Raw genomic sequence first — 57671 nt, 5'->3', positions numbered from 1 at the left:
AAAGGTCTCGTCTCCTACCAGGTTGCCGATGTGCTGTATCAGAGCGGCGTCATCGCAGACCGCAAGGCGTTTGAGGATGAGATGAACAAGAAGCAGTTGAACGATAAAATCGTCAGCGGCATTCATGCGTTTAAAGGGCCGCAGGAACTACAGCAAGTGATCGCTAAAATAACGGCGCAGTGAAGATCAGATCTTGATTCGGCGGGATCTGATCTTTGCTTTCCCGCTTATTCGACAAGGTATTGCATCCCTATGTCAGTTATGATATATTAATTGTCGGTGTTAAAAACCACACGCGAATCAATTCCGGTAAGGGTGCTCCCGGCGGGAGTCTTACTGCGAAGATGCGATTGGCGGAGGAAACCAAAAACCAAATTAGAGGAGGTGCGTGAGGATGGCAGTTATCTCCATGAAGCAGCTGCTTGAAGCTGGGGTGCACTTCGGTCATCAGACCCGTCGTTGGAACCCGAAAATGGATCGATACATCTTCACCGAAAGAAACGGAATTTACATTATTGACCTGCAAAAGACGGTTAAAAAAGTTGAGGAAGCTTATAACTTCGTCAAGTCGATTGCAGAAGAAAACGGCACGATCCTGTTCGTAGGTACAAAAAAGCAAGCGCAAGATTCCGTTAAGGAAGAAGCTGAGCGCTGCGGCATGTACTACATCAACCAACGTTGGCTCGGCGGTACGCTGACCAACTTCCAAACGATCCAAAAGCGTATTGATCGTTTGCATGAGCTGGAAAGATGGGAAGAGGACGGCACTTTCGACGTGCTGCCGAAGAAAGAAGTTATCATCCTTCGCAAAGAAAAAGATCGCCTTGAGAAATTCCTCGGCGGTATCTCTCATATGAAAGGTTTGCCTAGCGCGTTGTTCGTCATCGACCCGCGCAAAGAGCGCATCGCTGTTGCGGAAGCTCGCAAGCTGGGTATTCCAATCGTAGGTATTGTTGATACGAACTGCGATCCGGACGAAATCGACTATGTCATTCCGGGTAACGACGACGCGATCCGCGCGGTGAAGCTGCTTACAGCAAAAATTGCCGATGCTGTTATCGAATCGCAGCAAGGTGAGCAAACTACAGCTTAAGCTAACTAATACAAGAAAGGGTGGTTCAAAGGTGCAAAATCCTTTCACCGCCCTTTTTTTAGGGTACATACCATTTTAGAGGAGGCCACATCATGGCAGTAAGTGCGGCAGCAGTAAAAGAATTGCGCGAAAAAACAGGAGCAGGCATGCTTGATTGCAAAAAAGCATTGGAAGAAGCGAACGGCGATCTGACCAAGGCATCCGAGATTTTGCGCGAAAAAGGCTTGGCGGCAGCGGCGAAAAAAGAAGGCCGGGTTGCTACCGAAGGCTTGATCGAGTCCTATATTCACGCCGGCGGCCGGATCGGCGTATTGGTTGAAGTCAACAGCGAAACTGACTTTGTTGCCAAGAACGAACAGTTCAGAGAGTTCGTACGCGATGTCGCTCTCCAAATCGCAGCAGCTAATCCAAAATATATTCGCCGTGACGAAGTTCCTCAAGAGGCGCTGGACAAAGAGCGCGAAATTTTGACGAACCAAGCGCTTAACGAAGGCAAACCGGAAAAAATCGTTGAGAAAATCGTGGAAGGCCGTCTGAGCAAGTTTTATGAAGAGTACTGCTTGCTTGAGCAGCCGTTTATTAAAGATCCGGACAAAACGATGGAGCAATTGTTGAAAGAGAAAATTTCTACCATCGGCGAAAACTTGTCGATTCGTCGTTTCGTTCGTTACGAGCTCGGCGAAGGTCTGGAGAAGAAACAAGAAAACTTTGCTGAAGAAGTTATGTCTCAAGTGAAGCTGTAAGCCGAACCATTAAATAGTTACACTACTGCGGGAACACCTTAGTGTTCCTTCTTTTTTAAGCTTTCGGGTTGATCGAAATGGAGGTATGAAGGTTGGAACGTCCGAGATTTAAAAGAGTCGTGCTGAAATTAAGCGGTGAAGCATTGGCCGGACAGCAAGGGTACGGGATTGACGCGGAAATGATCTCTACGGTCGCCCAACAGGTGAAAGAAGTCGTAGATCTGAACGTAGAGGTAGCCATCGTCGTAGGCGGCGGCAATATTTGGCGCGGCATCGCCGGCAGTGCCAAAGGGATCGACCGTGCGACCGCCGATTACATGGGGATGCTGGCAACGGTTATGAACTCACTGGCGCTTCAAGACGCGCTGGAGTCGATCGACGTACCGACACGCGTGCAAACATCGATTACAATGCAGCAGGTTGCGGAGCCTTACATCCGCAGAAGAGCGATCCGACATTTGGAGAAAGGCCGGGTTGTTATTTTTGCGGCGGGGACGGGCAATCCGTATTTCTCTACTGACACGACCGCGGCGCTTCGAGCGGCGGAGATCGAGGCGGAGGTCATCCTAATGGCCAAAAATAAAGTAGACGGCGTTTATACCGCCGATCCGTTCAAAGATCCTTCCGCGCAAAAGTTCGAAACGTTGACATACCTCGAAGTATTGAACAAAAACTTGGGTGTGATGGATTCGACCGCATCCTCCTTATGTATGGATAACAACATTCCGCTGATCGTATTCTCCATCACTGAAAGCGGCAATATTAAGCGTGTGGTGCTTGGTGAAAAGATCGGCACGATCGTAAAAGGGAGCGTGTAAACAATGCCGCAATCGATAAAGAAAAATGCGGAAGACCGCATGGAGAAAGCGATTGGTTCGCTCAAACGGGAACTGGCTACCTTGCGGGCCGGACGCGCTACACCGGCGCTGCTTGACCGCATCCAGGTGGAATACTACGGATCGATGACGCCTGTCAACCAGTTGGCCAACATTAATACGCCTGATTCGCGGACACTGATGATTCAGCCTTGGGATAAAAGCTCCGTATCGGCCATTGAGAAGGCGATTTTGAAGTCCGATCTCGGTCTTACGCCTTCGAATGACGGTTCCTCGATCCGGATCGTTATTCCGGCATTAACCGAAGAACGCCGCGGCGAGCTTGTCAAGATGACCAAGAAGTTCGGAGAAGAAGCGAAAGTCGCCATTCGCAACATTCGCCGCGATGCCAACGACGAAATCAAGAAACTTGAAAAGACAGGAATTTCCGAGGATGAATCCCGGCGTCACCAGGAGGATATCCAGAAATTTACCGATAAATATATTGCCGAAGTTGATAAAGTGCTGCAGGCGAAAGAAAAAGAAATCACCGAAGTGTAAAATGCAGGAACCCCCCTTTCTGAAGGGGGCTTTTAGTCTTTCCTGATGGGGGATTGGGGAATGAAACCTTTCAAAAAATGGTTTGGAAGCAAGACGGAAGGCGATGATACCGCCTCGAGGCTTTCTGCTGACAATATTCCGAACCATGTGGCTGTCATTATGGACGGGAACGGCCGATGGGCGCAAAAACGGAGCTTGCCTCGGGTCGCGGGTCACCATTCCGGCATGAAGAACGTAAAGAAGATTACGATGGCTGCGAACAACATCGGGGTACAGGTTTTGACGTTGTACGCCTTTTCCACGGAAAACTGGAAACGTCCCAAGGAAGAAGTCGAGTACTTGATGAAGCTTCCGCTTGAATTTTTTCCGAAAGAAATCGACGAGCTGATCTCAAATAACGTTCAAATCCGAATGACAGGATGGAAGGAAGGCTTGCCTGATTATACTCTGAAGGCGATCCAGGACGCGATTGACCAAACGAAGCACAACACCGGACTGATCTTAAATTTTGCGCTCAATTACGGAAGTCGGAAAGAGATGCTGAGTGGCGTTCAAAGACTCGTGCAGGATGCAAGAGATCAGAAAGTGAATGCCGAGGAGATCGACGAAGCATTGTTCTCCAAATATTTGCTGACCGATCCGCTGCCGGATCCGGATTTGCTCATTCGCACAAGCGGCGAGCTGCGAATCAGCAATTTTATGTTATGGCAGCTAGCCTATTCGGAACTGTGGTTTACCGAATTATGCTGGCCCGAGTTTACCGAAGAACATTTCTACGAAGCGGTTCTGGAGTACCAGCGTCGTGCCAGAAGATACGGCGGTTTGTAAAGATGATGGAGGAATGGAATTGAAGCAGCGGATCACAACTGGAATTATCGCAGGGTTGGGATTTTTCATCCTGCTGTATTTAGGCGGTTACTGGTTTGCGGGACTGATCGTCGCATTGTCCGTCATCGGTTATGACGAGTTTTTGCGCATGAATGGACTCAAGAACAGCAAGGCGATACAAATCATCGGTTTTGCCGGCGTCATCCTCCTAACGCTGCCGTGGGGATGGGGCGGCCTAACAGCAGCCCACCTGGCTTGGCTGCTGATGTTTTTATTCATGGCCGCCACGGTGATTTCGAAAAATAAGATCACCATCGACCATATCGCTATGGCTTTTTTAGGCGTGCTGTACGTCGGCATCGGCTTCCATTTCATGATTGCAACCCGGTGGATTGAGGGCGATGGGATGTTTTGGACGCTTTTTGTGTTTTTTTGCATATGGGCTACCGATTCGGGAGCGTATTTTACCGGCTCGTATATCGGCAAAACACCGCTGTGGCCGACCATATCTCCGAAAAAATCGGTGGAGGGCGCCATCGGCGGAACCATCATTTCGGTCGTGGTAGCGCTTGTTTTTGCTTATTTGCGCCCGGAGCTTGTATCTTACACCAAAGCGGTATATATCGGCGTGCTCATCGCCGTCGTCGGCCAGATGGGCGATTTGATCCAATCGGCTTACAAGCGCATCAAAGGGATTAAGGATACAGGGACACTACTGCCGGGACACGGCGGCGTGCTGGACCGGACCGACAGCTGGCTGATCGTTTTTCCGTTCCTGCACTTGTTTTCCTTATTCCCGCACGCTTAATACGACGCCAGAGGTGAACTACGTATGAAAAAAATAAGCATCCTAGGTTCAACCGGTTCCATCGGCACGCAAACGCTCGATGTCGTCTCGCATCATCCGGACCTTTTCTCGGTGGAAGGCATTGCAGGAGGCTACAATATTTCTCTGCTGGCGGAACAAATTCGGCGCTTTCATCCGAAAAAAGTTTCGGTCGCGACCAAAGCGCTAGCAGATCAATTGGCTGCACAAGTTCCATCCGGCGTACAGCTGTTTTACGGTCCGGAAGGGCTGCTGGAAGTAGCGGCCGGAACGGAGGCGGACATCGTCGTGACGGCACTGGTAGGAAGCCAGGGACTCCAGTCGACGCTAGCCGCCATCGAAGCGGGTAAGCAAATCGGACTTGCGAACAAGGAAACGCTTGTCAGCGCAGGCCACCTTGTAACGAAACATGCCGCAAAGTGCGGAGTGAAGCTGCTTCCAATCGACAGCGAACATTCGGCCATTTTCCAATGTTTGAACGGGGAATCGCTTGACGATATACATAAGATTACATTGACCGCGTCCGGCGGTTCTTTTCGGGACCGTACGCGGGAGGAATTGAAGGATGTGACGGTCGCCGAGGCGCTTAAGCATCCGAATTGGTCCATGGGAGCCAAAATTACAATCGATTCGGCGACGATGGCCAATAAAGGCTTGGAGGTCATCGAAGCGCACTGGTTATTCGGCTTGTCCTACGATCAGATCGAAGTGCTGATCCATCCGGAAAGCATCATTCACTCGTTTGTCGAGTTCAAAGACTATAGCATTATTGCCCAGCTCGGACTGCCCGATATGCGCGTGCCGATTCAGTATGCGCTCACGTATCCGCAGCGGCTGCCGACGCCTTCGGCCCGGCTACGGCTTTCCGAAATCGGCAGGCTGAATTTCCGCGAGATGGACTATGACCGTTTTCCTTGCCTGCGCATGGCGTTTGAAAGCGGCCGAGCCGGAGGGTCGACGCCATCCGTTTTTAATGCGGCGAATGAAGTCGCCGTCGAGCGTTTTTTGCAAGGGAAAATCAAATTCCTGCAGATCGAGGATGTCATCGCGGAAACGTTGGACAAGCATGAAAAAGTCGATTCTCCCGAACTGGAGCAAATTATCGAGATCGACCGTTGGGCGAGGCATACCGCGGCAATCATTTAATAACGATCCGAAATCTATTTTTTTACAGATCCAGGAGTATGTTTTCGGCGGCCTAACAATATGTTCATAACAATGGGTCAACTTGTATTCCCGGCGGCATTAATGTTAATCTTAAGAAAAGCCGCGCCCAGGCAACAGATGACTGATCGTGAACATTCGGGCTTAAGGAGGCCGCAAAGTATTGGCTACGGTACAGAATATATTGCAAATTGTACTTTTGTTTTTTGTGCTCGTCTCAATCCATGAGTGGGGACATTACTATTTCGCCAAGCGCGCGGGAATATTGGTGCGGGAATTTGCCATCGGTTTTGGTCCGAAGCTGTTTTCGTTCGTGCGCGGTGAAACCCGTTATACGCTGCGGCTTTTGCCGATCGGCGGCTTTGTAAGAATGGCCGGAGAAGATCCGGAAATCGTGCAAATCAACCCGGGGCAGCGCATCGCCGTTTCATTAACGGATAACCAAATTACCCATATTTTTTTGAATGATTTCGACAGCCGCAGCAACGCCATCGAAGGCGTTGTCGAGCAGATCGATCTGGAGCAAGAGCTGTTTATCCGGATGGACGTCGACGGCGTGATCGAGCGTTATGCCGTGCATCCGCAAGCGTTCATGGTCGCGAAGGATAAAGAAACGCAGATCGCCCCTTGGAACCGGCAGTTCGGCAGCAAAACCGTAGGTCAAAGGGCACTGTCCATTTTCGCCGGGCCGATGATGAACTTCATTCTGGCATTCGTTTTATTCGTGACGGTCGTATTTGTCGCCGGTGTCCCGGACAAAGTCAAAATTCAAGATACGTCCGCCGGGATGCCCGCGCAAAAAGCCGGCCTTCAAACCGGGGACATCATTTTGAGCGTAGACGGCCAGCAAATCGGCGCGAATCAAAGCAAGCTGACCACTCTCATCAAGCAGTCTCCAAATAAGACCATGGTGTGGGTTGTCGAGCGTAACAATGAGCAGCTGCGTAAGGAAGTGACGCCGGAGCTGATCGACGGGACCATTCGTGTAGGGGTCGTTCTCATTCCGCAGACGCGGCCCGCATCCCTAGTAGAAGGGTTTACGAACGGTTGGAACAGCTTAACGTCGGCGACGATGATTATTTTGGACGGCTTCAGACAGTTAGCGACGCTCCAGATCAAGATGGACGACCTCGGCGGACCGGTTCGTATCGTCGAGTTTACAAGCGAGCAGGCAAGCGCCGGACTTGCGCAATATATTACGTGGACCGCGATCATGAGCTTGTACCTCGGTCTGTTCAACCTGCTTCCGATACCTGCACTCGACGGCAGCCGTCTCGTATTTCTGCTGCTTGAGGCGCTTCGCGGCAAGCCGGTCGATCCGAACCGTGAAAGCATGGTGCATTTCGTCGGCTTCGCGATGCTGATGCTTTTGATGATTGCCGTAACGTACAACGATATATTAAGATTGATTAAAGGGTAAGAGTTGCCGTAAGTAGGGGGATAACGATGTCGAACGAAAAGCAGTTTGTAAAGGAAATAACGCCGCAGAGCGAAGATTTTTCACGCTGGTATATCGATGTCATCAAGAAGGCGGACCTGATGAGCTACTCGCCTGTCCGCGGGTGCATCGTATTTAAGCCGGACGGCTACGAGCTGTGGGAAAACATTCAGCGCGAGCTGGATCAACGCTTTAAAGAAACGGGTCATCGCAATGCTTATTTTCCGCTTTTTATCCCGGAAAGCTTCTTTCAGAAGGAGAAGGAGCACGTTGAGGGCTTCAATCCGGAGCTGCCTTGGGTAACCGAAGCGGGAGGCGAGAAGCTGGAGGAACGGCTGGCGATTCGTCCGACGTCGGAGACGATGATTGGGCATATGTATGCGGAATGGATCAATTCGTACCGCGATTTGCCGCTGTTGATCAATCAATGGGCAAACGTCGTTCGTTGGGAGAAAAGAACGCTGCCGTTTTTGCGCACAAGCGAGTTTTTGTGGCAGGAAGGCCATACGGCGCACGAGGATGAGACGGACGCACGTAAAGAAACGATGCAGATGCTGGAAATATACCGCGATTTTGCGGAGAACTTCCTGGCGATTCCGGTTATTATGGGGCAAAAGACGCCTTCGGAGAAGTTTGCCGGAGCGGTTGACACCTTCTCGATCGAAGCGATGATGAAGGACGGCAAAGCGGTGCAGGCGGGTACCTCCCATTACCTGGGAACAAACTTCGCCGTAGCGTTCGATATCAAATATTTGGACCGCGAAAACCAGCATCAATTTTGCCATACGACGTCCTGGGGCGTCAGCACCCGCCTGATCGGCGCACTGATTATGATTCACGGCGACGACCGCGGACTTGCGCTGCCGCCGAAGGTCGCGCCGACTCAAGTCATCATGATCCCGATCGGGCCGCCGAAGACGCGCGAGCAGGTGGTCGGCCGCGTCAACGAACTGTACGCACAGCTCAAGCAAGCCGGTGTCCGCGTAAAAGTGGATGACCGTCCGGATCAAAGCCCGGGCTGGAAATTCAACGAGTACGAAATGCGCGGCGTTCCGGTACGGGTAGAGCTCGGCCCGCGCGATATGGATAACGGGCAAGTGGTGCTGGTATCCCGGATTACTGGGGAAAAACGTGTCGTATCGCAAGAGAATTTTGTAGAAGAAGTGCAAAAACTGTTGACGGAAACGCAGCAGGAAATGTATGATCGAGCCAAGCGGTTTCGCGATGAGAACTTGACCGAGGCGGACACGCTGGACGAGTTCAAAGCGTTCCTTGAGGAGAAGCGCGGCTTTGCGCTTGCCGGATGGTGCGGCTCGGACGCCTGCGAAGCGCAAGTGAAGAACGAGACCGGAGCAACGAGCCGGAACATTCCGTTCAAGCCGGAAGCGACCAAGTCCAAATGTCTGGTATGCGGAGAAGACGCGAAACATACTGTCGTGTTCGGCAGAGCTTACTAAGCTTACATAAAGGGCAAAAATTGGGAGGCAGTTACAACCGTTCCTACGACGCTAGCGTTGGCGGTTGTCGACACACTTCATTCCATTTTGCCCTTTCCTTGTCTTAGGGCACGAATGACACAGCATATTTCATGAAATCGTCGGGGGATGGTTTCATGTCGGCGGCAGGATCGAAATGGGCGGTCCGGTTGCCGATTACGGGGAGGATCAGGATGAGCAATAGCAATTCGGCGCTGAAGCGGGACCGGTTTGAAATGCTGATGCATCAAGCCGGGGTGCCGGTGGACGTGGTGCAGTCTTTTTTCTCGGACGGGTATATCGATAAAGTGGAAACAAGCCGCAAAAACAAAGAGTGGACCTTTTATATCGTCAAAAGCCAAATTGTGCCAAGCGGCGTATATCGTTCTTTTTGCAAAATGATTCGAGATAAATATGCGCATATTGCGATGATTCGATTCGTACTGCAGTATACGAATGACGTCAAGCATGATGAAGTCGCCCACGAATACTGGGATATGTTCCTCGAATGGGTGCAGCGGGAAGCCGCATCGATCAACGGGTGGATGACGAAAGCGAAGATCGACGTTCAAGGCAACGTGCTCACGCTGCATTTGCTCGATACGATCGGGCTGGAATTGGCCAAGAAAAAAAATATCGGGCAATGGATACAAGATTATTTCAACCATTATTTCGGCGTCGAGTTTGTTGTCAAATATACGGTGGACGCCGCACGGGAAGAAGAGTTCGTCAAATTCGCCAAGAAGATCGAGCTCGAGGAAAAGGAAGTAACGAGCGTCATTATGACGGCGGTGGAAGCGGAGAATGAGGCAGCCGCGCAGCAGGATGAAGCGGAAGTAAAGCTGATGGCCGGCTATGACATTAAGGAACAGGCCGTACCGCTGCAAGACGTGAAAGACGAGGAAAAGAAAATAACGATTCAAGGTACGGTTTTTGGCCTCGATTCGAAGGAGCTTAAAAACGGCAGCACCTTGTTTATGTTCAATATAACCGATTTCTCCGATTCGTTGTCGGTGAAAGTGTTCGCCAAGACGAAAGAAGACGTAAAGATTTACAGTTTAATCAAAAACGGCACGTGGCTGAAATTGCGCGGAAGAGTGGAATACGATCGCTTTATGCAAATTCCGGAGCTGGTTATGATTCCTTCGGACGTCAACGAGATTATGGCGCCGCCGGAGCGAAAAGACAACGCCGAGGAGAAGCGCGTCGAGTTTCATCTTCATACGACGATGAGCACGATGGATGGGGTCACGTCGGTCGACCAATATATTAAAACCGCCGCCCAATGGGGACACAAAGCGATCGCCATTACGGATCACGGTGGCATTCAGAGCTATCCTGAAGCAAACCATGCCGCGCACAAGCATCATATCAAAGTGATTTACGGCGTGGAAGCGAACATCGTCGACGATTCGGTGCAGGTCGTAATGAATGCCGCTGCAATCCCGCTCGTCGATGCGGAATATGTCGTATTCGATATCGAGACGACCGGGCTCTCCGTTACGAGCAATAAAATCATCGAAATTGCCGGCGTGAAAATGAAGGAAGGCAAAGAAATCGGACGCTTCGCAACGTTCATCAACCCGCACGAGCGGATTCCTTATCACATTCAGCAGTTGACCAACATCAACGACGATATGGTAAAAGATGCGCCGGAGCTTGCGGAGATGCTGCCCAAATTTATTGAGTTCGTGGGAGACAGCATTCTTGTAGCACATAACGCCAGATTCGATATCGGGTTTATACAGGCGAACTGCAAGCAGCTTGCATTGCCTGAGGTGACCAATGCCGTACTGGATACACTGGAGCTGGCGAGATTGCTGTTCCCGACGATGAAAAATCACCGGTTGAACACGTTGGCTGACAAGTTCAAGGTCAGTCTGGAAAACCATCACCGCGCGATCGACGACTCTATTGCGCTTGGTCATGTTTTATTCCACTTGCTGAAAGAATCAGGGGATCGTGGCTATGCAACGCTAGAACAATTGAACGACCGGGCCGGCAAAAGTCTCAATACGCAAAGACCGTTCCACTGCTGCATCTATGCCAAGAACATGACTGGCAAAAAAAACTTGTACACGCTCATATCTCTTTCCCATACGGAATATTTTCATCGCGAGCCGCGAATCCCGAAAAGCAAGCTGATGGCGATGCGCGAAGGCTTGATCATTGCCTCCGGCTGCGAGAAGGGCGAGTTTTACGAGACGGTGCTGAACAAGTCGGTGGAAGAGGCCGAGATGGTGGCGGAATTTTACGATGTGCTCGAAATCCAGCCGATCTGCGTCAATATGCATCTTGTCGACAAGGGGCTTGTTGGCAGCGCTGTTCAGCTCGAAGATGCGAACCGGAAAATTATCGAGATCGGCCGGAAGCTCGGCAAGCCGGTCATCGCTACGGGGAATGTGCACTATTTGCATCCGCGCGAAAAAATTAGCCGCGATATTACGATTAACGGCATTACCGGGTTCAGTCCTTTAAAAGATATGCGCAAGCCGGATGTTCATTTCCGCACGACGAAAGAAATGCTGGAGGAATTCCGTTACTTGGGGGAGCAAACCGCTTATGATGTCGTCGTAAAGAACACGTCCGAGCTGGCCGATCAATTCGAGGAGTTGGAGCTGTTCCCGACCAAAGGGGGGCCGACCGACAACGGGTTGTTCACTCCGATTTTCGAAGGCGCTGACGAAGAAATTCGCAACACATGTTATGACACGGCGAAGTCGATTTACGGCGAACCGCTGCCGGAAGTCATTACGGCAAGGCTGGAGAAGGAACTCGTGCCGATCATCAAATACGGTTTCTCCGCGAACTATTTGATTTCCGAAAAGCTCGTGAAAAAATCGAACGCTGACGGCTATCTTGTCGGCTCACGGGGTTCAGTCGGTTCTTCGGTTGTCGCAACGTTTCTCGGCATATCCGAAGTTAACCCGCTTCCGCCGCATTACATTTGCAAGTCTTGCAAGCATAGCGAATGGATACTCGACGGCTCCGTCCCAAGCGGATTCGACTTGCCGGACAAAAATTGCCCGAACTGCGGCGAGAAATTGAAAGGCGAAGGGCAGGACATTCCGTTCGAAACGTTCCTTGGCTTTAAAGGAGACAAGGTGCCCGATATCGACCTTAACTTTTCAGGGGAGTATCAGCCGCACGCTCATAATTACACCAAAGTGCTGTTCGGGGAAAAACAGGTATTCCGTGCAGGGACGATCGGTACGGTTGCGGAAAAGACGGCCTTCGGCTTTGTTAAAAAGTACGAGGAAGGCCAAGGGGAAAAATGGCGCGGCGCTGAGCTGAGCCGTCTCGCCCTTGGCTGCACCGGGGTTAAACGAAGCACTGGCCAGCATCCGGGGGGCATTGTGGTTGTGCCGGATTACATCGATGTGAATGAGATTACGCCGGTACAGTATCCGGCCGACGATACGAGCTCGGAATGGATGACGACGCACTTCGACTATCACGCCTTCGACGCGAACCTGCTCAAGCTCGATATTCTCGGGCACGACGACCCGACGATGATGCGGATGCTGCAGGATTTGACGGGCGTCGATCCGACGACCATCCCGATGAACGACCCGAAGGTGATGAGCATGTTCAACTCCGTCGATTCGCTCGGAGTGACGCCGGAGCAAATCCGGACGACGGTCGCGACATACGGCGTTCCCGAGATGGGAACGAAATTCGTCCGCCAAATGCTGGAGGAAGCGAAGCCGTCGAGCTTCGCCGACTTGCTGCAGATTTCCGGACTTTCGCATGGAACCGGCGTATGGCTCGACAATGCGCAGGAACTGATCAAGAAAGGGATTTGTACGATCAAGACGGTGATCGGCTGCCGTGACGACATCATGCTGTATTTGATTTATAAAGCCGGTATGGATGCGGCATTGGCGTTCAAGATTACGGAAAGCGTGCGGAAAGGGAAAGGCCTGACGGACGAGTGGAAAGAGGAAATGAAGAAGTGCAACGTACCGCTCTGGTACATCGATTCGTGCGAGAAGATCCAGTACATGTTCCCTAAGGCGCATGCCTCGGCTTACGTCATTTCAGCCGTGCGCACCGCCTACTTTAAGCTTTATCATCCGATTGCTTACTATGCAACGTACTTTTCGGTTCGCGCCACCGATTTTGAGCTCGATGTGCTGTGCCAAGGATATGACGCGATATTGCGCAGACTCATCGAAATCGAGGAAAAAGGCTTCCAGGCACTGCCGAAGGAAAAAAATATGATTTCAATTCTCGAGATGGCACTTGAGATGACGGCACGCGGTTTTTCCTTCAAGAGCATCGATCTGTATAAATCCGATGCCACCAAATTTTTGATCGAAGGCGATTCGATAATCCCGCCGTTTTCCGCTCTGGCCGGCATCGGCGAAAATGCGGCAAAAAATATCGCCGCAGCCAAGGACGACGGACCGTTCCTCTCGATCGAAGATTTCCAGACGAGAAGCAAAGCGTCCAAAACGATCGTGGAGCTGCTCGGGAACATGGGCTGCTTCCGCGGGCTGCCGGAATCGAACCAGCTCTCCTTGTTTTAAAAGACAGCGAACGCCCGGACGGGAACGATGATGCACCCTTGCCTAATCTTGCATCGACACGGCACTTATGGTATAATCTGTTACGGTATCAATGTAATATTCTCGTGAGCAGAGAGTGGGGAAACCCACTCTTTACATTTTGTATACGGCATATAACCGTGAGGAGCGTTTCGGCGACCTTCACTGCTATAACGATAGGAGGAAAGCAGGTTGAGCACACACATCAAATCCATCGTGGAAGAGCTCGTTCGCCCTTTCTTGGACGAGAACGGATTTGAGCTTGTCGACATCGAGTATGTAAAGGAAGGCGGCAATTGGTTTTTACGCGTGTACGTCGATAAAGAGGGAGGTATCGATATCGACGACTGCGGACGCGTCAGCGAATTTTTGAGTGCAAGACTGGATGAGAAAGACCCGATCGAAGCTGCCTATTTTCTGGAGGTTTCGTCACCAGGCGCCGAACGTCCGCTCAAAAAAACGCAGGATTATCATAAAGCCGTCGGGGACCACGTATTCATCACAACGTACGAGCCGGTCGACGGGCTGAAGGAATTCGAAGGCATGCTCGTCTCTTTCGATGAGGAAACCGTCGTCGTAGAGATCGGCAAGAAGAAGCACAGCATTCCATACGCGAAAGTGGCCGGTGCCCGATTGGCTATTAAATTTTAACGCGCAGCCGTATTTTATGAGAGGGGGAACTCCGTTCAAATGAACATGGATTTTATCGAAGCACTGAATGAAATTGAAAGAGAGAAAGGCATTGCCAAAGATATTTTGATTGAAGCGATCGAAGCGGCGCTGATCTCGAGCTATAAACGAAATTTTAATACGGCGCAAAACGTACGTGTCGACATTAACCGCCATACCGGATTGATCAAAGTATACGCCCGCAAAACCGTCGTCGACGAAGTGCTGGATCCGCGACTGGAAATTTCGCTCGACGCTGCACGGGAAATCAACGGCAACTATCAATTGAACGATATCGTGGAAATTGAAGTGACGCCGCGGGATTTCGGACGCATTGCCGCCCAAACCGCCAAACAAGTCGTGACGCAGCGTATCCGTGAAGCCGAGCGGGGACTTATTTACAACGCTTATGTTGATAAGGAAGAAGATATCGTCAACGGCATTGTCCAGCGGCAGGATCAACGCAATTTGTATATCGACCTCGGCAAAATCGAAGCGGCCATGCCGCTAGGCGAGCTGATGCCGACAGATAAATTCAAGCAGGGAGACCGGGTCAAAGCGTACATTACGAAAGTGGAAAACACGACCAAAGGCCCGCAAATTATATTGTCCCGTACCCATCCGGGGCTGCTGAAACGGCTGTTCGAGCTGGAAGTACCGGAAATTTTCCAAGGGGTCGTCGAGATTCGTTCCGTCGCCAGAGAAGCCGGCTTCCGCTCCAAGATCGCCGTTTATTCCCGTAACGCGGAAGTCGACCCTGTCGGCTCTTGCGTCGGCCCGAAAGGAATGCGCGTCCAAACGATCGTCACGGAGCTGAAAGGCGAGAAGATCGATATCGTGCGTTGGGTGGAAAACGTGGAAGAATATGTGGCCAATGCGCTCAGCCCGTCCAAAGTCCTCGAGGTGCATGTATTTGAAGCGGAGAAGATGGCTCGTGTCATCGTGCCGGATTATCAGCTTTCGCTTGCGATCGGGATTAAAGGACAAAATGCAAGATTGGCTGCAAAATTGACCGGCTGGAAAATCGATATTAAGAGTGAAACACAGGCGGAGCAGGAATACGGCCGTCCGAAATCCGAGTCCGACGGGATGCATCAGGATTCGGTCAGTATCGATTAAAAGACGCATCGTGCGGGGAGGGGATGAGATCCGATGAAGCCAAGAAAAATACCTCTGCGTAAATGTGTCGCCTGCCAGCAAATGATGGCGAAGAAAGAGCTGATCCGCGTGGTCAAAACGCCAAACGATGAGCTTTTGATCGATTTGAGCGGCAAAAAGGCCGGCCGGGGCGCTTACTTATGCGGGAAACTTTCCTGCTTCAAGCTGGCCAAAAAATCTCGAGCGCTCGACCGCGCGTTGAAATCTACGGTATCACCGGAAATATACGATTCGCTTGAGCAAGATTTCATCAAGGTGGAAGACGAATTTATAGCCGGAAAAGACGCGGTGGATGACGAGGATGAATAAAAACTTTTTTTCCAATCTCGGGCTTGCGATGCGCGCCGGAAAGGTCATAACCGGTGAGGAAATGGTCATTCAATCGGTGCGCGGCGGGGAAGCGAAGCTTGTTATCGTAGCCGAAGACGCGTCGGAAAATACGCTCAAGAAAATAAATGATAAGTGCAGCTACTACGGAGTTCCCCTTCTACTGACAGGCCAAAGGGAACAGCTGGGAGACAGTATCGGCAAAGAGGCACGGGTCGCGATTGCGGTCACGGACGCCGGATTTGCGCGGATGCTTATGAAGCAGTAGGAAATTGTACGGAGGTGGACAGTATTGACGAAACAAGACAATAATAAAGATAAACTCAGAGTGTACGAATATGCCAAGTCATTGAATATGAGCAGTAAAGAGATTATTACGATTTTGAAAAGAATTGGAATTCCGGTCAACAATCATATGAGCGTAATGGAGAACGATGCGGTGGATAGTGTAGAGAAATTTTTCAAAGACGTAAAAGCAAACGCAGCAGCCAAACGAGATGGCGGAACAGGCGCCGGCGCCAAACCGCAAGAAAAGCAGCAGCCGAGAAACGAAAACAAGCAGCCGACGGTAGCGGTACAGCCGAAACCGGAACAAAAGCAGCAGGCACAAGTCCAATCGGCGACGCCAAGACCAACGAGCGGTGGACAGTCGCAACCCGACCGCAGACCGCAAGGACAAGGCGAAGGCGAAAATCGCCCGAGCCAGGGACAGGGTGGCAACGGCCAACAGCGGCAGGGGGACCGTCCAGGATTTGACCGTAATCGCGGTCAAGGACAAGGTCAGTCGGGTCAAAGTAACCGCGGAGGCGGTTATCAGGGCCAAGGCGGCGGTCAAGGCAATCGCGGAGGCGGTTATCAGGGCCAAGGCGATCGCAGACCGCAAGGCCAAGGCGGCGGTCAAGGCCAAGGCTATGGCGGCAATCCGAACAACCGCGGCGGCCAACAAGGCTCGTCCGGCGGCGGACAAGGAAACCGTGGACCAGGCCAGAGCCGTCCGCAAGGCGGCCAAGGTGCGGGTCAAGGTCAAGGCGGCCAAAGCGGCGGCCAACGTCGCAGCGGTGGCTTCGACCAACGCAGCGGCAATAACAGCGGCAGCAACAACGGCAATCGCAGCAGCGACAACAACCGTTTCAGTGCGTCGGCTCCCCCGAGACAGTTTACACCGCCGGCGGTGGATGCCGACAGGGACGATGCGAACAAGAACAAGGCGGCTAAGAAAACCAAACCGAACCAAAAGCGGTTCGACGATAATAAGCCAGGGGGCAACCGGGGTTCGCAGTACCGCGGCAATTCGAAGCATCAGGGCCGCGGCGGAAGAAATCAACAGGAAGCGCCAAAACCGAAAATCGATAACACGCCGAAGAAAATTATCGTGCGCGGCACAATGACCGTTGGCGAGCTTGCTAAATCACTGCATAAAGACGCTTCCGAAGTGATCAAGAAGCTGCTGTTCCTCGGCGTTATGGCAACGATCAACCAGGAACTCGATCTCGACGCCATTCAACTGCTCGCTTCGGATTACGGAGTAGAAGTCGAACTGAAAATTCCGGTCGAGGAAGACAAGTTCGAGCAGTTTGAAGAAAAAGACGAAGAAGAAGATTTGCTCGAACGTCCGCCGGTCGTAACGATCATGGGACACGTCGACCACGGGAAGACGACGCTCCTGGATGCTATTCGCAAAACGAACGTAACGGAAGGCGAAGCCGGAGGCATTACGCAGCATATCGGTGCGTACCAAGTGGAAACGAACGGGAAGAAAATTACGTTCCTGGATACGCCGGGCCATGAAGCGTTCACGTCCATGCGTGCCCGCGGCGCGCAAGTGACCGATATTACCATTATCGTCGTAGCCGCGGACGACGGCGTTATGCCGCAGACGATTGAGGCGATTGCCCATGCGAAGGCGGCCAAAGTTCCGATCATTGTCGCGGTGAACAAAATCGATAAGCCGGATGCGAATCCGGACAAGATCAAGCAGGAATTGACCGAATACGAGCTTGTGCCGGAAGAATGGGGCGGAGATACGATCTTCTGCAACATTTCCGCAAAGCAGCGTATGGGACTTGATAATTTGCTCGACATGATTCTTCTCGTTGCTGAAGTTCAGGAATTCAAAGCGAATCCGAACAAGCGTGCGAGAGGAACCGTTATTGAAGCGGAGCTGGATAAAGGTAAAGGCCCGGTTGCGCGTATTTTGATCCAGCACGGTACACTGAAGGTAGGCGACAGCTTCGTTGCAGGTGTATGCTTCGGCCGCGTGCGTGCCATGGTGAACGACAAAGGCAAGCGTCTTAAGGAAGCAGGCCCGTCCACACCGGTGGAAATTACCGGTCTGACCGAGGTGCCGCAAGCCGGTGATCCGTTCCTCGCCTTTGAGGATGAGCGCAAAGCAAGGGCGATCGCCGAGAAGCGCGCCGTCACGCTGCGACAGTCCGAGATGGGCGCCAACGCGCGGGTTACGCTTGATGAGTTGTATAAACAGATCAAAGAGGGTGAAATTAAAGACCTCAATGTGATCATCAAAGCCGACGTGCAAGGTTCGGCCGAAGCGCTCAAAGGCTCGCTCGAGAAGATCGACGTCGAAGGCGCGCGCGTTAAAATTTTGCACAGCGGCGTAGGCGCCGTTACCGAGTCCGACGTTATTTTGGCATCGGCTTCCAATGCGATCGTCATCGGCTTTAACGTTCGTCCGGAGCCGCAAGCGAAAAATACGGCAGACCAGGAAAAAGTAGATATTCGCCTGCACAGCATTATTTATAAAGTGATGGAAGAAATCGAGCAAGCGATGAAGGGCTTGCTTGACCCGACCTTCAAAGAAGTGGTCATCGGCCAGGCTGAAGTTCGCAACGTGTTTAAAGTTTCCAAAGTCGGTGCGATTGCCGGGTGTATGGTCACCTCGGGTAAAATTGCACGCAACGCTGAAGCCCGTCTTGTACGCGGCGGAATCGTCGTATACGAAGGTAAGATCGATTCCCTGAAGCGATTCAAGGATGACGCAAAAGATGTAGCGCAAGGCTACGAGTGCGGTATATCTCTCGATAAATTTAATGATATTAAAGAAGGGGATATCATTGAAGCCTTCGTAATGGAAACTGTTGAGAGGTGATACGGCATGGCCAAAATACGCGTCGGAAGAGTCGGGGAGCAGATCAAGAAGGAACTGAGTCAGCTTATTCAATCGGAACTGAAAGATCCGCGGATCGGCTTCATTACCGTTACCGGAGTTGACGTAACGAATGACTTCTCCCAGGCCAAAATATTTTTGAGCGTGCTCGGCAGCGATGAGCAAAAGGCCGAAACGCTCAAGGCGCTCTCGCGCAGCAGCGGCTTCCTTCGTTCCGAGCTCGGCAAGCGAATTCGGATGCGGAAAATTCCGGAACTGCTCTTCAAATTCGACGCCTCGATTGATTACGGCAGCAAGATCGAAACGCTGCTGCATCAAATCAATGATGAGAAGCCGGGTGTATGATGTTGGAGTCATACGAAGTTCATTTGAAGGAAGCAGCCGAATTTATTCGCGTGCATGATGATTTTCTGGTAGTGTCCCACGTCCAGCCGGACGGGGACGCTGCCGGTTCTACGTTTGCGGCGGCGTTTATTTTGAAGGCGTTAGGCAAACGGTTCACATTGATCAATGAAGGGCCGATCCCGGAAAAGTTTCAATTTCTTGGCGGTGATAATCCCGTCGTCCAGTACGCCTCACAAGCGCCGGAACGTAATTTCGCTTTTGTCATATCTGTCGATTGTGCCGATTTCGGGCGGATCGGAGAAGTGTACCAATGCTTTGAGCACGGTGCGAAGCTTCTCAACATAGATCACCATGCCACGAACGATTTGTTCGGGACCGTCAATTTGGTTCGAGCGGATGCGGCGGCAACTGTAGAGGTACTGTATGATTTGGCGGTGACGCTCGGCGTCGAATTCACGCCGGAGCTGAACGATTGCATTTATACCGGTCTTTTGACTGATACCGGGGGCTTTCGTTATTCCAGCACGTCGCCCAAGGTGCTTCAGATCGCAGCGGACCTGCTCGGCCGCGGCGTGAAAGGCCATGAGCTTGCGGAGAAGTTTTTGGAAACAATGACCATATCGCAAGTATCCCTATTGCGTAAAGGATTGAGCACGCTTTCGTTCGCGCATCGAAACCGGGTCGCCTGGCTGTCGGTCACTCTGGACGATTTGGCAGACACGGGCGCTTCGAATGACGATATGGACGGCTTGGTCAATTACGCGCGAAACGTCGAAGGCGTCGAGGTGGGGATGCTGTTTAAGGAAAAACAACCCGGCGTCGTCAAAGTAAGCCTTCGTTCAGGAGGACAAGCCGATGTGGCGGAAATCGCCAAACGGTTCGGCGGCGGCGGACATGTTCGTGCGGCCGGATGTACAGTATCCGGCTCTCTGAAAGAAGCGATCGACCAGGTCGTGAAGGAAGTAGGTAAGGCGCTCTCATGAGTTTGGAAGGCATATTGCCCGTATGGAAACCGAAAGGATTTACATCCCACGATGTTGTGGCCAAAGTGCGGCGCATTTTAAAAATCAAACGGATCGGGCATACCGGGACGCTGGATCCGGCTGTTACGGGTGTGCTTCCGCTCTGTATCGGACGAGCTACCCGATTGGTGGAGTACATCCAAGACTTGCCGAAGGAGTACGAAGCTACTTTGCGTCTTGGGCTCGCTACGGATACGGAGGATGCCGAAGGGAATGTGGTCGCCCGTGAGGAAGACGTCGGACGGAAACTTTCGCCGGAGCAAGTGACGGAGGCGATTTCGCGTTTCGTCGGCGACATTGAGCAGACCCCTCCGATGTACTCGGCCGTGAAGGTGGACGGCAAAAGATTGTACGAACTGGCCCGTGAAGGTATCGTTGTGGAACGCAAGGCTCGAACCGTCACGATTTACCGGATCGATATTCTCGAAACATCCTGGTCCGGCGAATATCCGGAGGTTCGCTTTCGCGTGCAGTGCTCGAAAGGAACGTATATCCGCACCTTGTGCGTCGATATCGGCAAAGCGCTCGGCGTTCCCGCAGTGATGGCCTTGCTAGTTCGCACGTCTACGGGCGCCATAGGACCGGAAAGCTGTCTCACATTGGAGCAGATCGAGGAATTGCATGCGCGGGGGGAGCTTGGCGACAAGCTGCTTTCGATGGAGCAGGCGCTCTCGCATATGCCTTCGGTTCGATTGAACGCGGAGCAAGCGGTACGAGCCGTTCAAGGGCAGAAGCTCCGTATGGACCGTTCGGACGGCCTTTTGACGGCGGTGCCGGATGGCGTTGTCCAGGTGGCCGGTTTTTCCGAAGATCACAAGCTTCTCGGTATCTTCGACTGGGATGGGGCGCAGCATCTGCTAACCCCAGTGAAAATATTTTCTTAGACATGCTGGTTCCATGCGATTTGACTTGCTTGTCAGAAATGAATTGTAGGTGACGAAATCTCCATGCAAACGGTTGAACTGCAGTATCCTCTGCAGAATGTTGAACCAAACGCCGGTCCGCAGGTGCTTGCGATCGGAGACTTCGACGGTGTGCATCTCGGACATCAGGAAGTGATTCATCGGGCCGTGCAGCGAGGCGCCGAGCTGCATGTGCCGGCGGCGATCATGACGTTCCATCCGCATCCGAGACAAATGCTAGGAATGGATACGTATACGAAAATTATTACGCCGCTTGCCGCAAAGCAGACGTTGCTGCGGGAGCTGCGCGTAAATACGACCTATATTGTAAACTTTAGCGAATCGTTTATGCACTTGACGCCGGAACAATTTGTGGAAAACATTCTGATTCCGCTCAACGTAAACAGCGTTTTCGTAGGCTTCGATTTCAGGTTCGGCCATAAAGGCGCCGGCACGCCGGATACGTTGTGCGAGCTCGCGAAAGGGCGGTTCGCAGTAGAAATTGTGAGGCAGTTTTCTTTGCAGGGCCGCAAAGTAAGCAGCACGCTGGTCAGAGAGCATTTGCTGCGCGGCGAAGTGAGGGAAGCGATGTCGCTGCTGGGCCGCCCGTACCTGCTGCGGGGAACGGTCGTGCACGGCGAAGCGAGGGGAAGAACGATCGGCTTTCCGACGGCCAATATCCGGGTTTCCGAGCCGTATATCATCCCTGCAAACGGCGTATATGCCGTTGAAGCCCGCGTAGGGGACCGCTTGTACGGAGGCGTCATGAACATCGGTGTGAAGCCCACGTTCGAATCGGATTTGGCGGAGCCGACGCTGGAGGTTCATCTATTCGATTTCTCTCAAGATATTTACGGTGAAGAAGTAGCGGTCAGCCTGATTGAATTCATACGGGAAGAACGCAAGTTTACATCCGTGCAGGAGTTGATTGCGCAGATCGCAAGCGATGCGGATAAAGCCCGATCCATCGTCCGAGAAAGAAAGTCCGTACAAAACTCGTAATTCATTTTACTTTTATGCGAGAGTTGTGTTATACTTTGAAACGTTGTCGATACGGTCCGACCGGATCGGCTGAATCGACACCTTGGCATGGAGCACCGAGCACTCCGACGGGCTCTGGGCTTTAGGTGATAGGAAACATACTATAATTATTATGGAGGTGACTCAGCATGGCATTGACACAAGAGCGTAAACAGGAACTGATCCAAACGCACAAGACGCATGAAAGCGACACAGGATCTCCTGAAGTACAAATTGCCATTCTTACGGAAAACATCGTGAACTTGACCAGCCATCTGAAGACGCACAAGAAGGATCATCATTCTCGTCGCGGTCTGCTGAAAATGGTCGGCCAACGCCGTAAGCTGCTTACGTATTTGAAAAACAAAGACGTAAAACGTTACAGCGCCCTGATCGAAAAACTCGGTCTGCGCCGTTAATCGTCAGCAAACAACAAAGCAACCACGTTTGTCACAGGTAGCGCGAACGCCTTCGGCGGTCGGATGCCAGGGCGGCGCGGTTGTTTTTCATATGGAGCGTAAATCCTTCCTAATGTTTTGCCGAAAAGAAGGAAATACTAGCCAGTATGCAGAAATGGATAAGTGAAGGTACATAAGCATTAGTAATCCGTTCTGAGGGACAAGCGTCCCAGAAAGGTACGGGTTCAATATTAAGGAGGTTGAATATGGAGAAAAAGGTGCAGATGGAGCTGGGCGGTCGCACGCTCATCCTTGAAACCGGCCGACTTGCGAAGCAAGCCAATGCAGCCGTCGTTGCCCGCTATGGGGAAACGGTGATTCTGTGTACGGTAACGGCTTCCGCAGAGCCGAAAGATCTTGACTTTTTCCCGCTCACCGTAAACTATGAGGAGCGGCTTTATTCTGTCGGGAAAATTCCCGGAGGGTTCATTAAACGGGAGGGACGTCCGAGCGAAAAGGCCATTTTGGCAGGCCGCTTGACGGACCGGCCGATTCGTCCGTTGTTCCCGGAAGGATTCCGGAACGATGTACAGATCGTAGCGATGGTCATGAGCGTGGATCAAGATTGCGCGCCGGAAATCGCGGCGATGATCGGTACGTCCGCTGCGCTCAGCATCTCCGATGTGCCGTTTAACGGTCCGGTCGGCGGTGTCATAGTAGGGCGCGTGGACGGTCAGTTCATCATTAACCCGACGTTGGAGCAAGCGGACAAAAGCGACATTCATCTGGTTGTGGCCGGAACGAAGGACGCGATTATGATGGTTGAGGCCGGAGCGGACGAAGTGCCGGAGGAAGTCATGCTGGAAGCGATCATGTTCGGGCATGATGAAATTCGCAAAATCGTTGCCATTCAGGAACAATTCGTTCTGGACACAGGCAAGCCGAAGATGGAAGTAAAACTGCACAGCGTTGACACCGAAGTAAATGAAGCGGTTCGCGCTTTCGCGAAAGAACGCCTCGTCGAAGCGATCAAAATTCCCGAGAAACACGCAAGACAGGAAGCAATCGACGCGGTCAACGCCGATGCGGTGCAGCATTTCACGGACGTGTATGCGGAAACGCCGGACTTGCTTGCCGATGTCAAAGAAACACTCTACGACATCGTCAAAGAAGAAGTGCGCCGCTTGATTACGCATGATAAGGTGCGCCCGGACGGTCGAGGGCTGGATGAAATTCGTCCGATCGAATGCGACATTAATTTGCTGCCTCGTACGCACGGCTCCGGTTTATTCACGCGCGGCCAAACGCAAGCACTCAGCGTATGTACGCTCGGCGCGCTCGGAGACGTTCAAATTCTCGACGGTATCGACCTCGAAGAAACGAAACGATTCATGCATCACTATAACTTCCCGCCGTTCAGCGTAGGGGAAGCCAGACCGCTTCGCCCGCCAGGCCGACGCGAAATCGGACACGGCGCTCTTGGCGAACGCGCGCTTGTTGCGGTTATTCCTTCGGAAACCGAGTTTCCGTACACGATCCGACTCGTATCTGAAGTACTCGAATCGAACGGCTCGACTTCTCAGGCAAGCATCTGCGCAAGCACGCTGGCCATGATGGATGCTGGCGTTCCGATCAAAGCACCGGTTGCCGGTGTTGCGATGGGTCTAATCAAGGACGGGGAGCATTTCTCGATTTTGACCGACATCCAGGGGATGGAAGACCATCTGGGCGACATGGACTTTAAAGTGGCAGGGACAGCCAAAGGGGTAACCGCGCTGCAAATGGATATTAAAATCGACGGAATTGACCGCGCGATTCTTACGCAAGCGCTGGAGCAAGCCAAGTCCGGCCGGATGCATATTTTGGGCAAAATGCTGGAACGGATCTCCCAGCCGAAGACGGAGCTTTCCCCCTATGCGCCGAAGATTCTTACGATGCAGATCAATCCGGACAAAATCCGCGACGTCATCGGTGCGGGCGGCAAGATCATCAACAAAATTATCGAAGAGACCGGCGTAAAAATCGATATCGAGCAAGACGGCCGCGTATTCATCGCTTCTTCCAATGAGCAAATGAACGAGAAAGCGCGTCAAATCATCGAAGGCATCGTTCGCGAAGTGATCGTTGGCGAAGTATACCTTGGTACGGTAAAACGGATCGAGAAATTCGGTACGTTTGTGGAAATTTTGCCGGGTAAAGAAGGTTTGGTGCATATATCCCAGATTTCCACCGAGCGCGTAGCCAAAGTGGAAGACGTCGTGAAGATCGGCGATAAAATTACAGTGAAAGTGACCGAAATCGACGCGCAGGGCCGCATCAATTTGTCGCGTAAAGCGGTACTAACCGCCGAAGCGCCAGCCCAAGCTTAATATTCGCTTAAGGGAGCTCCCTTCCCTTAAGCAAGTAAGAAGAAAGAGCCAGAGATGTCTGTCTCTTTTTTGTTATGTCCGGCCATCGGATCGGTTACGGCGACGCAATGGACTCCGCTTAGTTTTGCTGCTATTTGGCGCGCCTCAGCAGTGCACAGGAGACACTAGTTCGAAAAGCAGCCTGCGGATCATGGTCTAAACTTGTCCTGAGCCGCATAAGTATGGGACAATCAAGCTATGACGGGAGTCGTGTCATGAAGCGAAATCAATTATTGTTCGCGGCGCTGTGTCTCGGCGGTGTGACGTTTGGGCTGCAGCAATCGACCGCGGTAGACCGGTTTGTACAGTATGCTTACAATCATACCGGCGAAGTGGCGGTGAGCAGCTCCGGGGTAGCGGAGCTATCGCAGGGCGGCGGCATTTGGAGCGGCTGGGGGCAGCAGAACGAAAAACGCAAAGCGCAAGTGCTGGAACAGATCAAAGCGGAGGCCGAAAAACGTCGGGTGGAACCGATTGACGCCAAAATCGATTCGGTATGGAAAGCCATTCCGGGCTATAACGGGCTGGAAGTCGATATCGAACGCACGCTGGAGCTGGCCGAACAGCGCGCTTTTGCGGAACCGCTGCAGCTGCAGTACCGCGAAATTCCGCCGAAAGTGGGCCTTGAGGAGCTTGGCTCGCAGCCGATTTACAAGGGCAATCCGAACAAAAAGATGGTCGGTTTGATGATCAACGTCGCATGGGGCGACGAGTATTTGGCTCCGATGCTCGAGACGCTCCGCACCGAGAATGTTCACGCTACGTTCTTTTTTGACGGCACCTGGCTCAAAAAAAACATTCCGACCGCGCAAAAAATCGTAGAGGCGGGGCACGAACCGGGCAATCACGCATACACGCACAAGGATATGAGCAAGCTTGGCCGCGCCCAGCAAACGACGGAAATTTCCCGGACCGAAGCGCTTTTGAAGGAAGCGGGCCTGGAAAACAAGCTGTTTGCGCCTCCGTCGGGCGATTATAATAAAATGACCGTCGATATTGCGCATGAGCTGAACTTGAAGACCATTTTATGGACACTGGATACGGTGGATTGGAAAAAGCCCGACCCTTCGTCGGTCGTTCGGAAAATCGCGGATCGCGTGGAGCCGGGCACGCTGATACTCATGCATCCAACCGATACGAGCAACCGGGCGCTCAAAGGAATGATCCGTTCCATCAAAAGCAAAGGGCTTGCCCTCGGAACCGTCAGCGAAGTATTGTCGCCGGCAAGAATCCCCGAGGTTGAGTCGACAGGTCAATAATGTTAATATCTAAATATTATTGCTTCATCAAGGAGGCTATTGCTTGGAAAAACATACGCTTAACAACGGTCTCAGAGTCGTTTTGGAAAAAATTCCGACCTGTCGGTCCGTTGCTTTCGGCATCTGGGTGAAAACCGGATCGAGAAACGAAACTTCGCAAAATAACGGCATTTCCCATTTTATCGAACATATGCTCTTTAAAGGAACTGATAAATATTCCGCCAAGGATATCGCCGAAATTTTCGACGGCATCGGGGGCAACGTGAATGCCTTTACTTCCAAGGAATATACGTGCTATTACTGCAAGGTGCTGGATGAGCATTTGCCGCTTGCCGTCGAAGTGCTCTCCAATATGTTCTTTCATTCCGTATTCGATACCGGGGAACTGGAGAAAGAAAAAAACGTCATCTTCGAAGAAATCGCGATGTACGACGATACGCCGGACGATATGGTGCACGATTTGATCGCAAAGGCGGCGTTTGGCAGCCATTCGCTTGGGCAGACGATCATCGGCACGGAGCAAAATTTATCGGCGATGAGCTCGGATACTCTGAAAGACTACATGGCGAAGCATTATACCATCGCCAATACGGTGATCAGCATTGCCGGCAACGTAAACGACGATGTGATGGAGCTGATCGGCCGGCATTTCAGCGCGTTTTCCGTTGAAGGATCGACCACCGCTATCGAACAGCTCGGCTTCCATCACGAGCTGCAATATAAGCAGAAGAAGACCGAGCAAAATCATATCTGTCTGTCGCTGCCGGGATTATCGGCAAAGGACGAGCGGCTGTACGCGATGATTTTGCTGAACAACGCGGTCGGCGGCGGAATGAGTTCCAGACTGTTTCAGGAAATCCGCGAGAAGCGCGGACTGGCTTATTCCGTTTATTCCTATCATTCTTCGTACCAGGACGGCGGGCTGTTCACCGTGTATACGGGAACGGCGCCGAAACAGACAGAGGAAGTGCTGAAGGTTACGCTTGAGCTGCTTGGCGAGATCAAGGATAAAGGCTTGTCGCCGGCGGAGCTGCGAAAAGGGAAAGAGCAGATGAAGGGAAGTCTCATTCTCAGCCTGGAAAGCACAAGCAGCCGAATGAACCGTCTCGGCAAAAACGAGCTGATGCTCGGCCGTCATTACAGTCTGGACGAGATGATTGCACGAATCGAAGAGGTGGAGATGGAGCATATTCGCGAGCTGACGGCGGACATGATGTCCCATCCTTTCGCGTTAGCTATGGTAGGCACGTCCGATCAGGCGATTCAGGGGTTTAGGAGGGATCAGCTTGTCTGACGGGTTTCAAGTTCAAATCATGCGGCTCCCGGGAAATGAAGATATCCCGCTGCCGCAGAAAATGTCCGAATTAGCCAGCGGCTTCGACCTGTATGCGGCGGTTGGGGAGCCGATAACGCTCGGCCCGGGCGAACGGGCGCTAGTCCCTGCCGGTTTCGCTCTTGCCATGCCCGCTGAGCTGGAAGCGCAAATTCGACCGCGCAGCGGCCTCGCTTTCAAGCACGGCATTACGACGCTGAATTCGCCAGGCACGATCGATGCCGATTACCGGGGCGAAGTGAAGGTGCTGCTCATCAACCACGGAAGAGAACCTTTCGTAGTTCAGCGCAAGGAACGAATCGCCCAAATGGTGTTTCAGATCGTGCCAAGCGTGCGGCTCGTAGAAGTAGCTGTGCTCGACGATACGGAACGGGGCGCGGGCGGCTTCGGACATACGGGAACGAAATAAAAAAGCTTCGCTTTTTCTTATAGATGAATACCCAACAGCACCTCGCATTTCGGCCAACGAGCCGGATTTGCGAGGTGCTGTTTTCATGTTTGCGGATTGTAACCCATCCTTGGGCACTCGCATAAAATGAGTTACCGAGAACGATATACGTCGCAGCCGCAACGTCGGGAACAACCAGGGCGCCGACTGGCGACAAGAAAGAGGTGAGAATGAATGCTGACCGGGATTCAAGTAGCGCTGATCGGCGGCGACGCGCGCCAGCTCGAGGTGATCTTGAAATGTTCCGAGCTGGACGCATCCGTATGCTTGATCGGATTCGATAATTTGCAAAACCAGTTTAGCGGAATCACCAAGGCGGAGCTGGTCCCCGAATCGCTTGAGGCAATGGATGCCATCATATTGCCTGCCGTGGGCACTGACGATCACGGGACCGTTGAAAGCTTGTTTTCTTCGAAAGAGCTGCGGCTTACTGACGAGCATATAGCAGCGCTGCCGAAGCATGCCAGAGTGTTTACGGGCATGGCAAAGCCGTACTTACGCAACTTGTGCGCGAAACATCAAATCAGTCTTGTCGAATTGTTTGACCGCGACGATGTGGCGATTTACAATTCCATACCGACGGCGGAAGGCGCCATTATGATGGCGATCCAAAACACGGATATTACGATTCACGGCTCGAATTCGATGGTGCTCGGATTCGGAAGAACGGGTATTACACTGGCGCGAACGCTGCAGGGAATGGGCGCGAAAGTAAGGATGGGCGTCAACAAGCCGGAATATTTCGCCCGCGCGGCGGAAATGAACCTGAATCCGTTTTACACGAAGGAGCTTATTTCCCATGTTTCGCAGGTGGATTATTTGTTCAATACGATCCCGTCGATGATCGTCACGGCGCAGGTGATCGCCAATTTGCCGCACCGTGCGCTCATTATCGACCTTGCTTCCAGACCGGGAGGAACGGACTTCCGCTATGCTGAACGCAGAGGAGTTAAAGCTTTGCTCGCTCCGGGACTTCCGGGCATCGTAGCGCCGAAAACGGCTGGACGCATCATTGCCGACACGTTGACCCGCATCGTTATGGAAGATGCAGAGATGAGGAGGAATGTGGAATGAACTGGCAAAATAAAACGGTGGGGTTCGCCTTGACCGGATCTCATTGTACGTTTGCTGAAGTCATGCCGCAAATACGGCGATTTGTCGATGCCGGGGCCAATGTCGTGCCGATCGTATCGAATACGATCATGACAACCGATACAAGGTTCGGAACATCGGAAAATTGGCAAAAACAGTTGAAAGACATCACAGGAAATGATATTATTTCTTCAATTGTAGATGCAGAGCCGCTCGGCCCTTCCAAGCTGCTGGACGTGTTGCTGATCGCGCCCTGCACGGGAAACACGACGAGCAAACTGGCTAACGCCATGACGGAAAGCCCGGTACTCATGGCTGCGAAGGCGCAAATGCGCAATCAGCGGCCGCTCGTGCTGGCGATTTCCACGAATGACGGACTCGGACTGAACGCTATGAACGTCGGCAAGCTGCTTATAACGAAGAACATTTATTTTGTGCCGTTCGGACAGGATGCACCATCCGTTAAGCCGAACTCGCTGGTCGCACGAATGGATCTGGTGATGGAAACCTGCGAAGCGGCGCTTCAGGGCAAGCAGCTTCAACCGATGCTGATCGAGCGCTTTAACTACTGATTCCTACTTACAATATATTCATAACCGCAGGGGAGAGACGAACATATGTCGAATCAAAAGTTGTTTAATGTCGCAGTAGTGGGCGCAACAGGTGCCGTTGGAGAACAAATCCTCCGTTTGCTCGCAGAACGGAATTTCCCTATTAACGAATTGAAGCTGCTATCGTCGGCTCGTTCCGCAGGCTCGAAGCTTTCCTATAAAGGCCGTGAGATTACGCTGGAAGAAGCGAAGCCGGAGAGCTTCGACGGCGTGGACATTGCGCTTTTCAGCGCCGGCGGCGACGTAAGCCGTACACTCGTGCCGGAGGCGATCAAGCGCGGAACGGTCTGCGTCGACAATACGAGCGCCTTCCGGATGGACCCGGAAACGCCGCTTGTCGTGCCGGAAGTCAACATGGACAAAATCAACGAACATAAAGGCGTTATCGCCAACCCGAACTGCTCGACGATTCAGATGGTGCAGTCGCTTAAACCGCTTTACGACCGCTACGGCATCTCTCGCATCATCGTATCGACGTATCAAGCGGTGTCCGGCGCAGGCGCGCGTGCGATCGACGAGATGCTGCGCCAATCCAAGGAAATCGTGGCCGGCAACGAGGTGGAACCGCAAATCCTGCCTGTCGGATCGCTGCCGAAAAAGCATCAAATCGCGTTTAACGCGATTCCGCAAATCGATAAATTCGTCGATAACGGATTTACTTACGAAGAAATGAAAATGATCAACGAAACCAAGAAGATTCTGGGCGACGAATCCCTTGAAGTAACCGCGACGTGCGTACGGATCCCGGTTGTCTACGGGCACTCCGAATCCGTCTACGTTGAGCTCAAGCAGGATTTTGACGTCGAGGAAGTAAAACAATTGCTTGCCGATGCGCCGGGCATCGTACTTCAAGACAATCCGGAGGAGCAAGTATACCCGCTTGCAACGGAAGCTGCAGGCAAATTGGAGACATTCGTCGGCCGTGTTCGCCGAGATCTCAGCAACCCGCGCGCGCTGAATCTGTGGATCGTTTCCGACAACCTGCTTAAGGGAGCAGCTTGGAACGCGGTGCAAATCGCGGAATATATTGCGATTGAACAAAACTAATCGATACGCTGTAGCGAATGCGCCGGGTTTCGGGGCGCGCCGCTGTCAGTTCATGCTGGCTTCCTGTGACGCATAGGAAGCCAGGTTTTTGCCTATTTCATTGTAAGGCTTTGATGGAAAAGGGGGATCTTTGATGAAGATCTTGGTGCAGAAGTTTGGCGGCACGTCCCTATCCACAGCCGAAGCCAGAGCACACGTTATCGAACATATCCGGGATGCGCTGCAGCAGCAATATAAACTCGTCATCGTCGTATCGGCTATGGGTCGCAAGGGCGAGCCTTATGCAACGGACACTTTATTGGATTGGATAAGCCATAACGGCAATCGGCTGCCGGCCAGAGAAAGAGATATGCTTCTTTGCTGCGGCGAGCTGATATCGGCGGCTACCTTGTGCAGTTTGCTTCATGCGGAAGGAATTCCGGCAGTTGCTTTAACCGGTGCGCAGGCGGGATTTGTGACGAATGACGATTATGGGAATGCGCAAATATTGTCGATTCGTCCCGATCGCATCCTGGAGCTGCTGGAACAAGGAAACGTTGTCATTGTGGCCGGCTTCCAGGGAGCGTCCAAGTCGGGAGATTTCACGACGCTGGGCCGGGGAGGCAGCGACACGTCGGCGACAGCGCTCGGCGCAGCGCTTCAGGCCGAGCTCGTCGACATATTCACGGATGTCGGCGGCATTTTGACGGCAGACCCGCGGATTGTGTCGGAAGCGAGACCGTTATCCGTCGTATCGTATACGGAAATATGCAATATGGCGCATCTTGGCGCGAAAGTGATTCATCCGCGTGCCGTCGAGGTGGCGATGCATGCGAACATTCCGGTGCGCGTCAGGTCGACGTTCACGAAAGATCCGGGAACCTTGGTCACGCATACGGATGCGATCAAGAACGACGCGGGGGTACATGACCGTTTCGTGACAGGAATCGCCAATGCCGCGAATTTAACGCAAATCCAAGTGTTTGCGAAGGAAGGTAGCTACGACCTTCAGCTTGGCGTATTTACAGCGATGGCGCAGCAGCGGATCAGCGTCGATTTTATAAATGTCAACCCGTCCGGCGTCGTATACACCGTATTCGACCATGAAGCCCAGCGAGCGGCGGAAACGCTGCAAAAGCTCGGCTACGAGCCGTATCTTACGCCCCATTGCGCGAAAGTGTCTGTGATCGGCGGAGGCATGAGCGGCGTGCCGGGAATTATGGCGAATATTGTCGAAGCTTTGACGAGTGAAGATATACAGATACTGCAATCCGCCGACTCGCATGCCACGATCTGGGTTCTCGTTCAGGGAGACGACATGGCGAAGGCGGTGCGCGCGCTTCACAGACAGTTTGCATTGCACAGATGAATGATTAGGAGGACATGTCGTGGATTTCGGAAGACTGATAACAGCGTTGGTAACGCCTTTTGACGACAAGTTGCAGGTGGATTGGTCCGCATTTGAAAAGGTGATGGATTACGCAATCGATGAACAGCAAAGCGACAGTCTCGTCATTTGCGGAACGACCGGCGAATCGCCGACATTGACGGAAGAAGAGAAACTTGGTTTGTTTGCCGCCGCAGTAAAGCACGCGAACGGCCGTTACAAAATCATTGCCGGTACGGGCAGCAACGATACGGCACATTCCATTCATTTGTCCCAAGCGGCGGAGAAAGCAGGCGTCGATGCGCTGCTGCTGGTGGCTCCCTACTACAGCCGGACTTCGCAAGAAGGGCTGTATCAGCATTTTAAAACGATTGCCGAATCGGTCAACATACCGGTTATCCTCTACAACGTACCAGGCCGTACGGGAATTAACATCGATCCGGATACGACGATTCGCCTTTCGCACGTGCCGAATATTGTCGCAACGAAAGACTGCGCGGATACGGACCAGCTGACCCAGATCGTAAACGGCGCTGCGCCTGGATTTACGGTGTACAGCGGCGACGACAGCTCGGCGCTTCCCGCACTGGCGGTCGGAGCTCACGGCATTGTGAGCGTAGCCAGTCACGTAATTGGAAAAGAAATGAAAAATATGATAAACTGCTATCTGCAGGGAGATGTTCAAGGTGCGGCTAAGCTTCACGGCAAGTTGCTGCCTATATTCCGCGGGTTGTTCTTTTGTCCGCACCGCGTACCGAGCCCGGCTCCAGTGAAATTCGCATTAAACCATAAAGGCATTAGGGTTGGAGGCGTACGCTTGCCGCTCGTGGATGTAACCGAAAAAGAAGGACAGTTCATTACAGCGTTGTTTGAATGAGCTCTTTTGAGGCAAAATCGGTGCCATCCCGGCATCGGTTTTATTGTTTTGGGAAACAATACGGTTTACCAAGGGGATTACGGCCTTGAATGCAGCAACTTGTAATTGCTTATTTTGATCATGTATAATGATGGCAAGTGACTGGTGCGGTATATTGGTTTTTTGTTCATACGAAAATATCGTCGTCAATTAATCCCAAGGAGGTTTATTTATCTTGTCCAAAAAAAATATAGACAAACTTACGATTTTCGCCCTGGGCGGCGTGGGTGAAATCGGCAAAAATATGTATGTGGTGCAGTACGCAAACGATATCGTAGTGATCGATTGCGGTTTGAAATTTCCGGAGGAAGACATGCTCGGGATCGATATCGTGATTCCGGACATTTCTTACCTGACAGAGAATCGGGATAAAGTCAGGGGCATTGTCATCACCCATGGTCATGAAGACCATATCGGCGGACTGCCTTATGTACTCAAACATTTGAATGTTCCGGTTTACGGAACGCGCTTGACTTTAGGACTCATTGAAACGAAGTTGAGAGAGGCCAATCTGCTTGGAGAAACGAAACGTATCGTCATTACGGCCGATTCGGAGCTAAAACTGGGTTGCATGACCGCTACGTTCTTCAAGACCAACCATAGTATCCCGGATTCCGTAGGCGTATGCCTTGAGACGCCGGAAGGCAACGTGGTGCATACGGGGGACTTCAAGTTCGACCAGACGCCGGTCAATGAGCAGTATGCCGATTTGCACAAGATGGCGGCGATCGGAGCCAGGGGCGTACTTGCGCTTTTGTCCGACAGCACGAACGCGGAGCGGCCAGGTTATACCGGGTCGGAGAAAAGCGTGGGCGCAGAAATCGAAGAAGTATTCCGCAAGGCGAAGCAGCGGGTCATTATTGCTACGTTTGCATCTAACATTCACCGGATTCAGCAGGTGATCGACGCAGCGGAAGTCACGAGGCGGAAGCTGACGGTGATCGGGCGCAGCATGGTGAATGTCGTTACCATTGCCAGCGAGCTGGGATATCTCCGCATTCCGGACGGGATGTTGATTGAGCCGGAAGAAGTGAACAAGCTTGCGGCGGATCGCGTAGTCATTCTGTCGACCGGCAGCCAAGGCGAGCCGATGTCCGCTTTGACCCGCATGGCCCGCTCGACCCACCGCAAAGTGGATATTTTGCCGGGTGATACGGTCATTATCGCAGCGACTCCGATTCCGGGGAACGAACGATATGTGGGACGAACCGTCGATGAACTGATGCGCATTGGCGCCCATGTTATTTACGGTCCCGGCTCGATTACCGGTGTGCATGTATCCGGCCACGGAAGCCAGGAAGAGCTTAAGCTGATGCTGAACATGATGAAGCCAAAGTATTTTATCCCGATTCACGGGGAGTACCGGATGCTTCGTCAGCACGGCATGCTGGCTGAGTCGGTCGGCGTTGCGAAAGAAGATATTTTTATCGTCGACAATGGCGATACGGTCGAGTTTCAGGACGGCGTTGCCCGCAAAGGCTCCAAAGTGCCTGCAGGCAATGTGCTGATCGATGGTCTCGGCGTAGGCGATGTAGGAAATATCGTGTTGCGCGACCGCAAACTGTTATCGCAAGACGGCATCTTGGTCGTAGTGGTGACACTCAGTAAGCAGGACGGCGCTATTCTTTCCGGCCCGGACATCATTTCGCGCGGCTTCGTTTACGTACGCGAATCCGAAGGGCTGCTTGATGAGGCGAACCGTATCGTGACAAGCACGCTTCAACGTTTGATGAACGAGAACGTGAACGAATGGGCTTCGCTTAAAACGCATGTGAAAGACGCATTAGGACGATTTTTATATGAACAAACCAGAAGAAGACCAATGATCCTTCCAATCATCATGGAAGTTTGATTCAAACCACCAGTCATAGCCCGTTCATTGCATATAGTTAGAACAGTCCAAAGACCTTGCGAATGCATTCGTAAGGTCTTTTTTTACAGGGGCCTGCGCATATTTTAAGGCGGAACAACCATACTATGGGAGAAATCAGACCATGGGAGGATACCCGATATGTACAGCCTGTCTAACAATAAATTGGAACAGCAGCCGCCATCGGCGGAAGACGCAAAAAAGAACGCAACCGTCGAAGCAATTCAGCAATTAGGGCAAACCGTAACGCCGTCCGGTGAATCGAATATTTTTTGCATGACGATTATCGGGCAAATCGAAGGGCACATCGTACTGCCGCCGCAAAATAAAACGACGAAATATGAACATTTAATCCCACAGCTTGTAGCTGCAGAACAAAACCCGAAAATTGAAGGGGTTTTGATCATTTTGAATACGGTAGGCGGCGATGTCGAGGCTGGTCTTGCGATTGCCGAAATGATTGCGACGTTGTCCAAACCGACCGTTACTTTGGTATTAGGTGGCGGGCACAGCATTGGGGTGCCGATTGCAGTTGCATCGAGCCACTCGCTAATCGCGGAGACGGCGACGATGACGATCCATCCGATTCGACTAAACGGGCTCGTGATCGGCGTTCCCCAAACCTTCGAATACCTGGATAAAATGCAAGATAGAGTGATCCGTTTCGTTACGGGCCATTCCAGAATCAGCGAAGAAAAATTTAAAGAGCTTATGTTCAAAACGGGTGAACTGACCCGGGATATCGGTACGTCGGTTGTTGGCCCGGATGCGGTGAGATATGGATTGATTAATGCACTCGGAGGGATCGGCGAAGGAATCCGCGAACTGAACCGTTTGATCGAAGAACGACGCAATGGCCAATCGGGAGGGTTTGTGCAATGATTCACTACAGCATTCTTCCGCTCGAAGCGGTCATGGAGAATATGGAGGCGGTCGAGCAGTCCAAGACGGTGGAACTCGTTATTAACGGGGTGACGATGCAGGTGCAGCAAGTGAATCCCCACCAAGCAATGATCGTTCGGCTTTTGAGCTGCAATCCTCAAGATTTTTTAAATCCGCAGTATGCGCCGGGACGAATGATCGAGTTTCAGCCGGTGTTGCAGGGCTAACGACGAGATTCAAAAGGCTCGTTTCAGCTCTTCCCCAGTTTATGGTATAATAGTGTCTTGGGGGTGAGCGACCTTGGCCAAACGTAGGAAACGGGGCAAAGGCATCAAGACGAACTTGAAGTTCGAGTTATATGGCATCGTCATATTGACATTATCAATTATCGCTTTATCCCGGGAAGGGTCGGTAGCCCGTTCGCTGACGTATTTGTTCCGTTTTGTGATTGGAACGTGGGACTTTGTCATTCCGCTTATTTTCATATATGCCGGTCTGTATGTGATGATGAAACGGGAATGGCCCGTTTGGCGAACGTCCCGTAAAACCGGACTGCTGCTCATCCTGCTTTCACTACTGCTGATGAGTCATATCAGTTTGTTTGCCCAGTTGTTCCCGAAAGGGAATTTTACGGACGGACAAATTTTGTCCCAAACCTGGACGAGCCTTGTAGCGGGATTGAGTTCCAAAGCGGATGGACAAACGATACTGACCGACGGCGTAGGGGGCGGAATGGTTGGCGCGTTCCTGTATGCTGTGTTTCACTTCCTGTTTGATAATTTGGGAGCGCGTCTGCTTCAATATACGTTGTTTGTATCCGGCTTCATCCTCGTAACCGGTATCTCGCTAGGAGATTTGGTGGAGCGGATTCGAGGCCGGAAGTCGTTCGCGGATACGCTTCTGGGTCAATACATAAAACGGATTATGCAGCAAAACAAACAGCGGAAAAAAGCAACGGACGCGTCGCAAGACAAAAAGAGGAAGCTTGCACCGGCGTTCGTCCCGATGGATGACGAATTCGATGAGGAAACGCTGCGGCCGGAACGCAAAGAACGGAAACCGGCGAAAAAGCGTTCGATGTTCTTTGAATTGATTAATCCTTCCGGCGGCAAAGATGCCAAACCTTCCAAGGCAGGCAGCGGCGCCGCGGACGAAATCCCCGAAGAACTTACCGTTTATTCCGCCGATCCGGATCCGGCATATCCCGATACATTGAAGGGCGGTGCCGGCGATTACGAGGCACAGGATGCAGATCCGGCGATACCGGTGATACGTGATTTTCAAGAACAGGTCAAACAGGAAACCGAAATCGGTTCGACCCATGGCAAACAAACGTCCGGCACACCCGCGGCGGCCGTCGTCTCCGCTCCGCAGCAGCAGAAAGCGATGGAGGCAGCTGCGCAAACGGACGGCGAAGAGGATTTGTCCGCAGAAGAATTCGATATCCGCAACAAACCGCTCGAGGTGCCTTATGAATTGCCGTCGCTGCAGCTTCTATCGAAACCTGCGGCAGGCAAAGGTTCCGATGCGCTGGACTACAAGGCGGTGGCCCGCAAACTGGAAGCGACGCTGGAAAGCTTCGGCGTTCGGGCGAAAGTGCTTGAGGTGGTACGGGGCCCGGCCGTTACCCGGTATGAAATTCAACCGGATGTCGGGGTGAAAGTAAGCCGGATCGTCAGCTTGACGGACGATATCGCATTGGCTTTGGCAGCCAAAGACATTCGGATGGAAGCGCCGATACCGGGCAAGTCCGCGATCGGCATCGAAGTTCCGAATATGGAAGTTTCCGTCGTCACGATGCGCGAAGTGATGGAAAGCCCGGCATTCCAGGATTCGGCCGCGAAGATGTCCATCACGCTGGGCCGCGACATATCCGGCCAGCCGATTGTCGGCAATTTGGCGCGTATGCCGCACATGCTCGTTGCCGGAGCTACGGGTTCAGGTAAATCGGTGTGCATCAACGGCATTATTACAAGCGTGCTGTATAAAGCTAAACCGGACGAAGTGAAATTTTTGATGATCGACCCGAAGATGGTGGAACTGAACGTCTATAACGGCATTCCGCATTTGCTCGCTCCCGTCGTGACAGACCCGAGAAGAGCATCGCTGGCGCTTAAGAAAGTCGTAGTCGAGATGGAGAAGCGGTACGAGCTGTTCTCCAAGAGCGGTACGCGCAACATCGAAGGGTATAATTCGATGCTGATCGAGACGCAAACCGGAGCGCCCCTTCCGTATATCATCGTCATTGTGGACGAGCTTGCGGACTTGATGATGGTGGCGGCCAACGATGTAGAAGATTCGATTTGCCGGCTGGCGCAAATGGCACGGGCGGCGGGCATTCACTTGATCATCGCCACGCAGCGGCCGTCGGTCGACGTCATTACGGGCGTCATTAAAGCGAATATTCCTTCGCGTATTGCGTTCGGCGTTTCTTCTCAAGTCGATTCCCGAACGATCCTCGATATGGTCGGCGCCGAGAAGCTGCTTGGCCGCGGCGACATGCTTTACCTGCCGATGGGCGCTTCGAAGCCGGTGCGGGTGCAAGGCGCGTTTTTGTCCGATCAGGAAGTCGAAGCGGTCGTCAACTATGTCCGCACGCAAGGCCAGGCGAATTATGTGGAAGACATGGTCCCGCAAGTGGAAGAGCAGCAGGATACGCAGGATCAGGTCGAGGACGAATTATACGATCAAGCCGTTCAGATCATATTGGAGGCGAAGCAGGCGTCCGTCTCGCTATTGCAGCGCAGAATGCGCGTCGGTTATACAAGAGCCGCCCGCTTGATCGATACGATGGAAGCCCGCGGCATTGTAGGCCCATACGAGGGCAGCAAGCCGAGGGAAGTGCTCGTTACCATGGAGCAGTATCAGATCAATCGAATGAGTTCATAAGCGATACTTTTTCAGAGAGGGAATGCCCAGGCATTCCCTCTTTTCACTGAATAGAAGCTGACTTCCTTTCTCATAATAACCTTAAAAAGGTTGCCATTACGTTGGAGAGAAAGGTGAGTAATCGGAATGAACAAGCGATTGGTCGTTATTACCGTTTGCATGGTATTGGTTTTAATTGCCGGAATCGAATTGAAACATCGAATGAATACGACGCAGACGTTCAGCGCCAATGAAATTCGCTATGGCGCCAGCGGGACGGCGGATGTATACGAGCTTCAAGGGCGATTAAAATATTTGGGCTTTTACACTGGGAAGGTCGACGGCGATTTCGGATATAAAACGTTGAAATCACTCAAGTGGTTCCAATCCGATTTCGGCTTGCGTGTGGACGGCATTGCCGGAAGCAAAACGAAGCTGAAGCTGTGGGAAGCGACGAAAAACTGGAAAGCGTCCGCTGCAGACTTGCCTCCTTGGTTGCCGGGCTCTCAGACCGGTGCAGGAGCAGCTGCAGGAGGAGGCGGCGGGGGAGGAGCCGCACAGCCGCCGGCTTCCACGAACGCAGGGATGGCGCCTTCCACCAAGCTTGGCTTGTCGCAGCAGGATTTGAATATAATGGCCAATGCGGTGCATGGCGAAGCGCGCGGCGAGCCATACATCGGCCAAGTCGCGGTTGCGGCGGTAATCCTCAACCGGGTGAAGCACGCCAGCTTTCCGAACACGGTGTCAGGCGTCATTTTTCAGCCTGGCGCGTTTACGGCGGTCGCCGACGGACAAATATGGCTGACGCCCGACGAATCGTCGAAGAAAGCCGTACAGGAAGCCCTCAACGGATCGGATCCCACCGGAGGCTGCATCTACTACTTTAACCCTGCGACTGCTACGTCCAAATGGATTTGGAGCCGGCCGCAAGTGAAGCAAATCGGCAAACATATTTTTTGCAAATAAGGCATTGGATAGAAGTAACCTGTTCCGAAGGTTGCTTCTTCTATTTCTGGAGGAATATAATGGAATGGATACGAAAGGAAGGTAACCAGGGACTATGAAGGGAGTTGTTTCGCCTTTGAAGCAAATACATTTCGAACGCGGCACGTCTCGCAATATACGCGTTCACGTGCTTCCTACCCAGCAGTTCAAAACGTTCGCGATCTCCGTCTATATCGGCTGCCCGCTTGAGGAAGACACCGTGACGGAAACGGCGCTCATTCCGTTTGTGCTGCGCAGAGGCAGCCAGGCGTATCCCGAGACGAAACGGTTTCGCGAGCAGCTCGACAATTTGTACGGCGCCGGCTTCGGATTCGATATTTACAAGCGCGGCGATTATCAGATGGTACAGTTCCGGATGGACGTTATCCAGGATGATTTCGTATCCAGCAACGACTCCCTGCTCGAGCAGGCAATCGAATTTCTCGGTCAGGCGGTAACCCAGCCGGCGCTCGAGGGCGATACGTTCGTCAAGAAGTACGTCGAATCCGAGAAGACGACGCTGCAAAAACGGCTCGAAGCGATCGTTAACGATAAAATCCGTTATGCCGCGGAACGTTGTATCGAAGAAATGTGCAGCGAAGAGCCTTACAAGCTGCATCCTTTGGGCAGGATCGCCGATTTGCAGCAGATCGACGCCGATGGATTGATGGAGCGTTTCCGTCAGTTTCTTCAAAATTCGCCAATCGATATTTATGTGGTAGGCCATACGAATTTGCAGCAGGTGCTTCCGCTCATCGACCGTTATTTTCACGTACATAGCGGAACGTCGGCGACATATTCGAGGAAATCGGCGCATCGCCGGGTAGCGGAAGTCAAAGAAGTCGTGGAACGCATAGACGTGAATCAAGGCAAACTGAACATGGGATTGCGCATCAATACTTCGTACGCCGACGATTCGTACGCGGCTGCATTAATGTATAACGGCATTCTGGGCGGGTATCCGCACTCGAAATTGTTTACGAATGTGCGCGAGAAAGAAAGTCTGGCGTACTACGCCTCTTCCCGCCTGGACGGCCACAAGGGCATTTTGACGATTCAGTCGGGCATTGAGATCGGTAATTACGAGAAAGCCGTTACGATCATCAAGCAACAGTTGCAAGCGATGAGGGACGGTCACATCAGCGACACCGAGCTGCAGCAGACGAAGGCGATGATTACGAGCCATCTGCGCGAGCTTCAGGATTCGGCATTTGAACTGATCGCCTTCGATTTCAACAATATTTTGTCGGGAGCAAGCCGCACCGTTCCTGCGCTTATAGAAGCGGTCGAAGCGATTGACAAAAACCTTATTCAGGAGATGGCCGCGCAAGTGGAACTCGATACCGTATATTTTTTACGAGATAAAAAGGGGGAAGTCTAAATGGAAGTCATCCCTTATCCTCATGTACGGGAGACGCTCTATACGGAGCAGCTTCCCAACGGGCTCACTGTCGTGATATTGCCGAAAGAAGGCTTTCAAAAAACATACGCAACATTCACGACCAAATACGGCTCGATCGACAATACATTTCAAGTAGAAGGCGGAGAGAAGCAGCACGTACCGGACGGTATCGCCCATTTTCTGGAGCATAAAATGTTCGAAGAACCGACGGGCGACATCTTTTCGGTATTTGCCGCGCAGGGCGCTTCGGCGAACGCCTTTACAAGCTTTGACCGCACCGCCTATTTATTTTCCGCTACCGGACAAATCAAAGAAAATTTAACGACTCTGATTAATTTCGTTCAAAATCCTTACTTCACCGATGCGAACGTAGAGAAGGAAAAAGGGATTATCGGGCAGGAAATCAAAATGTACGAAGATAATCCCGACTGGAGATCGTATTTCGGATTGATCGAAACGATGTATCATAAGCATCCGGTGCATATCGACATTGCGGGTACGATCGAATCGATATCGAAAATTACGAAGGAAATGCTTTACGATTGCTACCATACGTTTTACCATCCGAGCAATATGATCCTGTTCGTCGTCGGCGGAGTCAATCCCGAGGAAATCATGGAGCTCATTCGGGCGAATCAGAATGGTAAATCGTACGACGCGCAAGGAAAAATTCATCGTTACTTTGAGGACGAACCGGCGACCGTCAACGCGCCCAAGAAGGTCACCGTGCTGCCTGTATCGCTGCCCAAATGCTTGTTCGGCTGCAAAGAGCCGGACCAGCCGCTGCGCGGAAAAGAGATGCTGAAGCGGGAGCTTGCGATGAAAGTGCTGCTGGATCTGCTGCTCAGCCCCAGTTCGGCCATCTATCAAAAGCTGTATGACGAACAGCTGATTTCCGATAACTTCGGTTCGGAATACAATATTGCCGAAGGTTACGCATTCTCCGTATTCGGAGGGGATACGAAAGATCCGGACCGGATGATTTCGATGGTGCAGGAGGAGATCGATAAAGTCAAAGCGTCTGGCGTGAACGCGGCGGATTTTGAGCGCAGCAAGAAAAAGAAAATCGGCGCCTTTTTGCGGCTGTTGAACTCGCCTGAGGCGATCGCGAACCAGTTTACGCAGTATCGGTTTAAAGCGATCGACTTGTTCGATATTCTTCCAGTATATGAGAGCTTGACGATTGAGGACGTGAACGGGTTGTTGAAACAACATTTTAACTGGAATCAGATGGCGATCTCGCTTGTGATGAGTGAGGCCAAGTGACGAATCATCATAAACCGTTTATTGAACAAACGGTATTGATAACGGGGGCGAGCCGCGGCATTGGCGCTGCGATCGCCCAACGTTTTTCTTCAGTCGGTATGAATATTATCATCCATTATTTGCAGTCGCACGAAGCGGCCAACGAAATCGCCCGCAGCTGCATGAAGCAGGGCTCGCGCGTATTGACCGTTACCGCCGATCTACGTTCGAAGGAGCAAATCGAACGCATGCGCGAGAAGCTCGAAGCTCATCAGATGCTGCCCGATATATTGGTCAATAACGCGGGTATCGCTCATTACGGCTTGCTGTCCGATACATCCGAAGAGCAGTGGGACGAGCTGATGAACATAAATTTGAAGGGCACGTTCCTGACGACGCAGCAGTTCATGAAGCCGATGATTTCTCAAAAATACGGCCGCATCATCAACGTTTCGTCGATTTGGGGCATTTCCGGCGCATCGTGTGAGGTCGCTTATTCCACGGCCAAGGGAGGCATCAACGCTTTCACCAAAGCGCTGGCCAAAGAACTTGCGCCTTCGGGTGTCACGGTGAATGCGGTGGCGCCGGGGGTTGTGGATACGGAGATGATGTCCGGGTTTGACGCACAGGAGAAAGCGGCCATCGAGAGCGATATCCCGCTCGGCCGATTCGCCCAGCCCGACGAAATCGCTTCGCTCGTTTATTTCCTCGCTTTGCCGGAATCGGGTTATATGACCGGCCAAATTATAAGCCCGAACGGCGGTTTCTTAACGTAAATGCGTCAGCATCCCATTTTAACGATGGCAGCAATTACAGTGATCGCACCGAAGCCGGTCTATGTCCATGCAGAATAAATTCAGCTCCTTTAGCGAACATTAACTTTGTAACGACCACTCATTCTCGCGTTGTGCGCCAAGCGTAACCGGGAGGCAGTGATCAACAAACAAAAGGAGGAATCGAGCATGGCCACAGTGCTGAAAGTATTCGATCGCTGGAAAGAATTTTTGGGTGAGCGCGTGACGCAAGCGGAAAAAGCGGGGATGACGGATGAAACGATCTCCAATCTTGCTTTTCAGATCGGTGAGTTTTTATCCGATAAAATAGACCCGGAAAACAAGGAAGAGCGCGTTCTCAAAGAACTGTGGGATGTATGCGACGAACAGGAACGCAAAGTGCTGGCGAAAGCGATGGTCAAGCTGGCCAAAGCAAACGCCTAACTCATACGCCATTATTTAAAGCCTCCTTCAAGGGAGGCTTTTCCTTACGATTTCTGCTATAATAAAATGACATTTTGTCTACTAGCGGAAAGAGGTAGGAAAAGATTCATGAGATTGGCAAAAACAATCATTGTCTGCATATGTATCATAGTAACGCTTGCGGCGTGCGGCAAAAATATTCCCGCAATCGATCCGCAGCTGCTTCAAAGCAAGTCTTCGGTGTTGTTTATAACCGGGCCTGCTTTCCCGGAGGCGTCGAAAAACAAGCTGAACGGAGCGCTTGTGAACTGGAGGGATACGAATCATATCGCCTTCGAATGGATGAGCGATACGAGCGAATTATCGGAACAGCAGTGGAATAAAATCAAGTCCGTTTCGTACGATTACATAGTGGTAGCCGGCCATTCGTTGATAGAGAGCATATTGCCGACGGCGCAGCAAATCACGAGCAGAAAATGGATTATGCTTGACGATCAACCGGTTCAGGAGGCGACAGAGGTTCAATCGGACCATATTATGCTGAAGCAAGTGCCGCAAGCGCGGCTGCACGCCGAGTGGGACGTATGGGTGCGACAGCAGCTCGTTTCCGGCCGCACGATTGAATGGGTTACCCAATCGACGAAGCCGATCCCTTCGGACTGGGCACCGTCGGAAGAAGCCGAGTACATAACGCTGACGGATGCGGAAGGCTGGTATCCTCAGTTTCAATTTCAGGCGCGGCAGCATGGTGCGAATTGGATCGTCACGTACGTTACGCTGGATCAGTCGGTTATGAATCGATTGAAAAATTTGTCGATTCCGATCGTAAATATGGCCGCAACCGGCATTGAGCAGCAGTGGGACGCCATCTTGTCAGGATTGTTCGATATGATGCAAAATAAAAGCTGGAAGCCCGGCTCTCAGCCTTATGCGGACAGTGAAGTGAAGATCGTAAAGAATTTGTAACTTTATTTCACGGTCAGGGAGGAATTTGGCGAATATTGTAGAATATTTTTGTAACAACTGACAAAATTAGAACGGAGACTTGGTTAAATGACGCTAGAAGTAAACAACTACACGAATGAAATGAAACAATGGTATATGGAATACCGTATTCATAAAAACCGTCCCGGCCTGCTCGGCGATATCGCTTCGCTGATGGGGATGCTCGATATCAACATCGTGACGATCAACGGAGTGGAAGATCGCACCCGCGGACTGCTTCTGCAAACGAATGATGAAGAAAAAATTGAACTTATGGGTAAAATGTTGAAAAAGGTGGATAATATAACTATAACGGCCTTAAGACCTCCAAAACTTGTCGATATTTTGGCGGTTCGACACGGCCGCTATATCGAACGGGATTCGGACGACCGGAAGACGTTCCGTTTTACACGCGACGAATTAGGTCTGCTAGTCGATTTTTTGGGCGAGCTGTTCAAGAAAGAGGGCAATCGCGTCGTAGGGTTACGAGGCATGCCGCGCGTCGGGAAAACCGAATCGATTATTGCCGGCAGCGTCTGCTCGAACAAACGTTGGACTTTCGTTTCTTCCACACTGCTTCGGCAAACCGTGCGCAGCCAGCTTTCCGAGGATGAGATGAGTCCGAACAATGTGTTCATTATCGATGGGATTGTTTCGACGCTTCGTTCCAACGAAAAGCATTACGCGCTGCTTCAGGAAATTATGGCCATGCCGTCGACCAAAGTGATTGAGCATCCGGATATTTTTATTCGTGAATCCCAGTACACGTACGATCATTTCGATTGCATTGTGGAACTGCGCAATACGCCGGACGAAGAAATTACGTACGAATCGTTCACAAGCGGATTTGACGATTATTAAGATTGAAGCGGATTTCACATCCGCTAACGATAGTTCCCAATTGACCGGGAAGGGGTGAAAGACGTGTCCGACCTTGGACAGCTGCTTAGAAAAGCCAGGATGGAAAAGAAGATTTCACTGGACGATTTGCAAGAAACAACGAAAATCCGTAAGCGGTATTTGGAAGCGATAGAAGAAGGCGATTACAAAATCATGCCGGGCAACTTCTATGTCCGCGCTTTTATTAAGAGCTACGCCGAGGCGGTGGGTCTCGATCCGAACGAAGTGCTCCGCTTGTACCAGAACGTGATCCCATCGCCGGAGCCCGAGCATATAGAGCCGATCCGCTCTAAACGAACGACCCGCAACACGGAACGCATCGGGAAATGGGCATCGAATGTGATGATGATTTCTTTCGTCGTGTTGATCCTTGGGATCATCTACTACTACATTAATCAAAATTATGTAGGCGGCGCGGCGAACGACGCGCAACAAGAGCAATCAAAGAAGCTGACGGAAAAAGTGGAGCCTTCCGCACCTGCGCCCCAAACCGGGGGAGGAGGCTCCGGGACCGCCGCGCTGGCCGAGAACAAGCCGCCGGAGAAGCCGCCGGAAACACCTCCGCCGCCGGCAACGGAAGTGAAGCTGGTGAAGAGCGACCGGGGCACCGATTATTACACGGTATCCAATGCGAAGAAACTGAAGATCGAAATGAATATAAGCGGCGACGCCTGCTGGATTCAGCTCGATTCCCTCGGCGCCAACCGGCAAATGGTGGAGCAGGGTACGTTTCAGAACGGAAATACGAAGACGTGGGAACTGGACAACGCGGCTTACATGATTTTCGGTAAGGCGAATGCGGTTGACCTCACCATTAACGGAACTCCGGTGATTGTCGGCGACGCGGCGAACGTCAAGAAGCTGCAAATTGAGTTCGCGCAGCTGTAATATCGGAGAAGACACGAGGCTTTGTGCTGGCGTGTCTTTTTTTGTTATAATGTTTGGAAAGGATTAACTTTCTGAAACTTTTGTTGCTATGAAAGGGGAACCGTATGAGCAGTGAAAATTCATTTGACATTGTGTCCAAGCTGGATATCCAGGAACTAACCAACGCGATCAATCAGGCTGAGAAAGAGATCGCAACCCGGTTCGACTTCAAAGGCAGCAAAAGCAGCATCGCGCTGGACAAGGAAGAGCTCGTTGTCGTGTCGGATGACGATTTCAAACTCCAGAACGTGCTAGATATTCTTCAATCGAAAATGGCGAAGCGGGGCATTTCCCTTAAAAACCTGGACTACGGCAAGGTGGAGCCCGCCGCGTCGGGAACGGTGCGCCAGCGCATCAAAGTGAAGCAAGGGATTGACCAGGACAATGCGAAAAAAATCAATATCCTTATCCGTGACTCCAAATTAAAGGTCAAAAGCCAAATTCAAGGCGATGAAATTCGGGTGACCGGAAAGAGCAAGGATGACCTTCAGCAGGTAATGACCTTGCTGCGCAAAGCGGATTTACCGTTGGAATTGCAGTTCATCAATTTCAGATAATGCCAACCAACGGGTAGGCCCTTATGGATGAAACATTTCATAAGGGCTTTCCGCTTTTGACACCCCGAACAGGCTTATATTATACTTGTAACGAAAAGCACATGCGAAAAAGGTTCAAAATCGTTTGGAGGATTATACATGACAGAGAAAGTTAAAGTGGTGACGCTTGGATGTGAGAAGAATCTTGTCGATTCCGAAATCATGTCCGGCCTCGTTCATGAGCGCGGCTACACCCTTGTATCGGAAAAAGAAGAGGCAACGATCATTATCGTAAATACGTGCGGATTTATCGACGCTGCGAAAGAAGAGTCGGTAAATACGATTCTCGATATGGCGGAACTGAAGCAAACCGCAAATCTCAAAGCCTTGATCGTATCGGGCTGCCTGACGCAGCGGTACAAGGAAGAATTGATGAAAGAAATGCCGGAAATCGACGGAATCGTCGGAACCGGCGACTTTCACAAAATCAACGATATTATTGATGAGGCGCTGAAAGGCCGCAAACCGGTGCTCGTTGGAAATCCGGTGTTTAATTACGAGCAGAAGCTGCCGCGGAAGATGGAAACCCCAAGATATACAGCCTACATCAAAATTGCGGAAGGCTGTGATAACGCCTGTACGTTCTGCAGCATTCCGATTATGCGCGGCAAATTCCGCAGCCGCAGCATGGAGTCAATTTTGGACGAAGTAGGGCAGCTTGCTTCACAGGGCGTGAAAGAAATCAGCCTGATCGCTCAAGACTCAACGAACTACGGTACGGATTTGTACGACAGCTTCATGCTGCCGACGCTGATGAATAAAGTAAGCGAAGTGCCGGGCATCGAGTGGGTGCGCTTGCACTATGCTTATCCCGGATTTTTCACGGACGAGTTGATCGATGTCATGGCCAGCAATCCGAAAGTGTGCAAATACGTCGATATGCCGCTGCAGCACAGCGAGGACAGTATCCTGAAGCGGATGCGCCGTCCAGGACGTCAGCGCGACGCGCGCGAGTTGATCAAGAAAATCAGGGAGCGAATTCCGGGCGTATCGCTGCGCACTTCGATCATCGTCGGATTCCCGGGTGAAACCGAGGAAGATTTCGAGAACTTGAAACAGTTCATCCGCGAAATCGGCTTTGACCGTCTGGGCGTCTTCACGTATTCCAAGGAAGAGGACACGCCTGCTTCCCGTCTGCCGGATCAAGTGCCTGACGATGTGAAGGAGTTCCGTCAAAATATGTTGATGGAAATTCAACGCGAAATTTCGAACGAACGCGGCGGCGAGCGGATCGGGCAAGTGGTCGATGTGCTTATCGAGAAGTACGATGGCCGCAGCGACGTATATATCGGGCGCTCGCAGTTCGATGCACCGGAGATCGACGGAGAAGTCTTCGTTGGCGGAGCGAAGCTTACGATCGGGGAAATTGCGAAAGTGCGTATTACGCACTCGTTTGAGTTTGACTTATCCGGGGAGGTTGTCGCATGAATCTGGCCAACCGGATCACTTTGGCGAGAATTTTTTTAGTTCCGATTATTATGTTTTTCCTGCTCGTCAATGTGAAAACGCCCCATATCCGGATCGAGCAGTTCACGATTACCTATAATCAAATCATCGCAGCGTTAATTTTTATCGTAGCCGCCAGCACGGACAGTTTGGACGGCTACATTGCAAGGAAACGAAAGCTTGTTACGAACCTGGGCAAGCTGCTCGATCCTCTCGCCGATAAGCTGCTGGTATCGGCCGTGCTCGTTTCTCTCGTGGAAATGGGCAAGCTTGGCGCTTGGGTTGCGATTGTGATCATTAGCCGGGAGTTCGCCGTTACAGGCCTGCGGCAGATCGCGCTGCTTGAAGGAAGAGTGATGGCGGCCAGCAAATGGGGGAAATGGAAAACGGCCGTTCAGATTACAGCGATTATCGCGCTGTTGCTGAACAACTTTCCGTTTGAATTCGTTCATTTCCGGTTTGATCTTTTTGCGAGCTGGGTGGCGGCGATCATTACGATGTACTCCGGTTTCGATTATTTTATGAAAAACAAGGACGTCATTAACTGGAATGAGCAAAAACAATAGGTTTCCCGCCTATTGTTTTTGTTTTCATATGCAGGATGTTCAGGTTCTTTACGCGAAATCGCCGTAAAGAACGGTATTTTGAGAATATCAAGAAAAGCTATATTTAAGACACGTTGAAGGACTCCTATAAAAGCTTTTCTAACCCGAAGGAGGATGCTGAATGAGAGCGGAAATCATAGCGGTGGGCACCGAGCTCTTGATGGGCCAGATCGTCAATACGAATGCTCAATACTTATCGCGAGGGCTGGCTGACATCGGTGTCGGCGTTTATTTTCAAACCGTCGTCGGTGACAACGCTCAGCGGATCAAGGAATCGCTGCGCATCGCCAAAGATCGGGCGGACGTCATTATTTGTACCGGCGGGCTCGGTCCGACACAGGACGATTTGACTAAGGACGTACTAGCTGAAACGGTCTGCCAGCGTCTTGTCATGCACGGTCCCTCGATGGATAAAATCGAGCACATGTTCCAAAAGCGCGGCGTACCCATGGTAGAAAGCAATGCGCGCCAAGCGCTCATGCTGGAGCATAGCGAGCCGCTTGCCAATGATACCGGTCTTGCGGTAGGCGTCGCGTTGACCCATGAAGGCACACATTACATTTTGCTGCCTGGGCCGCCGAAGGAAATGAAGCCGATGTTCGACCGCTACGCCAAGCCGTGGATCGCGGCTCAGATGGGGAGCGTGCAGCCGCTGTATTCCGTGATGCTGAAGTTCGCAGGCATCGGCGAGTCGCAGCTGGAGCATGAGCTCATCGATTTGATCGAAGCGCAGAGCGATACGACGATCGCTCCGTATGCCAAGGAGGGAGAAGTGGCGATCCGGCTGACCACTCGTGCCGCTTCCATGCTGGAAGCACAAGCGAAGCTGAAGCCGCTGGAGGAGGAAATCCGCAGCCGGGTAGGCCAATACATATACGCTGCCGAGGACATTGCGTTGGAAGAAGCGGTACTGCGGCTGCTCACCGAGCAGGGCCGTACGCTGGCTGTGGCGGAGAGCTGCACGGGCGGGCTGCTCAGCGACCTGCTTACGAACGTTCCTGGGAGCTCGGCGGCCTTCGCGGGCGGGATTATATGTTACACGAATCGACTGAAGCACGAACTGCTGAATGTGCCGATGGAACAGCTCGAAGGCTCGGGCGCGCCGGGAGCCGTCAGCGAGGAAACGGCCAAACGGCTAGCGGAACAGATCCTTTCGGTGACCGGGTCGGATTACGGGGTATCCGTCACGGGGGTAGCCGGTCCCGGCGAATCGGAGGGAAAGCCGGTCGGTTTGGTGTACGTCGGAGTGGCCAGCCGCGACGGTGAGACGACGGTGAAGCAGCTGCAGCAGTTCGGGAACCGGGAAACGATCAAGCTGCGGTCCGCGAAGAGCGCACTCTATCAGCTATGGAAACGGATGAATTCATAGCTTGCGAATCGGTAGAAAATGCAATATAATAGCAATAACGGAAGCACCGTAACAAGTCAGCCATTTGTTACGGTTTTTCTTTTGCCACAGACGCGAATGTATGTTCGAAAAAAAGCTTGGCAACGGAAGCAAAAGCAGTTATGATAGAACTATCGAATACGAGAAAAGGGAAGTGAGTCTCTTGGCAGATCGCAAAGCGGCCTTGGAAGCGGCTCTTCGCCAAATTGAGAAGCAATTTGGCAAAGGCTCTATAATGAAACTGGGTGAATCCACCCACATGCAGGTAGAAACGATCCCCAGCGGTTCGCTGGCACTGGACATTGCGCTTGGCATCGGCGGTTTTCCGCGCGGAAGAATCATTGAAGTATACGGTCCGGAATCGTCCGGTAAAACAACGGTTGCGCTGCATGCAATCGCGGAAGTGCAGAAGTCGGGCGGTACCGCCGCTTTCATCGATGCGGAACATGCGCTTGACCCGCTGTATGCAAGCAAGCTCGGCATCAACATCGACGAGCTGCTGCTGTCGCAGCCGGATACGGGCGAGCAGGCGCTCGAGATCGCGGAAGCGCTCGTTCGCAGCGGCGCTGTAGATATCATCGTCATCGACTCCGTGGCGGCGCTCGTGCCGAGGGCGGAGATTGAAGGCGAGATGGGCGATTCCCACGTCGGTCTGCAGGCGCGTTTGATGTCGCAGGCGCTTCGTAAGCTTTCCGGCGCAATCAATAAGTCGAAAGTCATCGCCATCTTTATTAACCAGCTTCGCGAGAAAGTAGGCGTAATGTTCGGGAATCCGGAGACGACGCCGGGCGGCCGCGCACTTAAGTTTTACTCGTCCGTTCGTCTGGACGTGCGACGGGTTGAAACGATCAAGCAAGGCAACGATATGATCGGTAACCGGACCCGGATCAAAGTCGTGAAGAACAAAGTAGCTCCTCCGTTCAAACAAGCGGACATCGATATTATGTACGGCGAAGGCATATCCAAGGAAGGCAGTATCGTCGATATCGCGACCGAGATGGATATTATTCAGAAGAGCGGCGCTTGGTATTCATTCAATAACGACCGCCTCGGTCAAGGCCGGGAAAACGCGAAGCAGTTCTTGAAAGAAAACCCGCAGCTGGCAGATATTATCGAGAAGAAAATTCGCGAAAACAGCAATTTGATCGTAGCGATTGGCCCGAATACGGATGACGATGAAGAAGAGGAGCAGGACTTGCTTGCATCTTCGTTTGAATAAGATTCAAGAACTCGCAAGCGGTAAAGTTTCTGCCGTTTGACAGCAGATATCGTTACATGGAAAGAAGATTACATGGGGAGGCACCTTTACGCGAACGTTAAAGGTGCCTTTGTTATGATTGCAGACGGTCGTATATATGTTGGCCTCAAAGGAGCTACGGCTTGCACTGAAGCGTTGCACGCACGCGCATATAATATGCCTGTCCATATGAACGATGCCGGTGAGAAGTTTTTCTTAAAGGATCAGAATGTATGCATGATCAGCGAAGCAAGAACGGTTCGGATCTTTCAAGAAAAGTTTCATCAGAAAGCAGGAATACCAATAATAAAACAGGAATGTCAAGAAAGCATCATCATAAGACACGAACGTGTCTTCTTCGGGAACGCTTCGACCGGAAGCTTGCCACATTTCGGGAAGGAGAACAGACGATGTCCGGCGAGAATCACAATCAAACGGGATTGATAACAAAAGTAGAGCGGCAAAAACGGTCGCCGCACCGCTATAATATATTTGTTGATGAGAACTTCTCATTTTCAGTGCACGAGGATATTTTGATCAAATACAGGCTCATGAAAGGGGAGCAGTTGGAGGAAGCGGGCCTCCGGCAAATATTGCACGCGGAAGAGGCAAACAGAGCGTACTTGGACGCAATCCGGCTGTTATCAAACCGGCTTCGCTCGGAGCACGAAATGCGGGCGAGACTAAAACAAAAAGGATACGATCCGGACATCGTCGGGAAGACGATGGAGAGGCTGCAAAACGAAAAATATTTGGATGATGAGCTGTTCGCCGAGCAGTTGACGAGGCAGCGGCTGGAGTCGCAAAAGAAGGGGCGGTACTTCATTCGCCAGGAGCTTCAGCAAAAAGGGATCAAAAAGGATACGATCCATGGAGCAATGGAACTTGTGGACGAAGAGACGGAGTTCCGTATGGCATTCGGATTGGCGGAAAAAAGATATGCGAGCGAGCTGAACCGTGACCCGGTCAAAGCAAGGCCCAAAATCGCCGGATTTCTTCAGCGCCGAGGTTACCCGGGGTCCGTAGTCAGCAGGGTGCTCAAACAATTGTCTGTAGGAAAGCAGGAAGAGGAAGAATGGGATGCGGACGAAATCGGCGATGAATTTTAATGAAATTAATATTTAATTATATTAACTGAGTAGAACTGAACAATTATTACAAAACCTTGACAAGCTTCTTCGTCAAAAGATAAAATAAACGTGTATATACATTATACAAAGGAGTCGTCCCAATTATGACGGGAGCGATTCATCAAAGTAAAATCGCCAATTTTTACTTTTTCTTGCGTTTGTAGAACGGATAAAAACCTGATTATCCCAAGCTTACCCCTTGGAGAAACAACGAGGAGGTGAACTGGATGCCGAACATGGCCATCTGGATCCTGGTCGTTCTCGTTGTTGGTGCTCTATGCTTATGGATTGGTTATTTTATCCGCAAGTCCATTGCAGAGGCGAAGATTTCCAGTGCTGAACATGCTGCCGAACAAATTTTGGAAGGTGCCCGCAAAGAGGCAGAGGCGCTGAAGAAAGAAGCGGTTCTCGAGGCTAAAGATGAAATTCACAAACTCAGGACCGAAGCTGAAAAAGACATTCGTGATCGTCGAAATGAAACTCAACGACAAGAGAGACGATTGTTGCAAAAAGAGGAGTCGCTGGATAAAAAATTAGATTCTCTCGAGAAAAAAGAAGAGCAGGTCGCCAACAAAGAGAAACGTATCGAAGAAACTCAAGGACAAATTGATCAAATTTACAAAGATCAAGTTGCTGAGCTGGAGCGGATTTCCACGTTGACGATGGAGGATGCAAAGAACATCATATTAACCAACGTCGAGCAGGAAGTTCGGCATGAAACCGCTCAACTCATCAAAGAAATCGAACAGCAGGCGAAAGAGGAAGGCGACAAGAAAGCCAGAGAGATTATTACTTTGGCGATCCAGAGATGCGCTGCCGACCACGTAGCAGAGACAACGGTTTCAGTCGTAGCGCTTCCAAATGAGGAGATGAAAGGTCGCATCATCGGCCGCGAAGGCCGCAATATTCGCGCCCTTGAGACCTTGACAGGCATCGACCTCATTATTGACGATACGCCTGAGGCTGTCATTTTGTCCGGCTTTGACCCGATTCGGAGGGAAATTGCCCGCACATCGCTCGAGAAGCTTGTTGCAGACGGCCGGATTCATCCGGCGCGCATCGAGGAGATGGTGGAGAAATCCCGTAAAGAAGTGGACGAACGGATTCGCGAATACGGCGAACAAGCTACATTCGAGACTGGCGTTCACGGACTTCACCCGGATCTGATCAAAATATTGGGTCGCCTCAAGTTCCGTACAAGCTACGGGCAGAACGTGCTGAAGCACTCCATGGAAGTTGCTTATTTGGCTGGACTGATGGCAGGAGAGCTCGGGGAAGACGTGACATTGGCGAAGCGTGCCGGACTCCTTCATGACATCGGGAAAGCACTCGACCATGAGGTCGAAGGCTCACATGTAGAAATCGGCGTTGAGATTGCCAAGAAGTATAAGGAACATCCGGTCGTCATCAACAGCATCGCCTCGCACCATGGCGACTGTGAAGCGACATCGGTTATCGCAATGCTGGTCGGTGCAGCGGATGCGTTGTCTGCCGCAAGACCAGGCGCCCGCCGCGAGACGTTGGAAACGTATATCAAGCGTCTTGAAAAGCTCGAAGAGATTTCGGAATCATTCGAGGGTGTGGAAAAGTCGTATGCGATTCAAGCAGGACGGGAAGTTCGCGTCATGGTTCAACCGGAGAAGGTTGACGATACGGAAGCATTCCGTCTGGCTCGGGACATTACGAAAAAGATCGAGAACGAGCTCGATTATCCCGGTCATATCAAGGTTACGGTCATCCGTGAAACCAGGGCCGTGGAATACGCAAAATAATTGCATACGCCCGATAGAAAAGTGGCTGAATAAGCCACTTTTCTTTTGTAAACTAATAACGAAACAGCACAACGAGAGGAGAGAGCCATGCGCATCTTATTTATCGGCGATATTGTCGGCTCCGTCGGCCGGCAAGCGCTTAAAACCTATCTCCCCAAGCTAAAAGGAAAATACAATCCGCACTGGATCATTGCGAACGGAGAAAACGCGGCCGCGGGGCGCGGCATTACTTCGGCGATTACGAAAGAAATGTTCGAACAAGGCGTCCAAGGCATCACGATGGGCAACCATACATGGGATCAAAAAGAAATATTCGATTTTATCGATAAAGAAGAACGGATGGTGCGCCCGGCCAATTTTCCCGCCGGTACGCCGGGACGCGGGTTGGCTTATATCAAAATTAAAGATACGGAGCTGGCGATTATTAATTTGCAAGGGCGCACGTTTTTGCCGCCGCTCGACTGCCCTTTCGAGAAAGCGAATGAGCTGGTAGAGCAAGCTCGCAAACGGACCAAGTTCATTCTGGTTGACTTTCACGCCGAAGCGACCTCGGAGAAAATCGCCATGGGCTGGCACTTGGACGGCAAAGTGTCTGCAGTCGTCGGTACGCACACGCATGTGCAAACGAACGATGAGCGCGTATTGCCGCAAGGGACCGCGTTTGTAACGGACGTGGGCATGGTGGGTCCCCGAGATGGCATCCTGGGGATGGAGCGGACGGCAGTGCTGCAAAAATTCAAAACACAGCTTCCGGTGCGTTTTATTGTGGATGAAGGCAAGTGGCACTTTCATGCGGCGGTGATTGATTTGGACCCGGCGACCGGATTTGCCAAAAAAATCAGTATGGTTCGAATGGATGAGGACAAGCTGCTGTTTGAGTAAAATGGCTAACCGAACCAAACGAATGAATATTCGAAAAATTCGAATTAATTAGAAAACGACTTCTTCGGAGAGCAGGAATTAACTGCTAATTCCTAGAATATGAATAGTACTGGAAGCTATCATCATTCCCGAGGAGGTACTTTTCATGGAAGTATTAAAAGTTTCAGCAAAATCCAACCCAAATTCCGTTGCAGGCGCACTCGCTGGGGTATTGCGGGAACGCGGAGCCGCGGAGCTCCAGGCGATCGGGGCCGGAGCATTGAATCAGGCTATCAAAGCGGTAGCGATCGCACGAGGATTTGTTGCTCCCAGCGGGGTTGATTTGATCTGCATACCAGCGTTTACCGATATCGTCATTGATGGTGAAGACCGGACAGCCATTAAATTGATTGTCGAGCCGAGATAAGTCAACCTTTCATAAGCTTTACCCAAACACCTGTTTACTTTGTAGACAGGTTTTTTGTATTATCGTTTAGTCATGGCAGGTACATCAGGCAACCTATTTCCAGGAGGCGGATGATGATGCGAATTATTGACGGGCACTGCGATGCGCTTTATAAAATGTTTGAAAATCCGGTTATTGATTTTTACGATTCGGTTGCGGTCGGACTGGATGTGTCCTATGCAAAAATGAAAAAATCGAATGTAAAAATTCAATTTTTCGCTATTTATTTGCCTGAACGTATAACTGTCCCTAAATTTGACCATTACTTGGAGTATATAAATATTTTTTATCAAAAAATCACATGTGATGGAAGGGTTCGTTTGATCAAGAACCGCGATGATTTGCATACGGTTTGGAACAGTGAAAGTATCGGCGCCATCTTAACGGTCGAAGGCGCAGATGCGATTCAAGGCAACCCTCTGTTTACCCGAACGCTGCATCATTTGGGAGTGCGCTTCATCGGCGTCACATGGAATTACGGAAACTGGGCGGCAGACGGGATTTTAGAACCGCGGCAAGGCGGATTTTCGAGGCATGGAAAAAGCTTTATTAAAGATTGTGACGATTTGGGTATCCTATTGGATGCATCCCATTTGTCTGTGGCAGCTTTTTGGGATTTGGCCGCAGCTTCAGCGAGACCGTTCGTAGCGACGCATTCGAATGCGAAAGCGTTATGCGGGCACCCAAGAAATTTGGACGACAATCAGCTTCGCGAACTGATTCGTCGGGATGGACGGATCGGCGTCACGTTTGTGCCGTGGTTTGTGGACGGCGGCCAAGCATCTATTGATGGGATTCTCAGGCATATAGACTACATCGGCGCATTGGGCGGTGAACGCCAGCTGGTGCTGGGGTCGGATTTTGACGGCATAAGCCGCACCATACCTGGCCTGGAGCACGCCGGACAATACGGCAATTTGGTCGACGCTTTGTCGAAACGGTATTCCAACGTGCAAGTCGAGCGCTTCTTATACGGCAACTGGTACTCGTATTTGGAACGACATCTGCCCGTTCACTAAAAATTTACATCTTTTTTTCAGATATAAGAACAAAGGATCAATCGAATTTCGGTATGGATATGATCTAAAATAACTATGTGTCGAATTTGTCGAAAACCCTTGCTTTTAGTACGGAAAGATCATAAAATTTGGTTGACGCTGAAAGAAATATTTTATAAAAAAAGCTTCTCATCTTAGTCCTTTCGAGGAAGATACATCCATGATTAAAAGAAGCTTTTTTGAAACATCAGAAATAAATTGTTCAGTTCGATGGAAACGAAAATTTCTGATGATAAAAAATAAAAATTTCTGACAGTTTTAATGGTTAGCTGCATCGTCAGCGATTATCTAAAGGAGTGGACAACGGTGATAAGCCAATTATCTTGGAAGGTCGGAGGACAACAAGGGGAAGGCGTGGAGAGTACAGACAAAATCTTTTCCACGGCATTGACCAGACTCGGCTATTATTTGTACGGATATCGTCACTTTTCCTCGCGGATTAAGGGCGGCCACACTAACAACAAAATTCGGATCAGTACGAAGCCGATTCGAGCCATTTCCGACGATCTAGACATCCTCGTTGCATTTGACCAGGAGACGATAGACCTGAATGCGCACGAGCTGCGCGACAACGGCGTCATTATTGCCGACGCGAAAGTAAATCCGGTTGTGCCCGAAGGCGTTAAAGCTAGATTGTTCCCGGTGCCGATCACGGCAATCGCAGAAGAGCTCGGTACTTCCTTATTTAAGAACATGGCCGCTTCCGGCGCATCTTGGGCATTGCTCGGATTGCCGCTCGAAGTGTTTAATAAAGCAGTAGAAGAAGAGTTCGGCCGCAAAGGCGCCGCCGTCGTAGAGAAAAACATCGAAGCGGTTCGCAAAGCGGCAGAGTTCGTCCTTGAAATGAACGGCGGTCCGCTGCCGGAGTTCCAGCTCGAGCCTGCGGACGGCAGACAAAAACTGTTTATGATCGGTAA

The 57671-nt window shown here is 51.5% G+C and carries 53 protein-coding genes (2 of these 53 running past the window's edge); all 53 read left to right on the top strand.

The window, feature by feature from the left end:
* Positions 1-183, top strand: the 3' end of a protein-coding gene (locus tag ACFQI7_RS04190; protein WP_218097332.1) for an endolytic transglycosylase MltG. The gene continues 321 nt to the left of window position 1, outside the view; only the last 183 of its 504 coding nucleotides appear in the window; the start codon falls outside the window, past its left edge; it ends in the stop codon at positions 181-183.
* A 211-nt stretch (positions 184-394) separates the two neighbouring features.
* On the top strand, positions 395-1093 hold the full coding sequence (gene rpsB, locus ACFQI7_RS04185) for a 30S ribosomal protein S2 (RefSeq protein WP_218090373.1): 699 nt from the start codon (positions 395-397) through the stop codon (positions 1091-1093).
* 92 nt (positions 1094-1185) lie between these two features.
* A complete protein-coding gene (gene tsf / locus ACFQI7_RS04180; protein WP_218097333.1) occupies positions 1186-1836 on the top strand; it encodes a translation elongation factor Ts in 651 nt (216 codons plus the stop codon).
* Between the two features lie 92 nt (positions 1837-1928).
* Positions 1929-2654, top strand: a complete 726-nt coding sequence (gene pyrH, locus ACFQI7_RS04175; protein ID WP_218090371.1) for a UMP kinase — start codon at positions 1929-1931, stop codon at positions 2652-2654.
* A gap of 3 nt (positions 2655-2657) precedes the next feature.
* Positions 2658-3212, top strand: a complete 555-nt coding sequence (frr, locus tag ACFQI7_RS04170) for a ribosome recycling factor (RefSeq protein WP_218097334.1) — start codon at positions 2658-2660, stop codon at positions 3210-3212.
* A 60-nt stretch (positions 3213-3272) separates the two neighbouring features.
* Positions 3273-4040, top strand: coding sequence for an isoprenyl transferase (locus ACFQI7_RS04165; RefSeq protein WP_218097335.1), 768 nt, complete (start codon positions 3273-3275; stop codon positions 4038-4040).
* Positions 4041-4059: 19 nt separating this feature from the next.
* Positions 4060-4848, top strand: a complete 789-nt coding sequence (locus tag ACFQI7_RS04160) for a phosphatidate cytidylyltransferase (RefSeq protein WP_218097336.1) — start codon at positions 4060-4062, stop codon at positions 4846-4848.
* A 24-nt stretch (positions 4849-4872) separates the two neighbouring features.
* Positions 4873-6012: a 1-deoxy-D-xylulose-5-phosphate reductoisomerase gene (locus ACFQI7_RS04155; protein WP_218097337.1), complete on the top strand. Its 1140-nt coding sequence runs from the start codon at positions 4873-4875 to the stop codon at positions 6010-6012.
* Positions 6013-6193: 181 nt separating this feature from the next.
* Positions 6194-7450, top strand: a complete 1257-nt coding sequence (gene rseP / locus ACFQI7_RS04150) for an RIP metalloprotease RseP (protein ID WP_218097338.1) — start codon at positions 6194-6196, stop codon at positions 7448-7450.
* Between the two features lie 26 nt (positions 7451-7476).
* Positions 7477-8925, top strand: a complete 1449-nt coding sequence (gene proS / locus ACFQI7_RS04145; RefSeq protein WP_218097339.1) for a proline--tRNA ligase — start codon at positions 7477-7479, stop codon at positions 8923-8925.
* A gap of 212 nt (positions 8926-9137) precedes the next feature.
* Positions 9138-13475: a PolC-type DNA polymerase III gene (locus tag ACFQI7_RS04140; RefSeq protein WP_218097340.1), complete on the top strand. Its 4338-nt coding sequence runs from the start codon at positions 9138-9140 to the stop codon at positions 13473-13475.
* 210 nt (positions 13476-13685) lie between these two features.
* On the top strand, positions 13686-14144 hold the full coding sequence (rimP, locus tag ACFQI7_RS04135) for a ribosome maturation factor RimP (RefSeq protein ID WP_218097341.1): 459 nt from the start codon (positions 13686-13688) through the stop codon (positions 14142-14144).
* 39 nt (positions 14145-14183) lie between these two features.
* Positions 14184-15281, top strand: coding sequence for a transcription termination factor NusA (gene nusA / locus ACFQI7_RS04130; RefSeq protein ID WP_218097342.1), 1098 nt, complete (start codon positions 14184-14186; stop codon positions 15279-15281).
* 33 nt (positions 15282-15314) lie between these two features.
* Positions 15315-15629, top strand: coding sequence for an RNase P modulator RnpM (rnpM, locus tag ACFQI7_RS04125; protein WP_218097343.1), 315 nt, complete (start codon positions 15315-15317; stop codon positions 15627-15629).
* On the top strand, positions 15622-15915 hold the full coding sequence (locus ACFQI7_RS04120) for a YlxQ family RNA-binding protein (protein WP_377516646.1): 294 nt from the start codon (positions 15622-15624) through the stop codon (positions 15913-15915). The genes rnpM and ACFQI7_RS04120 overlap by 8 nt, the downstream gene beginning before the upstream one ends.
* Before the next feature lie 24 nt (positions 15916-15939).
* Entirely contained in the window at positions 15940-18753 is a 2814-nt protein-coding gene (gene infB / locus ACFQI7_RS04115; protein ID WP_218097345.1) for a translation initiation factor IF-2, read from the top strand.
* Positions 18754-18759: 6 nt separating this feature from the next.
* Positions 18760-19116 carry a 30S ribosome-binding factor RbfA gene (gene rbfA, locus ACFQI7_RS04110; protein WP_218097346.1) on the top strand — a complete coding sequence of 119 codons (357 nt, stop codon included), beginning with the start codon at positions 18760-18762 and terminating at the stop codon, positions 19114-19116.
* Complete coding sequence (locus tag ACFQI7_RS04105) at positions 19113-20099, top strand: DHH family phosphoesterase (RefSeq protein WP_218097347.1); 987 nt, start codon at positions 19113-19115, stop codon at positions 20097-20099. Before rbfA ends, ACFQI7_RS04105 begins: the two co-directional genes overlap by 4 nt.
* Complete coding sequence (gene truB, locus ACFQI7_RS04100) at positions 20096-21022, top strand: tRNA pseudouridine(55) synthase TruB (RefSeq protein WP_218097348.1); 927 nt, start codon at positions 20096-20098, stop codon at positions 21020-21022. Before ACFQI7_RS04105 ends, truB begins: the two co-directional genes overlap by 4 nt.
* Before the next feature lie 63 nt (positions 21023-21085).
* Entirely contained in the window at positions 21086-22042 is a 957-nt protein-coding gene (locus ACFQI7_RS04095; RefSeq protein ID WP_218097349.1) for a bifunctional riboflavin kinase/FAD synthetase, read from the top strand.
* Between the two features lie 167 nt (positions 22043-22209).
* A complete protein-coding gene (gene rpsO, locus ACFQI7_RS04090; protein ID WP_218090354.1) occupies positions 22210-22479 on the top strand; it encodes a 30S ribosomal protein S15 in 270 nt (89 codons plus the stop codon).
* Between the two features lie 245 nt (positions 22480-22724).
* Positions 22725-24827 carry a polyribonucleotide nucleotidyltransferase gene (gene pnp / locus ACFQI7_RS04085; RefSeq protein ID WP_218097350.1) on the top strand — a complete coding sequence of 701 codons (2103 nt, stop codon included), beginning with the start codon at positions 22725-22727 and terminating at the stop codon, positions 24825-24827.
* 254 nt (positions 24828-25081) lie between these two features.
* Positions 25082-26125, top strand: coding sequence for a polysaccharide deacetylase family protein (locus tag ACFQI7_RS04080; RefSeq protein ID WP_218097351.1), 1044 nt, complete (start codon positions 25082-25084; stop codon positions 26123-26125).
* Positions 26126-26168: 43 nt separating this feature from the next.
* On the top strand, positions 26169-27419 hold the full coding sequence (locus ACFQI7_RS04075) for a M16 family metallopeptidase (protein WP_218097352.1): 1251 nt from the start codon (positions 26169-26171) through the stop codon (positions 27417-27419).
* 19 nt (positions 27420-27438) lie between these two features.
* Entirely contained in the window at positions 27439-27867 is a 429-nt protein-coding gene (gene dut, locus ACFQI7_RS04070; RefSeq protein WP_218097528.1) for a dUTP diphosphatase, read from the top strand.
* 213 nt (positions 27868-28080) lie between these two features.
* Positions 28081-28980, top strand: coding sequence for a dipicolinate synthase subunit DpsA (gene dpsA, locus ACFQI7_RS04065; protein WP_218097353.1), 900 nt, complete (start codon positions 28081-28083; stop codon positions 28978-28980).
* Complete coding sequence (locus ACFQI7_RS04060) at positions 28977-29570, top strand: dipicolinate synthase subunit B (RefSeq protein ID WP_218097354.1); 594 nt, start codon at positions 28977-28979, stop codon at positions 29568-29570. The genes dpsA and ACFQI7_RS04060 overlap by 4 nt, the downstream gene beginning before the upstream one ends.
* 45 nt (positions 29571-29615) lie before the next feature.
* On the top strand, positions 29616-30656 hold the full coding sequence (locus tag ACFQI7_RS04055) for an aspartate-semialdehyde dehydrogenase (protein WP_218097355.1): 1041 nt from the start codon (positions 29616-29618) through the stop codon (positions 30654-30656).
* A gap of 133 nt (positions 30657-30789) precedes the next feature.
* Positions 30790-32004: an aspartate kinase gene (gene dapG, locus ACFQI7_RS04050; RefSeq protein ID WP_218097356.1), complete on the top strand. Its 1215-nt coding sequence runs from the start codon at positions 30790-30792 to the stop codon at positions 32002-32004.
* Between the two features lie 19 nt (positions 32005-32023).
* A complete protein-coding gene (gene dapA, locus ACFQI7_RS04045) occupies positions 32024-32899 on the top strand; it encodes a 4-hydroxy-tetrahydrodipicolinate synthase (protein ID WP_218097357.1) in 876 nt (291 codons plus the stop codon).
* Between the two features lie 214 nt (positions 32900-33113).
* Positions 33114-34790 carry a ribonuclease J gene (locus ACFQI7_RS04040; RefSeq protein ID WP_218097358.1) on the top strand — a complete coding sequence of 559 codons (1677 nt, stop codon included), beginning with the start codon at positions 33114-33116 and terminating at the stop codon, positions 34788-34790.
* A gap of 159 nt (positions 34791-34949) precedes the next feature.
* Complete coding sequence (locus ACFQI7_RS04035) at positions 34950-35690, top strand: ClpP family protease (RefSeq protein WP_218097359.1); 741 nt, start codon at positions 34950-34952, stop codon at positions 35688-35690.
* A complete protein-coding gene (locus tag ACFQI7_RS04030) occupies positions 35687-35917 on the top strand; it encodes a YlzJ-like family protein (protein WP_218097360.1) in 231 nt (76 codons plus the stop codon). The genes ACFQI7_RS04035 and ACFQI7_RS04030 overlap by 4 nt, the downstream gene beginning before the upstream one ends.
* 73 nt (positions 35918-35990) lie before the next feature.
* Positions 35991-38579, top strand: coding sequence for a DNA translocase FtsK (locus ACFQI7_RS04025; RefSeq protein WP_218097361.1), 2589 nt, complete (start codon positions 35991-35993; stop codon positions 38577-38579).
* 126 nt (positions 38580-38705) lie between these two features.
* Complete coding sequence (gene sleB, locus ACFQI7_RS04020; protein ID WP_218097362.1) at positions 38706-39524, top strand: spore cortex-lytic enzyme; 819 nt, start codon at positions 38706-38708, stop codon at positions 39522-39524.
* A 115-nt stretch (positions 39525-39639) separates the two neighbouring features.
* Positions 39640-40923, top strand: coding sequence for an EF-P 5-aminopentanol modification-associated protein YfmF (yfmF, locus tag ACFQI7_RS04015; protein ID WP_230414641.1), 1284 nt, complete (start codon positions 39640-39642; stop codon positions 40921-40923).
* Complete coding sequence (gene yfmH / locus ACFQI7_RS04010; protein WP_218097364.1) at positions 40924-42210, top strand: EF-P 5-aminopentanol modification-associated protein YfmH; 1287 nt, start codon at positions 40924-40926, stop codon at positions 42208-42210.
* Complete coding sequence (gene ymfI / locus ACFQI7_RS04005; protein WP_218097365.1) at positions 42207-42965, top strand: elongation factor P 5-aminopentanone reductase; 759 nt, start codon at positions 42207-42209, stop codon at positions 42963-42965. Before yfmH ends, ymfI begins: the two co-directional genes overlap by 4 nt.
* 186 nt (positions 42966-43151) lie before the next feature.
* Positions 43152-43406, top strand: coding sequence for a DUF3243 domain-containing protein (locus ACFQI7_RS04000; RefSeq protein WP_218097366.1), 255 nt, complete (start codon positions 43152-43154; stop codon positions 43404-43406).
* A gap of 108 nt (positions 43407-43514) precedes the next feature.
* Positions 43515-44351 carry a hypothetical protein gene (locus ACFQI7_RS03995; RefSeq protein ID WP_218097367.1) on the top strand — a complete coding sequence of 279 codons (837 nt, stop codon included), beginning with the start codon at positions 43515-43517 and terminating at the stop codon, positions 44349-44351.
* 87 nt (positions 44352-44438) lie between these two features.
* Positions 44439-45230 carry a DUF3388 domain-containing protein gene (locus tag ACFQI7_RS03990; RefSeq protein WP_218097368.1) on the top strand — a complete coding sequence of 264 codons (792 nt, stop codon included), beginning with the start codon at positions 44439-44441 and terminating at the stop codon, positions 45228-45230.
* Positions 45231-45293: 63 nt separating this feature from the next.
* Positions 45294-46157 carry a helix-turn-helix domain-containing protein gene (locus ACFQI7_RS03985; protein ID WP_218097369.1) on the top strand — a complete coding sequence of 288 codons (864 nt, stop codon included), beginning with the start codon at positions 45294-45296 and terminating at the stop codon, positions 46155-46157.
* Between the two features lie 104 nt (positions 46158-46261).
* A complete protein-coding gene (locus ACFQI7_RS03980) occupies positions 46262-46753 on the top strand; it encodes a YajQ family cyclic di-GMP-binding protein (RefSeq protein WP_218097370.1) in 492 nt (163 codons plus the stop codon).
* Between the two features lie 138 nt (positions 46754-46891).
* Positions 46892-48220: a 30S ribosomal protein S12 methylthiotransferase RimO gene (gene rimO, locus ACFQI7_RS03975; protein ID WP_218097371.1), complete on the top strand. Its 1329-nt coding sequence runs from the start codon at positions 46892-46894 to the stop codon at positions 48218-48220.
* Positions 48217-48804, top strand: a complete 588-nt coding sequence (gene pgsA / locus ACFQI7_RS03970; protein WP_218097372.1) for a CDP-diacylglycerol--glycerol-3-phosphate 3-phosphatidyltransferase — start codon at positions 48217-48219, stop codon at positions 48802-48804. The genes rimO and pgsA overlap by 4 nt, the downstream gene beginning before the upstream one ends.
* A gap of 160 nt (positions 48805-48964) precedes the next feature.
* The gene (locus tag ACFQI7_RS03965; RefSeq protein ID WP_218097373.1) at positions 48965-50212 is read left to right on the top strand and encodes a competence/damage-inducible protein A; all 1248 of its coding nucleotides are present in this window, start codon (positions 48965-48967) and stop codon (positions 50210-50212) included.
* Between the two features lie 181 nt (positions 50213-50393).
* The gene (gene recA / locus ACFQI7_RS03960; protein ID WP_218097374.1) at positions 50394-51449 is read left to right on the top strand and encodes a recombinase RecA; all 1056 of its coding nucleotides are present in this window, start codon (positions 50394-50396) and stop codon (positions 51447-51449) included.
* A gap of 428 nt (positions 51450-51877) precedes the next feature.
* Positions 51878-52576, top strand: a complete 699-nt coding sequence (locus ACFQI7_RS03955) for a RecX family transcriptional regulator (RefSeq protein ID WP_218097375.1) — start codon at positions 51878-51880, stop codon at positions 52574-52576.
* Between the two features lie 248 nt (positions 52577-52824).
* Positions 52825-54369, top strand: a complete 1545-nt coding sequence (gene rny, locus ACFQI7_RS03950; protein WP_218097376.1) for a ribonuclease Y — start codon at positions 52825-52827, stop codon at positions 54367-54369.
* 87 nt (positions 54370-54456) lie between these two features.
* Positions 54457-55251, top strand: coding sequence for a TIGR00282 family metallophosphoesterase (locus tag ACFQI7_RS03945; protein ID WP_218097377.1), 795 nt, complete (start codon positions 54457-54459; stop codon positions 55249-55251).
* 145 nt (positions 55252-55396) lie between these two features.
* Entirely contained in the window at positions 55397-55657 is a 261-nt protein-coding gene (locus tag ACFQI7_RS03940; RefSeq protein WP_006286829.1) for a stage V sporulation protein S, read from the top strand.
* A 113-nt stretch (positions 55658-55770) separates the two neighbouring features.
* Entirely contained in the window at positions 55771-56715 is a 945-nt protein-coding gene (locus ACFQI7_RS03935) for a dipeptidase (protein ID WP_230414643.1), read from the top strand.
* A 345-nt stretch (positions 56716-57060) separates the two neighbouring features.
* A protein-coding gene (locus tag ACFQI7_RS03930) for a 2-oxoacid:acceptor oxidoreductase subunit alpha (protein ID WP_218097379.1) crosses the window boundary here: on the top strand, positions 57061-57671 show its 5' end (the start). The gene runs 1141 nt beyond the window's last position; the window shows 611 of its 1752 coding nt (coding positions 1-611); the start codon lies at positions 57061-57063; its stop codon lies off the right edge, out of view.

The organism is Paenibacillus allorhizosphaerae, from assembly GCF_042659105.1.
In the GTDB taxonomy this organism is placed as follows: domain Bacteria; phylum Bacillota; class Bacilli; order Paenibacillales; family NBRC-103111; genus Paenibacillus_G; species Paenibacillus_G allorhizosphaerae.
The sequence above is the reverse complement of the archived record's forward strand: the minus strand, read 5'-3'. Positions and strand labels throughout refer to the sequence as shown.

Excerpts from the sequence above, each read along its gene's own strand:
- rpsB (WP_218090373.1), top strand. The coding sequence starts at position 395 with ATGGCAGTTATCTCCATGAAGCAGCTGCTTGAAGCTGGGGTGCACTTC.
- tsf (WP_218097333.1), top strand. The coding sequence starts at position 1,186 with ATGGCAGTAAGTGCGGCAGCAGTAAAAGAATTGCGCGAAAAAACAGGA.
- frr (WP_218097334.1), top strand. The coding sequence starts at position 2,658 with ATGCCGCAATCGATAAAGAAAAATGCGGAAGACCGCATGGAGAAAGCG.
- ACFQI7_RS04165 (WP_218097335.1), top strand. The coding sequence starts at position 3,273 with ATGAAACCTTTCAAAAAATGGTTTGGAAGCAAGACGGAAGGCGATGAT.
- ACFQI7_RS04155 (WP_218097337.1), top strand. The coding sequence starts at position 4,873 with ATGAAAAAAATAAGCATCCTAGGTTCAACCGGTTCCATCGGCACGCAA.
- proS (WP_218097339.1), top strand. The coding sequence starts at position 7,477 with ATGTCGAACGAAAAGCAGTTTGTAAAGGAAATAACGCCGCAGAGCGAA.
- ACFQI7_RS04140 (WP_218097340.1), top strand. The coding sequence starts at position 9,138 with ATGAGCAATAGCAATTCGGCGCTGAAGCGGGACCGGTTTGAAATGCTG.
- nusA (WP_218097342.1), top strand. The coding sequence starts at position 14,184 with ATGAACATGGATTTTATCGAAGCACTGAATGAAATTGAAAGAGAGAAA.
- rnpM (WP_218097343.1), top strand. The coding sequence starts at position 15,315 with ATGAAGCCAAGAAAAATACCTCTGCGTAAATGTGTCGCCTGCCAGCAA.
- ACFQI7_RS04120 (WP_377516646.1), top strand. The coding sequence starts at position 15,622 with ATGAATAAAAACTTTTTTTCCAATCTCGGGCTTGCGATGCGCGCCGGA.
- rbfA (WP_218097346.1), top strand. The coding sequence starts at position 18,760 with ATGGCCAAAATACGCGTCGGAAGAGTCGGGGAGCAGATCAAGAAGGAA.
- ACFQI7_RS04105 (WP_218097347.1), top strand. The coding sequence starts at position 19,113 with ATGATGTTGGAGTCATACGAAGTTCATTTGAAGGAAGCAGCCGAATTT.
- truB (WP_218097348.1), top strand. The coding sequence starts at position 20,096 with ATGAGTTTGGAAGGCATATTGCCCGTATGGAAACCGAAAGGATTTACA.
- ACFQI7_RS04095 (WP_218097349.1), top strand. The coding sequence starts at position 21,086 with ATGCAAACGGTTGAACTGCAGTATCCTCTGCAGAATGTTGAACCAAAC.
- rpsO (WP_218090354.1), top strand. The coding sequence starts at position 22,210 with ATGGCATTGACACAAGAGCGTAAACAGGAACTGATCCAAACGCACAAG.
- pnp (WP_218097350.1), top strand. The coding sequence starts at position 22,725 with ATGGAGAAAAAGGTGCAGATGGAGCTGGGCGGTCGCACGCTCATCCTT.
- ACFQI7_RS04080 (WP_218097351.1), top strand. The coding sequence starts at position 25,082 with ATGAAGCGAAATCAATTATTGTTCGCGGCGCTGTGTCTCGGCGGTGTG.
- dut (WP_218097528.1), top strand. The coding sequence starts at position 27,439 with ATGCGGCTCCCGGGAAATGAAGATATCCCGCTGCCGCAGAAAATGTCC.
- dpsA (WP_218097353.1), top strand. The coding sequence starts at position 28,081 with ATGCTGACCGGGATTCAAGTAGCGCTGATCGGCGGCGACGCGCGCCAG.
- ACFQI7_RS04060 (WP_218097354.1), top strand. The coding sequence starts at position 28,977 with ATGAACTGGCAAAATAAAACGGTGGGGTTCGCCTTGACCGGATCTCAT.
- ACFQI7_RS04055 (WP_218097355.1), top strand. The coding sequence starts at position 29,616 with ATGTCGAATCAAAAGTTGTTTAATGTCGCAGTAGTGGGCGCAACAGGT.
- dapG (WP_218097356.1), top strand. The coding sequence starts at position 30,790 with ATGAAGATCTTGGTGCAGAAGTTTGGCGGCACGTCCCTATCCACAGCC.
- ACFQI7_RS04035 (WP_218097359.1), top strand. The coding sequence starts at position 34,950 with ATGTACAGCCTGTCTAACAATAAATTGGAACAGCAGCCGCCATCGGCG.
- ACFQI7_RS04030 (WP_218097360.1), top strand. The coding sequence starts at position 35,687 with ATGATTCACTACAGCATTCTTCCGCTCGAAGCGGTCATGGAGAATATG.
- sleB (WP_218097362.1), top strand. The coding sequence starts at position 38,706 with ATGAACAAGCGATTGGTCGTTATTACCGTTTGCATGGTATTGGTTTTA.
- yfmH (WP_218097364.1), top strand. The coding sequence starts at position 40,924 with ATGGAAGTCATCCCTTATCCTCATGTACGGGAGACGCTCTATACGGAG.
- ACFQI7_RS04000 (WP_218097366.1), top strand. The coding sequence starts at position 43,152 with ATGGCCACAGTGCTGAAAGTATTCGATCGCTGGAAAGAATTTTTGGGT.
- ACFQI7_RS03995 (WP_218097367.1), top strand. The coding sequence starts at position 43,515 with ATGAGATTGGCAAAAACAATCATTGTCTGCATATGTATCATAGTAACG.
- ACFQI7_RS03990 (WP_218097368.1), top strand. The coding sequence starts at position 44,439 with ATGACGCTAGAAGTAAACAACTACACGAATGAAATGAAACAATGGTAT.
- ACFQI7_RS03980 (WP_218097370.1), top strand. The coding sequence starts at position 46,262 with ATGAGCAGTGAAAATTCATTTGACATTGTGTCCAAGCTGGATATCCAG.
- rimO (WP_218097371.1), top strand. The coding sequence starts at position 46,892 with ATGACAGAGAAAGTTAAAGTGGTGACGCTTGGATGTGAGAAGAATCTT.
- pgsA (WP_218097372.1), top strand. The coding sequence starts at position 48,217 with ATGAATCTGGCCAACCGGATCACTTTGGCGAGAATTTTTTTAGTTCCG.
- ACFQI7_RS03965 (WP_218097373.1), top strand. The coding sequence starts at position 48,965 with ATGAGAGCGGAAATCATAGCGGTGGGCACCGAGCTCTTGATGGGCCAG.
- ACFQI7_RS03955 (WP_218097375.1), top strand. The coding sequence starts at position 51,878 with ATGTCCGGCGAGAATCACAATCAAACGGGATTGATAACAAAAGTAGAG.
- rny (WP_218097376.1), top strand. The coding sequence starts at position 52,825 with ATGCCGAACATGGCCATCTGGATCCTGGTCGTTCTCGTTGTTGGTGCT.
- ACFQI7_RS03945 (WP_218097377.1), top strand. The coding sequence starts at position 54,457 with ATGCGCATCTTATTTATCGGCGATATTGTCGGCTCCGTCGGCCGGCAA.
- ACFQI7_RS03940 (WP_006286829.1), top strand. The coding sequence starts at position 55,397 with ATGGAAGTATTAAAAGTTTCAGCAAAATCCAACCCAAATTCCGTTGCA.
- ACFQI7_RS03935 (WP_230414643.1), top strand. The coding sequence starts at position 55,771 with ATGATGCGAATTATTGACGGGCACTGCGATGCGCTTTATAAAATGTTT.